51 protein-coding genes and 1 rRNA gene are annotated in these 57,671 nt (G+C 35.0%); 37 read left to right on the forward strand and 15 right to left on the reverse strand.

Features of this window, described 5'->3' with window-relative positions:
- The 8 genes from CRO00_RS08545 to dnaA form a co-directional block, all read right to left on the reverse strand.
- A 16S ribosomal RNA gene (locus tag CRO00_RS08545) occupies positions 1–60 on the reverse strand; the annotation flags it as partial.
- Positions 61–404: 344 nt separating this feature from the next.
- Complete coding sequence (locus CRO00_RS08550) at positions 405–1,508, reverse strand: HD-GYP domain-containing protein (RefSeq protein WP_097073275.1); 1,104 nt, start codon at positions 1,506–1,508, stop codon at positions 405–407.
- 174 nt (positions 1,509–1,682) lie between these two features.
- Entirely contained in the window at positions 1,683–4,217 is a 2,535-nt protein-coding gene (gyrA, locus tag CRO00_RS08555; protein WP_097073276.1) for a DNA gyrase subunit A, read from the reverse strand.
- Between the two features lie 24 nt (positions 4,218–4,241).
- Positions 4,242–6,170, reverse strand: coding sequence for a DNA topoisomerase (ATP-hydrolyzing) subunit B (gene gyrB / locus CRO00_RS08560; RefSeq protein WP_202615647.1), 1,929 nt, complete (start codon positions 6,168–6,170; stop codon positions 4,242–4,244).
- 87 nt (positions 6,171–6,257) lie between these two features.
- A complete protein-coding gene (gene recF / locus CRO00_RS08565; protein ID WP_097073277.1) occupies positions 6,258–7,370 on the reverse strand; it encodes a DNA replication/repair protein RecF in 1,113 nt (370 codons plus the stop codon).
- Complete coding sequence (yaaA, locus tag CRO00_RS08570) at positions 7,371–7,598, reverse strand: S4 domain-containing protein YaaA (protein WP_097073278.1); 228 nt, start codon at positions 7,596–7,598, stop codon at positions 7,371–7,373.
- A 271-nt stretch (positions 7,599–7,869) separates the two neighbouring features.
- On the reverse strand, positions 7,870–9,006 hold the full coding sequence (dnaN, locus tag CRO00_RS08575) for a DNA polymerase III subunit beta (protein WP_097073279.1): 1,137 nt from the start codon (positions 9,004–9,006) through the stop codon (positions 7,870–7,872).
- 168 nt (positions 9,007–9,174) lie between these two features.
- Positions 9,175–10,521: a chromosomal replication initiator protein DnaA gene (gene dnaA / locus CRO00_RS08580; RefSeq protein ID WP_097073280.1), complete on the reverse strand. Its 1,347-nt coding sequence runs from the start codon at positions 10,519–10,521 to the stop codon at positions 9,175–9,177.
- Between the two features lie 585 nt (positions 10,522–11,106).
- On the opposite strand from dnaA, the gene rpmH reads away from it, so the two are divergent.
- From rpmH to CRO00_RS08635, 11 genes are all read left to right on the forward strand, one after another.
- Positions 11,107–11,241 (forward strand): 50S ribosomal protein L34, encoded by a 135-nt coding sequence (gene rpmH / locus CRO00_RS08585; protein WP_004233310.1) that lies wholly within the window; start codon positions 11,107–11,109, stop codon positions 11,239–11,241.
- A gap of 78 nt (positions 11,242–11,319) precedes the next feature.
- Positions 11,320–11,664, forward strand: coding sequence for a ribonuclease P protein component (gene rnpA, locus CRO00_RS08590; RefSeq protein WP_097073281.1), 345 nt, complete (start codon positions 11,320–11,322; stop codon positions 11,662–11,664).
- A 152-nt stretch (positions 11,665–11,816) separates the two neighbouring features.
- Positions 11,817–12,587: a membrane protein insertase YidC gene (yidC, locus tag CRO00_RS08595; protein ID WP_097073282.1), complete on the forward strand. Its 771-nt coding sequence runs from the start codon at positions 11,817–11,819 to the stop codon at positions 12,585–12,587.
- Positions 12,584–13,357 (forward strand): RNA-binding cell elongation regulator Jag/EloR, encoded by a 774-nt coding sequence (jag, locus tag CRO00_RS08600; protein WP_097073283.1) that lies wholly within the window; start codon positions 12,584–12,586, stop codon positions 13,355–13,357. Before yidC ends, jag begins: the two co-directional genes overlap by 4 nt.
- A gap of 275 nt (positions 13,358–13,632) precedes the next feature.
- Positions 13,633–15,018: a tRNA uridine-5-carboxymethylaminomethyl(34) synthesis GTPase MnmE gene (gene mnmE / locus CRO00_RS08605; protein ID WP_097073284.1), complete on the forward strand. Its 1,386-nt coding sequence runs from the start codon at positions 13,633–13,635 to the stop codon at positions 15,016–15,018.
- A gap of 122 nt (positions 15,019–15,140) precedes the next feature.
- Positions 15,141–17,036, forward strand: coding sequence for a tRNA uridine-5-carboxymethylaminomethyl(34) synthesis enzyme MnmG (mnmG, locus tag CRO00_RS08610; protein ID WP_097073285.1), 1,896 nt, complete (start codon positions 15,141–15,143; stop codon positions 17,034–17,036).
- Positions 17,037–17,105: 69 nt separating this feature from the next.
- Positions 17,106–17,822, forward strand: coding sequence for a 16S rRNA (guanine(527)-N(7))-methyltransferase RsmG (gene rsmG / locus CRO00_RS08615; RefSeq protein ID WP_097073286.1), 717 nt, complete (start codon positions 17,106–17,108; stop codon positions 17,820–17,822).
- Positions 17,823–18,128: 306 nt separating this feature from the next.
- Entirely contained in the window at positions 18,129–19,004 is an 876-nt protein-coding gene (gene noc / locus CRO00_RS08620) for a nucleoid occlusion protein (RefSeq protein ID WP_097073287.1), read from the forward strand.
- 165 nt (positions 19,005–19,169) lie between these two features.
- Positions 19,170–19,931 (forward strand): ParA family protein, encoded by a 762-nt coding sequence (locus CRO00_RS08625; protein WP_097073288.1) that lies wholly within the window; start codon positions 19,170–19,172, stop codon positions 19,929–19,931.
- Positions 19,924–20,790 carry a ParB/RepB/Spo0J family partition protein gene (locus tag CRO00_RS08630; RefSeq protein ID WP_097073289.1) on the forward strand — a complete coding sequence of 289 codons (867 nt, stop codon included), beginning with the start codon at positions 19,924–19,926 and terminating at the stop codon, positions 20,788–20,790. The genes CRO00_RS08625 and CRO00_RS08630 overlap by 8 nt, the downstream gene beginning before the upstream one ends.
- Before the next feature lie 142 nt (positions 20,791–20,932).
- On the forward strand, positions 20,933–21,640 hold the full coding sequence (locus CRO00_RS08635; protein ID WP_097073290.1) for a DUF554 domain-containing protein: 708 nt from the start codon (positions 20,933–20,935) through the stop codon (positions 21,638–21,640).
- Here the strand turns inward: CRO00_RS08635 and yyaC are convergent.
- Positions 21,557–22,189: a spore protease YyaC gene (yyaC, locus tag CRO00_RS08640; protein ID WP_237658366.1), complete on the reverse strand. Its 633-nt coding sequence runs from the start codon at positions 22,187–22,189 to the stop codon at positions 21,557–21,559. The two genes, CRO00_RS08635 and yyaC, sit on opposite strands and share 84 nt — an antisense overlap.
- A gap of 117 nt (positions 22,190–22,306) precedes the next feature.
- On the opposite strand from yyaC, the gene CRO00_RS08645 reads away from it, so the two are divergent.
- The 3 genes from CRO00_RS08645 (at position 22,307) to ychF (ending at position 24,622) form a co-directional block, all read left to right on the forward strand.
- Positions 22,307–23,215 (forward strand): mechanosensitive ion channel family protein, encoded by a 909-nt coding sequence (locus tag CRO00_RS08645; protein ID WP_097073291.1) that lies wholly within the window; start codon positions 22,307–22,309, stop codon positions 23,213–23,215.
- A complete protein-coding gene (locus CRO00_RS08650) occupies positions 23,215–23,415 on the forward strand; it encodes a DUF951 domain-containing protein (protein ID WP_097073292.1) in 201 nt (66 codons plus the stop codon). Before CRO00_RS08645 ends, CRO00_RS08650 begins: the two co-directional genes overlap by 1 nt.
- Before the next feature lie 106 nt (positions 23,416–23,521).
- The gene (ychF, locus tag CRO00_RS08655) at positions 23,522–24,622 is read left to right on the forward strand and encodes a redox-regulated ATPase YchF (RefSeq protein ID WP_097073293.1); all 1,101 of its coding nucleotides are present in this window, start codon (positions 23,522–23,524) and stop codon (positions 24,620–24,622) included.
- A gap of 43 nt (positions 24,623–24,665) precedes the next feature.
- On the opposite strand, the gene CRO00_RS08660 is transcribed toward ychF, so the two are convergent.
- Both CRO00_RS08660 and CRO00_RS08665 read right to left on the reverse strand, forming a co-directional pair.
- Positions 24,666–25,223: a metalloprotease family protein gene (locus CRO00_RS08660; protein WP_097073294.1), complete on the reverse strand. Its 558-nt coding sequence runs from the start codon at positions 25,221–25,223 to the stop codon at positions 24,666–24,668.
- A 17-nt stretch (positions 25,224–25,240) separates the two neighbouring features.
- Positions 25,241–25,780 (reverse strand): DUF3267 domain-containing protein, encoded by a 540-nt coding sequence (locus CRO00_RS08665; RefSeq protein WP_097073295.1) that lies wholly within the window; start codon positions 25,778–25,780, stop codon positions 25,241–25,243.
- A gap of 170 nt (positions 25,781–25,950) precedes the next feature.
- Between CRO00_RS08665 and rpsF the strand changes: the two genes are divergently transcribed.
- From rpsF to CRO00_RS08710, 9 genes are all read left to right on the forward strand, one after another.
- Entirely contained in the window at positions 25,951–26,238 is a 288-nt protein-coding gene (rpsF, locus tag CRO00_RS08670) for a 30S ribosomal protein S6 (protein WP_097073296.1), read from the forward strand.
- A 39-nt stretch (positions 26,239–26,277) separates the two neighbouring features.
- Complete coding sequence (gene ssb, locus CRO00_RS08675) at positions 26,278–26,850, forward strand: single-stranded DNA-binding protein (protein WP_097073297.1); 573 nt, start codon at positions 26,278–26,280, stop codon at positions 26,848–26,850.
- 58 nt (positions 26,851–26,908) lie between these two features.
- Positions 26,909–27,145, forward strand: coding sequence for a 30S ribosomal protein S18 (gene rpsR, locus CRO00_RS08680; protein WP_097073298.1), 237 nt, complete (start codon positions 26,909–26,911; stop codon positions 27,143–27,145).
- A 273-nt stretch (positions 27,146–27,418) separates the two neighbouring features.
- Positions 27,419–28,360 carry a YybS family protein gene (locus CRO00_RS08685; RefSeq protein WP_097073299.1) on the forward strand — a complete coding sequence of 314 codons (942 nt, stop codon included), beginning with the start codon at positions 27,419–27,421 and terminating at the stop codon, positions 28,358–28,360.
- Between the two features lie 12 nt (positions 28,361–28,372).
- Positions 28,373–30,346 (forward strand): DHH family phosphoesterase, encoded by a 1,974-nt coding sequence (locus tag CRO00_RS08690; protein ID WP_097073300.1) that lies wholly within the window; start codon positions 28,373–28,375, stop codon positions 30,344–30,346.
- Positions 30,343–30,792, forward strand: coding sequence for a 50S ribosomal protein L9 (gene rplI, locus CRO00_RS08695; RefSeq protein WP_097073301.1), 450 nt, complete (start codon positions 30,343–30,345; stop codon positions 30,790–30,792). Before CRO00_RS08690 ends, rplI begins: the two co-directional genes overlap by 4 nt.
- Positions 30,793–30,804: 12 nt before the next feature.
- Entirely contained in the window at positions 30,805–32,163 is a 1,359-nt protein-coding gene (gene dnaB / locus CRO00_RS08700) for a replicative DNA helicase (RefSeq protein WP_097073302.1), read from the forward strand.
- 202 nt (positions 32,164–32,365) lie between these two features.
- Positions 32,366–33,652 (forward strand): adenylosuccinate synthase, encoded by a 1,287-nt coding sequence (locus CRO00_RS08705; protein ID WP_097073303.1) that lies wholly within the window; start codon positions 32,366–32,368, stop codon positions 33,650–33,652.
- Positions 33,653–33,933: 281 nt separating this feature from the next.
- A complete protein-coding gene (locus tag CRO00_RS08710; RefSeq protein ID WP_097073304.1) occupies positions 33,934–35,832 on the forward strand; it encodes a serine hydrolase domain-containing protein in 1,899 nt (632 codons plus the stop codon).
- A 62-nt stretch (positions 35,833–35,894) separates the two neighbouring features.
- Here the strand turns inward: CRO00_RS08710 and CRO00_RS08715 are convergent, their stop codons facing one another.
- Positions 35,895–36,734, reverse strand: coding sequence for a YitT family protein (locus tag CRO00_RS08715; RefSeq protein WP_237658372.1), 840 nt, complete (start codon positions 36,732–36,734; stop codon positions 35,895–35,897).
- A 475-nt stretch (positions 36,735–37,209) separates the two neighbouring features.
- Between CRO00_RS08715 and CRO00_RS08720 the strand changes: the two genes are divergently transcribed.
- The 9 genes from CRO00_RS08720 to rlmH all read left to right on the forward strand — a co-directional run bounded on the left by CRO00_RS08720 (position 37,210) and on the right by rlmH (position 46,896).
- Complete coding sequence (locus CRO00_RS08720) at positions 37,210–38,682, forward strand: peptidoglycan DD-metalloendopeptidase family protein (protein WP_097073306.1); 1,473 nt, start codon at positions 37,210–37,212, stop codon at positions 38,680–38,682.
- A gap of 288 nt (positions 38,683–38,970) precedes the next feature.
- Positions 38,971–39,681, forward strand: coding sequence for a response regulator YycF (gene yycF, locus CRO00_RS08725; RefSeq protein WP_097073307.1), 711 nt, complete (start codon positions 38,971–38,973; stop codon positions 39,679–39,681).
- Positions 39,682–39,686: 5 nt separating this feature from the next.
- Positions 39,687–41,522 (forward strand): cell wall metabolism sensor histidine kinase WalK, encoded by a 1,836-nt coding sequence (gene walK, locus CRO00_RS08730; protein WP_097073308.1) that lies wholly within the window; start codon positions 39,687–39,689, stop codon positions 41,520–41,522.
- The gene (locus CRO00_RS08735; RefSeq protein WP_237658373.1) at positions 41,519–42,829 is read left to right on the forward strand and encodes a YycH family regulatory protein; all 1,311 of its coding nucleotides are present in this window, start codon (positions 41,519–41,521) and stop codon (positions 42,827–42,829) included. The genes walK and CRO00_RS08735 overlap by 4 nt, the downstream gene beginning before the upstream one ends.
- Entirely contained in the window at positions 42,816–43,664 is an 849-nt protein-coding gene (locus CRO00_RS08740) for a two-component system regulatory protein YycI (protein WP_097073310.1), read from the forward strand. The genes CRO00_RS08735 and CRO00_RS08740 overlap by 14 nt, the downstream gene beginning before the upstream one ends.
- A gap of 11 nt (positions 43,665–43,675) precedes the next feature.
- Positions 43,676–44,464 (forward strand): MBL fold metallo-hydrolase, encoded by a 789-nt coding sequence (locus tag CRO00_RS08745; RefSeq protein WP_097073311.1) that lies wholly within the window; start codon positions 43,676–43,678, stop codon positions 44,462–44,464.
- Between the two features lie 119 nt (positions 44,465–44,583).
- Positions 44,584–45,864 (forward strand): S1C family serine protease, encoded by a 1,281-nt coding sequence (locus tag CRO00_RS08750; RefSeq protein ID WP_097073312.1) that lies wholly within the window; start codon positions 44,584–44,586, stop codon positions 45,862–45,864.
- A 177-nt stretch (positions 45,865–46,041) separates the two neighbouring features.
- Positions 46,042–46,206, forward strand: coding sequence for a CxxH/CxxC protein (locus CRO00_RS08755; RefSeq protein ID WP_097073313.1), 165 nt, complete (start codon positions 46,042–46,044; stop codon positions 46,204–46,206).
- Positions 46,207–46,416: 210 nt separating this feature from the next.
- Positions 46,417–46,896 carry a 23S rRNA (pseudouridine(1915)-N(3))-methyltransferase RlmH gene (gene rlmH, locus CRO00_RS08760; protein WP_097073314.1) on the forward strand — a complete coding sequence of 160 codons (480 nt, stop codon included), beginning with the start codon at positions 46,417–46,419 and terminating at the stop codon, positions 46,894–46,896.
- On the opposite strand, the gene CRO00_RS08765 is transcribed toward rlmH, so the two are convergent.
- Positions 46,837–48,519, reverse strand: a complete 1,683-nt coding sequence (locus CRO00_RS08765) for a recombinase family protein (protein ID WP_097073315.1) — start codon at positions 48,517–48,519, stop codon at positions 46,837–46,839. The two genes, rlmH and CRO00_RS08765, sit on opposite strands and share 60 nt — an antisense overlap.
- Before the next feature lie 2 nt (positions 48,520–48,521).
- A complete protein-coding gene (locus CRO00_RS20120; RefSeq protein WP_161946645.1) occupies positions 48,522–48,674 on the reverse strand; it encodes a hypothetical protein in 153 nt (50 codons plus the stop codon).
- Positions 48,675–48,808: 134 nt separating this feature from the next.
- Between CRO00_RS20120 and CRO00_RS08770 the strand changes: the two genes are divergently transcribed.
- From CRO00_RS08770 to CRO00_RS08790, 5 genes are all read left to right on the forward strand, one after another.
- Positions 48,809–49,315 (forward strand): helix-turn-helix domain-containing protein, encoded by a 507-nt coding sequence (locus CRO00_RS08770; protein WP_097073316.1) that lies wholly within the window; start codon positions 48,809–48,811, stop codon positions 49,313–49,315.
- Positions 49,316–49,610: 295 nt separating this feature from the next.
- A complete protein-coding gene (locus CRO00_RS08775) occupies positions 49,611–50,615 on the forward strand; it encodes a hypothetical protein (protein ID WP_097073317.1) in 1,005 nt (334 codons plus the stop codon).
- A 129-nt stretch (positions 50,616–50,744) separates the two neighbouring features.
- On the forward strand, positions 50,745–52,754 hold the full coding sequence (locus tag CRO00_RS08780; protein ID WP_097073318.1) for a type I restriction-modification system subunit M: 2,010 nt from the start codon (positions 50,745–50,747) through the stop codon (positions 52,752–52,754).
- On the forward strand, positions 52,751–54,091 hold the full coding sequence (locus CRO00_RS08785; protein WP_097073319.1) for a restriction endonuclease subunit S: 1,341 nt from the start codon (positions 52,751–52,753) through the stop codon (positions 54,089–54,091). The genes CRO00_RS08780 and CRO00_RS08785 overlap by 4 nt, the downstream gene beginning before the upstream one ends.
- Positions 54,092–54,103: 12 nt before the next feature.
- The gene (locus CRO00_RS08790) at positions 54,104–57,088 is read left to right on the forward strand and encodes a type I restriction endonuclease subunit R (RefSeq protein ID WP_097073320.1); all 2,985 of its coding nucleotides are present in this window, start codon (positions 54,104–54,106) and stop codon (positions 57,086–57,088) included.
- Between the two features lie 20 nt (positions 57,089–57,108).
- On the opposite strand, the gene CRO00_RS08795 is transcribed toward CRO00_RS08790, so the two are convergent.
- Positions 57,109–57,600 (reverse strand): hypothetical protein, encoded by a 492-nt coding sequence (locus tag CRO00_RS08795; protein WP_097073321.1) that lies wholly within the window; start codon positions 57,598–57,600, stop codon positions 57,109–57,111.
- Positions 57,601–57,671: the final 71 nt, after the last annotated feature.

The raw sequence follows: 57,671 nt of genomic DNA on the forward strand, positions 1-57,671 counted from the left end.
TTGCATGTATTAGGCACGCCGCCAGCGTTCGTCCTGAGCCAGGATCAAACTCTCCATAAAAGAATTTGATAAAGCTCAAATTTGCTGGCATCAAAATTGATGTCAAAATGTTTCTCAAATTAATGAGAAATTATATTCATTAACGTTTTGTTGTTCAGTTTTCAAAGTTCATAATGTGTTGTGTTTTAACGACTTATTTATAATAACAATCATATTGTTAATAGTCAACACTTTTATAATATTTTTTTATCACAATATAACTTAATAGATAAATATACTGTTTGTAAAAACATGTAAATTTCCAAAAGAACATCATATTTAGATTTGTGAGCGGATTAAAAACCTTTTCGTCTGCAGCTTTATTCCGCTCACAAAAGCTTAAGCATTTCAAAATTTATGAATGTCTATTCATTTGTTATAACTCGTGAAATATAAAAACTACGATTTCTAGATAAATCAATTATTTCACCTGTATTTGTTAGTTTAATTAAAGGGCGTGTTGGGGCAAATTTATTGATAAACATGATTTCACCACGTTCTAAATTAGATAATTCAATCTTTGTACCAATTGGCAATGCTGCAACAAGGTCTACCAGTGCTTGTACTACTTGAATATCAAATTTACCAAACTCAGACTCTTTAATCATTTCAATCACTTTAAATGGTGATTCTTTTGAACGGTATAACCGCTCACTAGTCATTGCGTGGAATGTATCTGCAACCGCAATAATCTGCCCGAAGTTAGAAACCGAGCCTACTCGCACTTTTTCCGGATAACCACTGCCATCTAATCGTTCATGGTGTTGATATATTGCCTCTTTCATTTCTTCTTTAATAGCCGGTAAAGCTTTAACCATTTGTAAACTATAAAGCGGGTGTTTACGGATTTCATCATATTCAATCTGGTTTAATGGTTCTTTCTTTTCCCGAATACGTAAAGGAATCCTTGCCATACCGCAATCTGCTAATGTACCTGCAATAGCCATTTGTAATACATAGCCACGCTCATAACCGAGTCTTTGTGTAATTGCAGCACAAATGAGCCCTGTTGCAATGCAGTGGTGATATAAATAATCTTTTACATTAGATAAACTATTTAAGTCGAAAATAATAGTTCGGTCCTCTAGTATTTTCTCAACTAACGGTAAAATTAATCCACGAACTTTTGTAATATCAATTTTTGCACCTGCTCCCCAACCATTAAACATCTTTTTAAATTCTTCTACTGTATCTGTATACTTCTTGCCAAATCGATCTACAACTTGTGTTGCTGCAATATTTATTATTTCACTATTCTCTTCAATTCCTTGCTTTCCTTTTATCACTTGATCTTTTTCATCTAGTAGAATTGGAATTTGTAATATGTTAAAGGCTTTCAAAATATATAGGTGCTCTTGGTTTATTTTTGTATTTTTTAACACAATAGGGTATTGAGTATTTGCATATATATCTTCTGCTATGACTTTCCCAATTCGAAGGTCATTTATGTTGACTTTTGTAGCTTCCATTACAAAAACCCCCTTTTAATACTTCAATAAAGATTGTTGAAAAAGTTATATATTTTTGGTTAATCCATTATTTTTGTAGATATGTAAAATTATACTATATTTTTCCTTTATAAATTTACTTAAATAAAAAAACTCAGAAACTTTTTGTTACAAGTTTCTGAGCTTTTCATTATATTATTCATTATCCGAATTAGAAGTGTCCTCATTTAAATCAGATTGCCCTTCATTTTCTTCATTCGGAATGTCTGAAGTATCATCTATTTCAAGGTCATCATCTTGTTCTTCTTTCTTAACGCGTGCAACTGTAGCCACTGTTTCATCTTCGCCAAGTCGGATTAGACGAACACCTTGCGTGCTACGTCCAACTATTGAAATATCATTAACATCCATTCGAATTAACATACCATTTACTGTGATGAGCATTAAATCTTCAGTGCCATCAACTGTTTTTACAGAGCACATTGGTCCGTTCTTATCTGTAATCTGGATAGTTTTAATTCCAACACCGCCACGACTTTGTAGACGATATTCGGATTCTGGCGTTCTTTTACCATATCCTTTTTCAGTAACAACTAAAATTTCTTGACCCGGTTCGATAATTTCCATCCCTACAACATAATCGCCTTCACGGAGTTTTATTCCGCGCACACCTGCAGCAGTTCGACCCATTGAGCGAATATCATCTTCTTTGAATCGAATAAGCATACCATTGTGCGTACCAATGATAACATCTTTCGTTCCGTCCGTTAGTCGAACAGAAATTAAATCATCATCATCATGTAAACTAATAGCGATTAAGCCGTTATTACGAATATGAGCAAATTGAGATACTTGAGTACGTTTCGTAATCCCCGTTTTTGTAGTAAAGATGAAATATGCATCTTCTTTATACTCATCAACGCGAATCATAGCAGTTACTTTTTCAGTTTTATCTACATTTAGTAAATTAACAATCGGTAACCCTTTTGCAGTTCGTCCGAATTCTGGAATTTCATAACCTTTAGAGCGGAACACTTTCCCTTTTGATGTAAAGAATAGAATAGTATCATGGGTAGAAGTGAACAATAAATGTTCTACAAAATCATCTTCATTTGTTCCCATTCCTTGTACACCACGACCACCACGTTTTTGGCTACGATATGTGTTTGCTGCTAGTCTTTTTATGTAGCCGTTATGCGTTAAGGTGATAACGGAGTCTTCACGAGGAATTAAATCCTCATCTTCTATCATTTCTAGTCCACCAGCAGTAATTTGGGTTCTACGTGTGTCATTATAACGCTCTTTAATTTCCGTTAATTCAGTACGGATAATATCGAGGATTCTTCCTTCATCCGCTAAAATGGCTTTTAAATCTGCGATAAGTACTAGTAACTCTTGATATTCATTTTCAATTTTCTCTCGTTCTAATCCACTTAAACGAACAAGACGCATATCTAAAATGGCTTGTGCTTGGCGATCAGATAAATTAAATCGTTCCATTAATACTGGCTTAGCTTCTTCTCCAGTGCGCGAAGAACGAATAATGGAAATGATTTCATCAATATGATCAAGTGCAATACGCAAACCTTCTAAAATATGTGCACGATCTTCTGCTTTTCTTAATTCAAACTGAGTACGACGAGTAATAACTTCTTTTTGGTGTTCTAAATAATGATGCAATACTTCTTTAAGGCTCAATACTTTTGGTTGCCCATTCACTAACGCAAGCATGTTGACACCAAAGTTAGATTGCATTGCAGTATGTTTATATAGGTTATTTAAAATAACATTGGCATTTGCATCTTTTCGAACTTCCATTACAATACGCATACCACGTCGGTCAGATTCATCGCGTAAATGAGTAATTCCGTCAATTCGTTTATCTCGAACTAACTCGGCAATTTTTTCGATTAATTTTGCCTTATTTACTTGATAAGGAATTTCATTAACGATGATCATTTCTTTCCCATTGGATTGAACTTCAATCTCCACCTTAGCACGGACAGTAATTGTACCACGGCCTGTTTCATAAGCACGTCGTATACCACTTCGGCCTAAAATAATCCCTCCTGTTGGAAAGTCGGGGCCCGGGATAATTTCCATTAATTCTTCTGTAGTAATGGCTGGATTTTCTGAAACGGCGATAACAGCATCAATTGTTTCACCGAATTGATGTGGCGGTATATTTGTTGCCATCCCTACCGCAATACCAGATGCACCGTTTAGTAATAAATTCGGAATACGTGCTGGTAAGACAACTGGTTCTTTTTCATTTCCATCATAGTTATCTTGATAGTCAATTGTGTCTTTATTGATATCTCGTAACATTTCCATCGTAATTTTGGATAAACGGGATTCAGTATAACGCATCGCTGCAGCACCATCACCATCAACTGAACCAAAGTTACCATGACCATCAACTAACATATAACGATAACTAAAATCTTGCGCCATACGAACCATTGCATCATAAATGGAGGAGTCGCCATGTGGATGGTATTTCCCCATTACGTCTCCTACAATACGTGCACTCTTTTTATATGGTTTATCAGAATAGTTTCCTAATTCATGCATTCCGTAAAGAATACGACGATGTACTGGTTTTAAACCATCCCGCACATCTGGTAATGCACGGGAAACGATAACACTCATCGCATAATTTAAAAATGATGTTTGTACTTCTTCACTAATTTTAATGCCCTTTACACCTGAATGTTGATTTTCCGACATTTAATAACCTCCCTTCAAAGCAACTTATATATCTAAATTTTGAACATATACTGCATTTTCTTCGATAAAGTTTCTACGAGGTTCTACTTCATCCCCCATAAGTTCTTGGAAAATTTTATCCGCTCTGATCGCATCATCTAACTCAACTTGTAGAAGTGTACGATGTTCTGGATCCATTGTTGTATCCCATAATTGCTCAGCATTCATCTCACCTAAACCTTTGTAACGTTGAACAATAGGTTTTGGTGTGCTTGGTAATTTACTTAAAATTTCTTGTAGTTCATCATCTGAATAGCAGTATTCAACATGCTTTCCTTGTTTTACTTGATATAAAGGCGGCTGAGCAGCATATACATATCCAGCCTCGATTAATGGACGCATGAAGCGGAAGAAGAATGTCAACAGTAAAATACGAATATGAGCACCATCAACGTCAGCATCAGTCATGATAACGATTTTATGGTATCTCGCCTTTTCTAAGTCGAACTCTTCACCAATACCTGTTCCAAAGGCTGTAATCATTGCACGGATTTCATTATTCGACAGGATACGGTTTAAGTTTGCCTTTTCTACATTTAAAATTTTCCCACGTAAAGGTAAAATTGCTTGGAAATAACGATCACGTCCAGATTTTGCAGAACCTCCCGCTGAATCACCCTCAACGATGTAAATTTCTGATTCTGCTGGATTTGTGGAAGTACAATCAGCCAATTTACCAGGCAAGCTTGATACTTCTAACGCTGATTTACGACGGGTAAATTCACGTGCCTTTTTAGCTGCTACACGTGCACGGGCAGCCATTAAACCTTTTTCTACAACTTTCCGCGCAACAGAAGGGTTTTCTAACAAGAAGCGTTCAAAGCCATCAGAGAAAAGCGAGTTAGTAATTTGACTCACTTCGGAATTCCCTAATTTTGTTTTTGTTTGCCCTTCAAATTGTGGGTCAGGATGTTTTACCGATACAATGGCAGTTAATCCTTCACGAACGTCTTCACCCGTTAAATTGGTATCTGAATCCTTTAGTAAACCGTTTTTACGTGCATAATCATTGATAACACGTGTTAATGCAGTTTTAAATCCCGATTCATGAGTACCCCCTTCATACGTGTTGATATTATTAGCGAATGAATAGATGTTTGAAGAGTACCCTTCGTTATATTGCATAGCGATTTCCACAGAAATGCCATCTTTTTCACCCATAATATCAATTGGTTCATGGATCGGTTCTTTTGATTTATTTAAATGCTCAACGTATTCACGAATACCGCCTTCGAAATGGAATGATTCAGAACGAACCTCTTCTTCACGTTCATCGGCAATTGTAATTTTAATGCCACGATTTAAATATGCAAGCTCACGAACACGAGTCGCTAAAATATCGTATTCATAAACAGTTGTTTCTTTAAAAATTTCCGGGTCCGCTTTGAAACGGGTTGTTGTTCCAGTTTCGTCAGAGTCACCAATTACTTTTAATGGTTGTATTGTTTTTCCTCGTTCGAAAATAATGGAATGGACATGACCATCTCTTTTTACATATACCTCTGTAACCAATGATAATGCATTTACTACTGAAGCCCCTACACCGTGGAGACCACCTGATACTTTATATCCTCCGCCACCAAATTTCCCACCTGCGTGAAGAACAGTCATAATCACTTCGACAGCTGGTATACCCATTTTTTCTTGGATACTAACCGGAATACCACGACCGTTATCTTCTACACGAATCCAGTTATCCTTTTCAATGGCAACAACAATTTCTGAACAATAGCCAGCTAATGCTTCGTCAATACTATTATCCACGATTTCCCAAACTAAATGGTGAAGACCTTTAGAGCTTGTGGAGCCTATATACATCCCTGGACGCTTACGAACGGCTTCTAAACCTTCTAAAACATGAATTTGATCAGCATCATAAGCTTGTTGAACTTGTTTCTCTTCTAAAGCCACCATGTTCACCTACTCTTTCAAACAATAGTATGTGTTAAAAATTCTAAGCTTTATAAAAAATTCTAGAAATTTCTATACATAAAAAGTTAATTATTTTTTAATTTCACCCTGTTTCACGTGAAACATTTTTGCATGTTGAATTGTCTCATGATGTATCCCATCCACACTTGTTGTTGTGACAAACGTTTGCACTTCACCTTGAATGGTATTTAATAAGTGTGATTGGCGATAGTCATCTAATTCTGACAAAACATCGTCTAACAGCAAAATTGGTGTTTCTTTTGTTTCTTTTTTTATTAACTCAATTTCAGCTAGTTTTAACGAAAGTGCTGTTGTACGTTGTTGTCCTTGTGACCCATAAGTTTGCACATCATAACCATTTACTGAAAACTGCAAGTCATCACGATGTGGACCAACTAATGTAACCCCTCTTTCAAGCTCTCGTTTTTTAACTTCTGCAAGTTTTTGCTCCAAGTATGTAACCATTTCTTCTGTCGACCAATCCGGATTCAACCCAGCGATTGGACGATAATTAATCGTTAGCTTTTCTAATCCACGACTTATTCCAGAATGAATTGGTTCTGCCCATTCTTGTAAAAGTTCAATAAAATGAAATCTTTTACGAATAATTTGGACAGCCGAATGAATATATTGCTCAGTATAAATAGCAAATAAAACGTCATCAATTTGCTGTTTCCCATGATTAATTTTCAGCAAATGATTTCGTTGTTTTAACAGTTTTTGAAACGTAAGCAACTCATGTAAGTAAACTGGGGATATCTGACCTATTTCCATGTCAATAAAACGTCGCCGTACTTGAGGGCTTCCTTTCACAACATTTAGATCCTCAGGTGCAAACATGACGACATTCATTTGTCCAATATAGTTACTTAATTTCGTTTGTTCTAAATGATTTACTTTCCCCTTTTTCCCCTTTTTAGAAATGGATAATTCCATTGGGAAATTACCGTAACGGTTTTGTACAACACCTTCTATTTTACCATAGTCTGCGTCCCAACGGATTAATTCTTTATCGTTACTTGTACGATGTGATTTTGCCATTGCAAGTACGTAAATGGATTCCATTACGTTTGTTTTCCCTTGTGCATTTTCCCCAATAAATACATTTATTTTTGGAGAGAGGTCCAAGTTTAAAGACTCGTAATTACGATAATTTGTAAGCTGTAAATGCTCAATGAACATTTAATTTTCTCCGTTCTTATTGGCAACGACGTACCTACCAACCCCAGGAATGTTGATCACATCTCCGTGGCGTAGTTTTCTCCCTCGACGATTGTCAATTTCTCCGTTTACATAAACATCATTTTCTTGTAAAAACCATTTAGCCATACCACCTGAACTAATCGCATCAGTAACTTTTAATGCTTGGCCAAGGGTGATAAATTCTGTATCAATTACGATTTCATCCAAAGTAAATTCATCCTCCGATTCACATGTATCTATCTCTCTATCATACCTAAAAAACGCGAAAAATGCCAAGAAAAGTGGATTAATCGAAATTACTGTGGGAGATTAATCATTCACACTAGAAAATAAAAGTATGCCAAAAGAAATTAGTGTTTTGACGAAGTAACCTTTTTTAAATTCACAATTTTTTACATAATAAAAAGATAGCCATATGCTGACTATCTTAATATTAAAAAATTATGCATGGTCCTATTATTAACAATTTTCCTCAGTATTAGTAAGTTCTTACCGGTAAAATTAACTGTAAAATGGCATCATCATGAACGGAACGTAAAATAAATGGTCTCATTGCACCAGTAAATTGGATAATCACATCTTGGCCGTCAATTGCCTTTAATGCTTCCATCATGTATTTAGCACTGAAAGAAATTTTTAAAGATTCCCCTTCTAATGCTTCTACTTGAATTTGTTCTTCTACTTTCCCTATCTCTGGAGAATTTGATGATATTTCAACACTTTGACCTTCTAATGTTTCAAAACGAACAACATTATTGCGATCTTCACGTGCAAGTAAAGATGCTCGGTCAATTGCTTGTAATAATGATTTACCGTTAATCGTAATATTCGTTTTAAACTCTTCAGGAATTAAACGAGATGTTTCGGGATAGTTCCCCTCTAAAAGTCGTGAGAAGAATAAAACATTTTCAGTTTTAAATAACACTTGTTGATTTGTTATCACGATTTCAACTGGATTATTTGATTCTCCAAGGATTTTATTTAACTCGTTTAAACTTTTACCTGGGATCACTACCGAATTAACATTTGTCGGTAATTGATCAAGAGTCGTTTTTCTTCTAGCAAGACGGTGACTATCTGTTGCTACACAGACAAGTTCATCACCATGAATTTGCCAATTTACACCTGTTAAAACAGGACGGCTTTCAGAAGTAGCAACAGCAAATACTGTTTCACGAATAACTGATTTTAGTAAATCCGCGGGCATTGTAAATTGTTGATCTGTCGATACTTCAGGTAATAATGGATATTCAGAAGCATCAGACCCAATTAGGTGGAATTCGGATTTCCCTGAACGAATATGTGTTTGTGAACCATTTGATACTTCGATTTCTACATCGTTTGTTGGTAACTTTCGCACGATTTCGTTAAACATACGAGCTTGTAGAACAATTGAACCTGTTTCAGTAATATTGATTAATTGGTCTCCATCTTCCTCAAGTGGAATAAATGTTTGGATTGTAATATCAGCATCACTACCAGTAAGTGTAATTCCATCATTTGTTACATCGATTTTAATCCCTGTTAAGATTGGAATTGTCGTTTTAGAACTGACAGCTTTCATGACGTTATTTAACCCATCTAGTAAACGATCTCGCATAATATCAAATTTCATAGATTATACCTCACTTATTAATATATTATTTTAAAAGATTTTAATAGATATAGTAATAGGGCCTGTGGATTTGTGGATAACTATATTTTTCACCAGTAAATTCAAACTATCCACATGTTGATAAATTGTGTATGAGTTTGTGTGAAAGTAAACTAGTTATCCACAAGATTATTTACCTAACATACTACGAATTTGTTTAATGTCTTGTTGTAATTGTTGGTCTTCTTTTAACATAGAGGCGATTTTTTCATGAGCATGAATTACTGTTGTATGGTCACGTCCCCCAAATTCTTCCCCTATCTTTGGTAAAGAAAAATCTGTTAATTCCCTAGATAGGTACATGGCAACCTGTCTTGGGAAAGCAATTGATTTTGTTCTCTTCTTCGCCGCGAAGTCCTCTAATTTGATTTGAAAATGTTCACCCACAGCGGTTTGTATATCTAGAATTGATATCATACGTGGTTTCGCATTTGGAATGATATCCTTTAAAGCCTCTGCAGCAAGTTCTGCAGTGATGTCTCGATTAACCAATGACGAGAAGGCAACAACACGAATTAAAGCACCTTCTAATTCACGAATGTTCGTATCGATTTGATTTGCGATATGATGCATTACCTCGTTTGGAATATCTAATCCATCCGCTTTCGCTTTTTTGCGAAGAATAGCAATACGAGTCTCCAAATCTGGCGGTGTAATATCTGTTATTAATCCCCATTCGAAGCGTGAACGTAAACGGTCTTCAAGGGTTGGAATTTCTTTTGGCGGTCGGTCACTGGAAATAACAATTTGTTTAGACTCAGTATGTAATGTGTTAAAAGTATGGAAAAATTCCTCTTGTGTAGATTCTTTTCCAGCTAAAAATTGAATATCATCAATTAGCAACACATCAACATTCCGATATTTATTTCGAAAATCAACCGCTTTATTATCTCGAATCGAATTAATAAACTCATTTGTAAACTTTTCTGAAGATAAATAAACGACTTTTGCATTTGGATTATGTTCAAGTACATAATGGCCAATTGCATGCATTAAGTGAGTTTTCCCTAGCCCTACTCCCCCGTAAATAAAGAAGGGATTATAGGCTTTTGCAGGAGCTTCAGCAACGGCAAGTGAGGCAGCATGAGCAAATCGATTCCCAGATCCAATTACAAACGTATCAAAAGTATACTTTGGATTAAGCATTCCAGGTGAAATCTCTAAGTGCTCATTGTTATTTATTTGCATGACCTGTGGAACTGGCAAATCCTCACTATCGCTATCCTGATCCTTTTGAACAACAAATTTAATAAACAAGTCTTCTCCTGTCAGTTCAGACAAAATGCCCGCGATTAGGTGAACGTAATGATTCTCTAGCCAATCACGAGCAAATGAGTTAGGTGCTGCAATGGTAACATTGGATCCTTTATATGAAAGTAACTTAGTTGATTTCAGCCACGTTTCAAAGCTTGGTTTTGAAATTTTTTGTTCTACTTGAGCCAGGACATTGTTCCATAATTCTTCTAAATGTGCCAAGCTTTTTTCTCCTTTTCATGTATATTTTCAGTTTCAAATTAATAAAATGCATCTATAAAGAATAACAGAATTATATTAAAACACATAATCACATATTGTGGATAACTTTTATCCAAAAGGTGTGTTTAAGTTTATCCACAGGTTATTAACATCTGTGGATAAAATATTTCCCAACAAAGATTTCCACAAAGGAAAACACAATAATCGTAACAAAAAAAGATTGTCATTTCAATAGTCGCCGTAACTTATCCACATAACTATTTTTTACTCACAAATAAGTTGTCCACAAGGTTAGGATTTGTGTAAAAGTTGTCAATAAACCTTGTGGATAAAAAAATATCGAAAAATTTTATCCACATTAGATTTTTCTTTAACGAGAAAATCTTGTGGATAATTTTTTTTGTAAAAGGGCCCTTCAATAATTAATATACGAAGAACAATCAATATGAGAGACAATTATAGAAAGTGAAAAGGGAAGAACGCGGCGAATAAATTATTAATTGACAAGTTATTTCTTTTGGCTATATAATATATTGGTCTGTATGTAAGATAAAAATTAACTTTCATTTGGAGGTGTCATATATAATGAAACGCACATATCAACCAAAAAAACGTAAACATAGTAAAGTACACGGATTCCGCGCACGTATGAGCACAAAAAACGGTCGTAAAGTATTAGCTGCTCGTCGTCGTAAAGGAAGAAAAGTATTATCAGCATAAGTCCACTGAGCTTCTTCAGTGGTCTTTTTTTTCGTCATTTTGAGATACTAGAAGATTGATTGGATGTGTAGGTGGAATATGAAAAAACGCCAACGTGTTAAGAAAAATGAGGATTTTCAGAAGGTGTTTAAAAAAGGAAAGTCCTTTGCAAACCGTCAATTTGTTGTTTACTGTTTACCAAGAGAGGGACAAGCGGAATTTCGTATTGGCTTATCGGTGGGGAAGAAGATCGGGAAAGCTGTTACCAGGGTTCAAATTAAAAGGTATATAAGACAAGTATTTTTAGAATTGAAAGAAGAAGTAAGACAAGATATGGATTATGTTATTATCGCTAGACTACCAGCGGCCACTTTAGATTTTCATGAGACGAAAAAAAGTTTAGAACATGTTTTAAAAATTGCAAAGGTATTAAAGAAGAAGTAGTTCAATATGGATTAAGTATACATTCGCTCTTCTTACTTGAAAATTCGGAAAAAATAATCTCTTCTAATAGAAACAATTAGTAGAGTGAAAGCGTTACCCATGTTAAAATAGCTTCAATGAATTTTTTGAATAGTACTCTAGGAGGAAGAAGGTTGAAAAAAAGAATTTGGATTGTTCTGTCTCTAGTTTCAGTAGCATTGTTGCTTTCTGGATGTACAGAATTTGACCAGCCAATTTCTTCTGAAAGCAAAGGCTTTTGGAATGAGTTTATTGTCTGGCCATTAGTTTCATTTATTAAATATTTTGCTGAGCTATTAGGTTCATTTGCATTTGGTATTATTGTGGTTACAATTATTATTCGTCTCGTAATATTACCGTTAACAATTAAACAAGTTAAAAGTTCAAAAAAAATGCAAGAAATTCAACCTAAGATGAAGGAATTACAACAGAAATATGCTTCAAAAGATGCCGTTACACAACAAAAGTACCAACAAGAAATGATGGCGCTTATGCAATCTTCTGGTGTAAATCCAATGGCTGGGTGTTTACCAATATTCATTCAAATGCCAATCTTAATCGGTTTCTATCATGCAATTAGCCGAATGAATGCAACGCCGGCATTTGACTTAGGAACGTTTTTAATTTTCCCATTAGCAGAACCAAGTATTGTACTAGCTGTCCTTGCTGGTTTAATACAATTTGGTGTGTTATTGACAGGTCCCGCAGTAGATAACCCACAAATGAAAGTAATGATGTATATCATGCCATTAATGATTATTGGTTTTGGTATCGTTTTACCAGCAGCTTTATCATTATATTGGGTTGTCGGAAATATCATCTCTGTTATTCAAAACCTTGTGATTTATAAACCTTGGAATAAAAATAAAACAGAACCTATGACTACTGGAGGAGCGAAAAAGTGAAACAGATTACGCAAACAGGCGCTAGCACAGAAGAAGCGATCTCATTAGCGTTACAAAAGCTTGGTACAACACGTGCTCAAGTTGAAGTTGAAGTTTTACAAGAGGCGAAAAAAGGATTTTTAGGTTTTGGTACACGTCCTGCAGAGGTTCGTGTAACGGTTAAAGAGGTAAAAATTGAACAACCAACTGCTTCTAAGCTAGAAGAAGAGAAAGAAGTTACAGTTGAGGAACACGAGGCAACTGAAGCACTATCAATTCAACAAGATGTGATTGAAAAAGTTGATGAAGTAGAAAGTTTAACAACAGAAGAAGTAAAAGTTGACCCTATGCAAGTTGCAAAGGACTATGTAAATAGTATTGCAAAAGAGATGGGGATTGAGGATTTAAAAATTCACTCAAAAACTGAAGGTAAAAATTTATTATTAAAGTTGGAGAGCGAGAAAGCAGCACTTTTAATTGGAAAACGTGGATCAACGTTAAATTCAATCCAGCAGTTAACTCAACTTGTTGTAAACAAAAGTGCAAAATCATTTTTATTAGTAAAGCTTGATGTAGAAGACTATCGCGAAAGACGTCAAGCATCTTTAGAACAATTAGCTGAACGAATGGCAGATCGTGCAGTTCGTACTGGACAGAAAGTTTCATTAGAACCAATGCCTTCCTACGAGCGTAAAGTTATTCATAATGCGCTTGCAAATCGTATTGATATTGAAACATATTCTGAAGGTGTTGAACCAAATCGCCATTTAGTAATTGAGCCATTAAAATAACATACAGATAAAAGCGTACGGTCTATTTCGATAGGCCGTATTTTTTTGCCCTTTTGCCAAGCAAACTCTCTTTAAAGCCCCTGTGAATAACTACTATCTCCCCGTAAAACACTTTATCCACATGTGGAAAAATGCTTTACTTTCGTATTCAATCAAAATATGTTACTCTAAGTTGTTAGTAAACAATGTTCGTGATAGTTATTCACATGTGGATAAGTTCGAATTTAACATAGATTTTATTTATCGTTGAGTTAGCTAAATAGGAGGTTTCATTCATGGAGTATGATACGATTACTGCGATATCTACACCAATGGGCGAAGGAGCTATTGCCATTGTTCGGTTGAGTGGGGATGAAGCAGTTCAAATAGCAGAAAATATTTTTAAATCGCCAAGTGGAAAAAAACTGAGCGAAGAAAAATCACATACAATTCATTATGGACATCTAATTGATCCAAAAACTGGGGAAATAGTTGAGGAAGTAATGCTTTCTTTAATGCGCGGGCCAAAAACGTTCACTCGTGAGGATGTAGTAGAAATTAACTGTCATGGTGGGATTGTTTCAGTAAATCGAGTGTTGCAACTTGTTTTACGAAATGGGGCAAGACTAGCAGAACCGGGTGAGTTTACAAAGCGTGCTTTCTTAAACGGTCGTATTGATTTATCGCAAGCTGAGGCAGTAATGGATTTAATTCGTGCAAAAACAGACCGTGCGATGAATGTAGCACTTGGCCAAATGGAAGGTAAACTTTCACGATTAATTGCACAACTAAGACAGGCACTAATTGAGACACTTGCTCATGTTGAAGTGAATATCGATTATCCTGAGTATGACGATGTAGAAGAAATGACAATTCCCGTATTACTAGAAAAATGTTCTTGGGTGCGTGATGAAATTGAAAAACTTCTTCAAACATCATCTCAAGGGAAAATTTTACGTGAAGGGCTTTCTACTGTTATTTTAGGAAGACCAAACGTTGGGAAATCATCATTGTTAAATAGCTTAGTACATGAGAATAAAGCAATTGTTACGGATATTGCCGGAACAACTCGTGATATTATAGAAGAGTATGTCAATGTACGCGGTGTACCTTTACGTTTAGTCGACACTGCGGGAATTCGTGAAACTGAAGATATCGTTGAACGAATAGGGGTAGAAAGATCACGCCAAGTATTAAAAGAAGCAGATTTAATTTTGCTTGTTTTAAACTCAGCAGAAGAATTATCCCAAGAAGATGAAAGGTTATTTGAAACCATTCAAAATATGGATTTTATCGTTGTAGTCAATAAAACAGATTTACCTCGACAAATCGATATAGAAAAAGTGGAACAACTTGCAAATGGGCGTCCAGTTGTTACAACTTCCCTTTTACAAGAACAAGGAGTTATTGAATTAGAAGAAGCCATTGCCAAAACGTTCTTTGAAGGTCAAGTAGAAGCAAATGACTTAACTTATGTTTCAAATGCTCGTCATATTGCACTGCTTCACCAAGCAAAAGACACAATTGAAGATGCCATCAATGCAGCAAACGATGGAGTTCCAGTAGATATGATTCAAATCGATGTAACGAAAACATGGGAGCTCTTAGGTGAAATTGTTGGTGATACTGTACAAGAAAGTTTAATTAATCAACTGTTCTCACAGTTCTGTCTAGGAAAGTAAAATTACCGATAAAAACATACGACATAATTAATTTTAAGTGTAAAAGCGCGAACTTTTCACTTATTATTAGTTAAGTCGTATATAAATGTATAATATTTTTTAAAAAGAGAGGAAGATTCGGCATGACAACAACATATGAGGCAGGCTCGTACGATGTATTAGTCATCGGCGCAGGTCATGCTGGCGTAGAAGCGGCATATGCTGCAGCAAAAATGGGTGCAAAAACACTTATGCTCACAATTAGCTTAGATATGATTGCCTTTATGCCATGTAACCCATCGATTGGTGGACCAGCAAAAGGAATCGTTGTACGTGAAATTGATGCATTAGGCGGTGCGATGGGGAAAGTCATCGATAAAACTCACATCCAAATGCGTATGCTAAACACAGGCAAAGGTCCGGCAGTACGTGCTTTACGTGCTCAAGCAGATAAAGTACTTTACCAACGTGAAATGAAACGCTTATTAGAGGAAGAAGAAAATTTAACAATTAACCAGGCAATGGTTGATGAGCTGATTATTGAAGATGGCACGGTTACTGGTGTAATTACACAAACAGGTGGAATTTACCGAGCAAAAACAGTCATCGTTACGACAGGTACTTACTTACGCGGTGAAATTATTATTGGGGATGTTAAATATTCAAGTGGTCCAAATAACCAACGACCATCCATTAAATTAGCCGATAACTTACGTGAACTAGGATTTGATATTATTCGTTTTAAAACAGGTACGCCACCTCGTGTGAATAGTAAAACGATTGATTATAGCAAAACTGAAATTCAACCTGGTGATGAAGAACCTCGTGCATTTAGTTTTGAAACAACAGAATTTATTATGGATCAAATTCCTTGTTGGTTAACTTATACAAGTTCTGAAACGCACGATATTATTAACAACAATTTAGACAAAGCACCAATGTTTACAGGATTAATTACAGCAGAAGGTCCACGTTATTGCCCATCAATTGAAACGAAAATTGTACGCTTTAACGACAAACCACGCCATCAATTATTTTTAGAACCTGAAGGAAGAGATACACAAGAAGTTTACGTACAAGGTTTATCAACAAGTTTACCTGAAAATATTCAACGTGACATGTTAAAGTCAATTCCAGGATTAGAAAATGCAGAAATGATGCGTGCTGGTTATGCGATTGAATACGATTCAGTAGTACCAACTCAACTTTGGCCAACACTAGAAACAAAACGTATTAAAAACCTATATACTGCCGGTCAAATTAATGGAACAAGTGGCTATGAAGAAGCAGCTGGTCAAGGGTTAATGGCTGGTATCAACGCTGCTGCTAATGCTTTAGGAAAAGAAGAACTAATCTTAAAACGTTCAGAAGCTTATATTGGTGTATTAATTGATGATCTAGTAACAAAAGGGACAAATGAACCTTATCGCTTACTAACTTCGAGAGCAGAATATCGTTTACTACTTCGCCATGATAATGCAGATTTACGACTAACTGAAATTGGCCATAAAATAGGGTTAATTTCTGAAGAACGTTACAATAAATTCACTGAGAAAAAAGAACAAATTGAAGCTGAAATTGCACGCCTTCGTGAAGTAATTATTAAACCGAATGAAACAACTCAAGCTGTTATTCGTTCTGTCGGTGGCACAGAGTTAAAAGACGGCATACGTGCTGCTGACTTATTAAAACGTCCTGAAATGAATTATGAATTAGTGGCATCATTAACACCATCTGAAATTGAATTAAGTAATGAAGTAAAAGAGCAAATTGAAATTCAATTAAAGTATGAAGGTTACATTCAAAAAGCATTATCACAAGTAGAAAAACTACACAAAATGGAAAATAAAAAAATACCTGAAGACATCGATTATGATGATGTTCCAAGTATAGCGACGGAAGCACGAGAAAAATTAAAAGAAGTTCGTCCATTATCCATTGCACAGGCTTCACGTATTTCTGGTGTAAACCCTGCCGATATTTCAATTCTCCTTGTTTATATCGAACAAGGAAAAATTGCACGTATAGGGAACGAATAGAGTTAAGTTCGAGCGTCTATTACGGGCGCTCGTTCATTTTTATTAAAAAATATTTAAAGGGAGATCTAAATGAACGAACAACAATTTATTGCTGCGTTAAAAGAAAAAGGGATAGAACTAACTGACAACCAGGTTGCACAATTTAAGAAGTATTTCGAGCTTTTAGTTGAGTGGAATGAAAAAATGAATTTAACTGCAATTACCGATGTAGAAGGTGTCTATTTAAAGCATTTCTATGATTCCATTAGTGCAAGCTTTTACTTTGATTTTACAAAGGTAGAATCGGTATGCGATGTTGGTGCAGGTGCAGGTTTTCCTAGTCTCCCAATAAAAATATGCTTCCCTCATTTACATGTCACAATTGTTGATTCATTAAATAAACGAATTACGTTTTTAAATCATTTAAGTGAAGAGTTACAATTAGAAAATGTACAATTTGTTCATTCTCGTGCTGAAGAATTTGGTCAAAATGCAAAGTATCGTGAACAATTTGATGTAGTAACTGCCCGTGCAGTAGCAAGATTATCAGTGCTATCAGAATTATGTATTCCATTAGCGAAACAGGGAGGATATTTTGTTGCACTAAAAGCTGCTGCTGGTCCAGAAGAATTAAAGGATGCTAAAAAAGCCATTACAACTTTAGGTGCTACTTTGAAAGAAGAGTTTTCTTATTTACTACCAGTAGAAGAAAGTGAACGAACTCTTTATGTATTTGATAAAATAAAACAAACACCAAAAAAATATCCACGTAAACCGGGTGTACCAAATAAAACTCCAATTCAGTAAAGTTTCATAAGCCTACTTTTAGAAGTGGGCAATCTTTAAATAAATCTATGAATCTTATTTATAAATAAATAGAAATTTGCTCCTTCTCTAATGTTTCATGTGGAACAAAATATTTTTTAAAAATTTATCGAAATTTCTCTTATTTTAGATATAATTTTCGAACATGATGCATACATAATTTATATTTATGTTTCTCTTTTAATAGATTATAAATCTATCGTACTCTGTACATTTTATAGTTTATAATAAATAATATTTATAAGAGTTGTTAGAGCAAGATAGTTTCTAAAAGGTGGTGCCTATTGAATGAAAAGTCCTTTTTCACGTTTTTTCGGAGGCGGAGATAAAGCTGTTTCTGTAAAAAGTGAAGTAGAAGAAGTAGAGTTGGTAGAAAAGAAAAAAGCAGCTGAAGAAGTAGTAAAAATTCCAATCGATCAAATTATCCCAAATCGGTTCCAACCTCGTACAGTTTTTGATGAAGAAAAAATTGAGGAATTATCAAGAACGATTCATACACACGGTGTCATTCAGCCAATCGTTGTAAGAAAGTTTGATGAACGCTATGAAATAATAGCAGGAGAACGTCGTTACCGAGCAATGAAGAAACTAAATTGGACAGAAGTGCCTGCAATTGTTCGTAACTTAAGTGATAAAGAAACTGCTTCTATTGCCTTAATCGAGAATCTTCAACGGGAAGAACTAACTGCAATTGAAGAAGCATTAGCTTATCAACAATTGTTAGAACTTCATTCACTTACTCAAGAAGCCCTTGCTCAACGATTAGGAAAAGGTCAATCAACTGTTGCAAATAAATTGCGATTATTAAAATTACCTCAGTTTGTGCAAGAAGCAATTTTACGAAGAGAAATTTCCGAACGACATGCGCGGGCCCTCATCTCCATTAAAGACGAAGATACTCAAAGAAATATAGTTGAGTTAATTAAAGAAAATGAGTGGAATGTCCGCCAGTTAGAGGAATATATTATCCAACTTACAAAACCAAAAGAAACAAAAGAAAAACCAAAACGTAAAGCTATTAGTAAAGATATTCGCATTGCGTTAAATACAATCAAACAATCGCTTTCAATGGTTACAAAAAGTGGGATTAATGTAAAAACAGAGGAAGAAGATACGGAAGAATATTATCAAATAACGGTAAAAATCCCAAAGAAAAAAGCATAATGTATTTTTATGGTTCCTTATTTTGCAACTAGGAACCTTTTTTTCTATAAAAATCAGTAGTTCTGTTTAGAATATAATACAACTAGATTGTAATTTTGATAAAATATAAGAAATGAAAAACGAGTTTTTCATATTACGATATTGATTTGAAAGCAGGTGCAAGAGTTGGGAAGAATTATTGCAATTACAAACCAAAAAGGTGGTGTAGGGAAAACTACAACCTCTGTAAATTTGAGCGCTTGTCTTGCTTATTTAGGGAAAAAAGTTCTGCTAATTGACATCGATCCACAAGGAAACGCAACAAGTGGAGTTGGTATAAATAAAGGGGAAATACAAAGCTGCATTTATGATGTGCTAATTGACGATGAAGAGGTAAAAAGTGTAATTCAACCATCTAAACTAGAAAATTTATTCGTTGTTCCTGCAACAATATCTTTAGCTGGAGCAGAAATTGAATTAGTTTCTACAATATCACGGGAAGTACGTTTAAAACATGCTCTTCAGGATATAAAAGAATTATATGATTATATTATTATCGATTGCCCACCTTCATTAGGATTATTAACAATTAATGCACTCACAGCTTCAGATGCCGTAATTATTCCAGTACAATGTGAATATTACGCGTTGGAAGGTTTAAGTCAGCTTCTTTCAACTGTTCGCTTAGTTCAAAAACATTTAAACCAACAATTGTATATTGATGGTGTGTTACTAACGATGCTTGATGCTCGGACAAATTTGGGGATACAAGTTATTGAAGAAGTTAAGAAGTATTTCCAAGATAAAGTTTATAAGACGATTATTCCAAGAAATGTTCGACTAAGCGAAGCACCTAGTCATGGTGAGCCTATCATCATTTATGATTCAAAATCTCGCGGTGCAGAAGTGTACCTAGAGTTAGCAAGGGAAGTGATAAAACATGGCTAGAGGGTTAGGAAAAGGAATTGGTGCTTTATTTCCAACCGAGACTTTGGAAACATTAGAAACCGTTCAAAATGATGATGCAATTGAAAAAATAGCACTACAAAAATTAGTAGTAAACCCTTTTCAACCACGTAAAACTTTCGACGATGAAAAAATTGAGGAATTAGCTCAATCCATTAAAGAACATGGTATTATTCAACCAATTGTAGTACGTAAAAAAGGGAAGAAATACGAAATTGTTGTAGGAGAAAGACGCTATAGAGCTGCTAAGTTAGCAAATTTAGAAGAAATTCCGGCTATCATACGTGAGATGACAGAAGAACAAATGATGGAAGTCGCAATTTTAGAAAACTTACAACGTGAAGATTTAACACCAATTGAAGAAGCAGAAGCCTATCAAAGTTTAATAGAAAAGTTAAACTTTACCCAAGAAGAGTTGGCAAAAAGGTTAGGAAAAAGTAGACCATATATTACGAATCATATGCGCCTTTTACAATTACCAGAAGACGTAAGAGAGCTCGTAAATAATGGAACGCTTACAATGGGACATGGTCGTACGCTACTTGGGTTAAAAAATAAACGTAGAATACCAGAAGTTGCAGCAAAAGTTGTGAAGCATGCATTAAATGTACGCCAGCTAGAGGCTCTAATAAAACAATTGAACGAAGAAGTTCCACGTGAAACAGAGAAACCAGTGAAAAAAGATATTTTTGTCCAAGCAACTGAAACACAATTGCGTGAATACTTTGGAACGAACGTACAAATAAAAAAGGCAAAAAATAAAGGTAAAATTGAAATTGAATTCTACTCCGAAGATGATCTCGAGCGTATTTTAGAAATACTTCAAGTTGAACAAGAGTAGTAAGGCATGAGCGCCAAAATTTCGGCGCTCTATATTTTTTTAATGTTTTTACAGAATTTAGCTGTAGCGGGGTGCTTTCAAACTTACAGCGTCCTCCAAAGCTAAAAGACGTTTATGTTTTTCTTAAGAAAGAGGGTTCAACATGGTATTGCTAGGCACGTTTGTAAACGCCCTATTAATTATGATCGGATCAATATTAGGACGGTTTTTAAAAAACATCCCAGAGTCAATGAAAAATACTGTTTTATCAATCATAGGTCTAGCAGTTGCATTATTAGGAATTCAAATGGGATTCCAATCTACTAATTTTATTATTATCATTATTAGTTTAGTAGTAGGTGCTGTAATAGGGGAAATATTAGATTTAGATAAATTGTTAAATCAATTAGGAAAGTGGATTGAACTGAAGCTCGGGAAAAATAAGTCAGAAAGTAGTATTGCTGAGGGATTTGTAAATGCTACCCTATTATTTGTAATAGGTTCGATGGCAATTCTAGGTGCTTTAGATAGTGGCTTAAGAAATGACCATTCAGTGTTAATAACAAAAGGCATTATTGATGGTTTTACAGCAATTATTTTATCCTCCACATTAGGAATAGGTGTTTTATTATCTGCTGTCCCAGTTTTTTTATATCAAGGGATTATTGCAGTTTCCTCAGGCTTTATCAGTGCATACATACCAGAAGCGGCATTAGATTTATTTATAAAGGAAATGACCGCCACTGGAGGAGTAATGATCATGGCAATAGGCTTAAATATTGCAGGCCTAACTAAAATTCGAGTAGCCAATTTGCTGCCGGGTATTGTTGTAGTTGGTATCATTGTTGCCATCATATTTCTTTTTCAATAAATGACGTTGCCATGCTAATAACAATGCGCGGGCAATTTTGTTACCCATAGAATACGTTACATTTAATCGAGTGTTTTGTAATACAAGCATTTCCATAAAACCTCCAACATTGACAATTCCTTTTACTGAAATGTCACCGATTGGGGGTAGTTCTTTTTTTACAGCTTTACCAGGGAATAAAGGACCTTCATGAACTATAATTTCGCCAACATTTCTCTCATTTCCTAAACAAGCATCAATTGCAACAACAAATGGCGTAGTAGGTTTTTGTTGAATTTCTTCAATTGTTGATGCTAAATTGATTGCGTGTAGGGGGTTTTCAAGAGTGCCGATAACTTCAAACGGAAACGAATGAAAACTAGATAAAAAACTACCTGTTAATGGACCGAGTGCATCACCAGTCGAGCGGTCAGTGCCAATACAGCAAAAGATAATGTTTTCATGGTCAAATGGAATTTGCTCTAAAAAAATATCACTGAGACGCCATAACGCACCTGTTTGTTCATGATGAACGGATGATCTTAACGAATCATTAATAATCTTTTGCACGTAACAATCCTCCCTTACAATATATTATGTTAATTTTTTGTCTTTTATGGTAAAAATTAAGCTATATTGATTTTCAGTATATTCAAATTTTTAGGTAGTTATACAAGGAGTGGAAAAATGGCAGTAGAAGTTATTGAAACTGAGACAAAAGAACTAGTAGGGATGACGGAGAGATTTTGGAATTACTTAAAGAGCGAAGAATTATGGAACTTCATCATTAGTGCTTCCATAAAAATACTTATTATCCTTTTAGTGTCGTATATCGTTACCTTTATTGGAAAGAGAATTATCACAAGAATCTTCACGTTAAAAGTAAGAACACTTAATCAAAATGAACGACGTCAAAAAACCATTGTGAAATTGTTACATAGTACATTGGCTTATTTAGTATATTTTTCTGCGATTATTGCAATTTTGTCTTCTGTAAATATCAATATTGGCGGGTTATTAGCGGGAGCTGGGATAGCCGGCTTAGCAATTGGTTTTGGAGCACAAAGTTTAGTAAAAGACATTATTACAGGATTTTTTATCATTTTAGAGGATCAGTTCGGTGTAGGAGATTATATTCGATTAAACCAAGCTGAAGGAACAGTTATTGAAATTGGCTTAAGAACAACTAAAATCGTCGGTACAACTGGAGAACAATATATCATTCCGAATGGCCTAATAACAGATGTTATCAACTTTTCTGTCAATAATTCAAAGGCGATTATTGATATGCAAGTGGCCATTGACGCAGATATTGAGAAAGTTGAAAAGCTTGTAACAGAGTATTTAAAAACATTACCTCCAAAACATGAAGAATTAATAGATGTACCTACCTTCTTAGGTGTTCAAAATGTTGTGGGCACAGAAGTAACGATTCGAATTATCGCCGAAACAAATCCATTACAACATTATGGTATTGCTCGTGTGATTCGCCGCGATGTGAAAGAGATATTAGACAAAAATGGAATTCCAATGGCATATCCAAAAATGATGCTATATGATCGAAGTAGTATGAGTTCGGAGGGAGATGAAGCATAATGCAGGCAAAATCATTTGAATTGAATGATGTTGTAGAAATGAAAAAACAACATCCATGTGGAACCAATGCGTGGAAAATCATTCGTTTAGGTGCAGATATCCGCATAAAATGTCAAGGCTGTGGTCATAGTGTGATGATTCCTCGTCGTGATTTTGAGAAAAAAATGAAAAAAGTTTTAATGCGAGCTACTGAAGAGTAAATAATTTGTCAAATAGACTTTTTCCACCGTTATCCCTATAATTAACAATGGTTTAAAAAACGTAGAAAATAAAATTGATTGTTTAGAGAAAGGTCGTGTCCAACCAATGGCATTAACAGCAGGTATCGTAGGATTACCAAACGTTGGTAAATCAACGTTATTTAACGCAATTACTAAAGCAGGGGCATTAGCAGCAAACTATCCATTTGCTACAATTGATCCAAACGTTGGAGTTGTAGAAGTTCCAGACGCTCGTTTAGATAAATTAACAGAACTTGTAGAACCAAAGAAAACAGTACCAACTGCCTTTGAATTTACGGATATTGCAGGGATAGTTAAAGGGGCTTCAAAAGGAGAAGGATTAGGGAATAAATTTTTGTCTCATATTCGTGAAGTAGATGCAATTTGCCAAGTGGTTCGTTGTTTCGTAGATGAAAATATTACACACGTTTCAGGCTCTGTAAACCCTATTGACGATATTGAAGTAATCAACTTAGAGCTTATCTTAGCTGATATGGAATCCGTTGAAAAACGCTTACAACGTGTAAGCAAAATGGCAAAACAAAAAGATAAAGAAGCTTTAGTGGAAGAACCAGTTTTAGTCAAAATCAAAGAAGCTTTAGAAAATGAAAAACCAGCTCGATCTGTCGACTTATCAGAAGACGAGTTGAAAGTAATAAAAGGTCTTCATTTACTAACGATTAAACCAATGCTGTATGTAGCAAATGTTTCTGAAGAAGAAGTTGCTGATGCAGATAATAATGAATATGTGAAACAAGTTCGTGAATATGCAGCGGCTGAGGGAGCACAAGTAATCACGGTTTGCGCAAAAGTAGAAGAAGAAATTTCTGAATTAGATGACGAAGAAAAATCAATGTTTTTAGAAGAACTAGGTATTGAAGAATCAGGATTAGATCAACTTATTCGTGCTTCCTATGATTTATTAGGTTTAGCAACATATTTCACAGCTGGTGTTCAAGAAGTTCGTGCTTGGACGTTCCGAAAAGGTATGAAAGCGCCACAATGTGCTGGAATTATTCACTCAGACTTTGAGCGCGGATTTATTCGTGCGGAAACAGTTTCTTTCAATGACTTAGTAGAGGCAGGATCATTGGCTGCAGCAAAAGAAGCTGGTAAAGTTCGTTTAGAAGGTAAAGAATACGTAGTCCAGGATGGAGACGTTATGTTATTCCGTTTTAATGTTTAACATGAAAAAAAGTCGATTTGCATTTTGCAAAATCGACTTTTTTTTACTTATGTTTCTTTTCATCCAAATAAACATAAACATTAAATTCTGCGGGTACATCTTTTACTAAAGCATCATCAGGGAATTTCCTTAGTTTAAACATCCCAATGAAATTCGCTAAACCGCCTGCAATAAAAGAAGCACTGGCTAATAACAATGCATAATTACCAAGTGAAAATGCGATAGCTAACGGAATGACCCCAGTAATCATAAAGGAAGTTAAAAATACCGATTGATATTGACCGTTTGTTATTTTTTCAGAAGTAGTAGAGTAAATTAGCCCTTTTTCAAGGTGGATTGACAATGATAAAGATTCCGGTTTTACTTTACAACGATATCGATACCCGAGTAGGTTTAGAATTTCATTAACTACGACTAAAAGTAACGAGACGACGATGAAAATTATAATCCCAATTAAAAAGCGCAAAATACTAAAGTCAAAATCAGGATGTAAGTAATAATTAATACCGACAAAAAGAATGCTTAAAAGCACGGTTAAAATAATGGTCTGTTTCATTATTTTTTGTTCATTTATTGAAACGATATGTACATTTTCTGACATTTGTCCACCTCTTAAGATTATTCATATACGTAAAGTCTCGGTAGATTGGGATCATCTTTTACAAGAGCATTTTTAGAATATTTTTGAAGCTCTTTATACATGTAAAAATCCCCAACCGCACCAGCAATAAGTACAGCTCCTAGTATAACGATTAAAAAGGAATCATACATAAAGCCAATTAGAGATGGAGTAACACCAGTTGTCCAAAAAGGAAGCATTAACGCTTTTTTCATGGCAGCGTTTTTTAAAGGTTTTGAAGTGGTAGCATAAGCAACTCCAAGTTTTAAATTGATTCCGTAATGAAGCTGTTTAAATTTTACCTTTCCAAAGATCATAAACCCCAATAGATGGAATATTTCGTGCAAAGCGATAAGAATGATATAACCAACTATAAAGATAAAAATATCCCAAAATGAAAATGACGCACTAAAACGATGATAAATTAAACTGTTAACTATAACAAAAAGTATGGATAATAGTATGGTAAGCCACAAATTTAATTTTGCAATTTTTATCATATTTAACTCAATAACAATCGGCTGCTTAATATCAGACATCTCTCCACTCCTCTAAAACATTATATCGACTTTCATTCCTTTTTTGAATGAAACATTCTTTGTTGCATTTATTTAATAGTCATGGTACAATTCTACGATGTGAGTATATATTACTTACTCCTTGCTCTTGTAAAGTACAAGAGCCAAAGTCCATAAGGAGGTGCAAAATAATGAAAAAGTATGAATTAATGTACATCGTTCGTCCAAACATCGAAGACGAAGCTAAAAAAGCTTTAGTTGAACGTTTCAATGAAGTATTAACTTCAAACGGTGCTGAAATCGTAGAAGCGAAAGAGTGGGGCAAACGCCGTTTAGCTTACGAAATCAACGACTTCCGCGAAGGTTTCTACCAAATCGTGAAAGCAAACGCTGCTACAGAAGCAATCAACGAATTTACTCGTCTTGCTAACATCAGCGAAGACATTATCCGTCACATCGTTGTTCGTGAAGAAGCATAATAAAATTTACTAATAAACGCTGCAAAGGAGGTTGACATTGTGATAAACCGTGTCGTATTAGTTGGAAGACTTACGAAAGATCCAGAACTTCGTTATACACCAAGTGGAATTCCGATGACTCGTTTTACAATCGCTGTAAATAGAACATTCTCGAATCAATCAGGTGAACGCGAAGCAGACTTTATCGGCTGTATCGCTTGGAGAAAACAGGCAGAAAACTTAGCAAACTTCATGAGAAAAGGAAGTTTGATTGGTCTAGAAGGTCGAATTCAAACAGGTAGTTTTGAAGGTCAAGATGGAAAACGTGTTTATACAACAGACGTTGTTGCAGATTCTGTACAATTTTTAGAACCTCGTAACAATGTTGGTGGTGGAGCAAATATGCCAAATCAACAATATGGAGGGCAATCTTATGGGGGCAACCAACCTACATATAGTACAAGCCAACCAAATCAACAATTTGGTAATATGGGTCAACAACAAGATCCATTTGCTTCATATCCACAAAGTCAACCTTCTATGAATCAGCAAAATTATACACGTGTTGATGAGGATCCATTTGCATCAAGCAAAGGACCAATCGAAGTTTCAGAAGATGACCTACCGTTCTAATAAGAAAAGCGTAAGAAGTTCTGAAACTAAACAAAAATAATAAAGGAGGAACATAGAAATGGCACAACGTCGCGGAGGCCGCAAACGCCGTAAAGTTTGTTACTTCACTTCAAATAACATTACTACAATCGATTATAAAGATGTAGATTTACTTAAAAAGTTCATTTCTGAGCGTGGAAAAATTCTTCCTCGCCGTGTAACTGGTACAAGTGCAAAATACCAACGTAAATTAACATCAGCTATTAAACGTGCTCGTATCATGGCACTACTTCCATTCGTAGCTGAAGATAAATAAGCCTAATTAAAAAAGCGAAGCATATTTTTTACGCATATAATAAAGTCGACAAAATTTATTTGTAAATTTTGTCGACTTTTTATTTGCATTTTTTGTAAATATAAATAGCAAATGCTTGCGCTTTTTTGTCGACTAACTAAAAAAATGGTACAATATATGAATGAGTAAGACTTGTACTTGGGGAGTTTTATACTTCCAAAGTATGTATTTCGATGACTTCTAAAGCTGATATTACATTAAACAGCTAAGTTTTCATTTAAAAGGAAGGTTTCCATGCCGAATAATCAAACCAAAAAATTAGTAAATGGTGCGATGATGGTTGCATTATTTTCGATATTAATTGCAATTGCCTTTTATGTACCAATTGTTAACCTTGTTGCGATTATTTTTGCACCTCTACCTCTAGCATGGTACAGCGCAAAATTTGATCGTGGCTCTGCAATATTAGTTGCAATAATGGGCTGTATAAGTAGCTTCTTTATTGGAAGTATATTAATCATTCCTTTAGCTGTTATTTGTGCATCTATTGGAGTTGTAATGGGTGATGCCCTTCGATTAAAGAAAAGTAAAGTTTACTTATTAATGTCTTCTGGAATTACAGTACTTATTACCTTTGCTTTGCAATATGTTATTTCAATAAAATTACTCAATACTGATTTCATAAAAGAAGCTATGCAAATGACAAGGAATGAGTACGAAAAATCAATTGAATTATCGCAAAGAATAACAGGGCAAGCACCAATTGATGAAAAAACATTGAATCAAATGTTTGATACAATGCAAATGGCTTTACCAGCAGCTATTGTATTAGGTGTATTCTTCCTTACGTTTATTATTGTTACAAGTAACTTACCGTTATTGAAGCGCTTTGGAGTAAATGTACCAAAGTTTAATACATTCAAAAACCTGCGTTTACCAAGATCAATCTTATGGTACTACTTAATTTTATTATCAATTAACTTATTTATTAGCCCTGAAACTGGTTCACCTCTTTATGTTATTTGCTTAAATTTATCGATGGTCTTATGGTTGCTACTGACACTTCAAGGGATATCCTTCATTCACTTTTGCCTTGATGCTTACGGTTCACCAAGTATTTTAAAAGTACTAGCAACGATTATGGCCATTCCATTATATTCCTTTGTTTTGCTAATTGGGATTTTTGATTTAGGCTTTGACATCCGTTCGTTTGTCAAAGGGAAGATTCAGAGGTAGGGAGCTGATAAAATGGATACTTATAGGAAGCGGCTAATTCGACATCCTCTTATGTATCTAACTATGATTGGTCTAATAGGCGCCACTATTATATCCATTTGGAATATTTGGTTTGGCTTAGCCTATTTGCTCTTTTATAGCATTGCGGTAATATATGCGTGGAAGATTGAGAAAATCACATTTATTAATACAGAAAAACATATCGAATCTCTTTCGTTTCGAATGAAAAAGGTTGGATCTGAAGCACTTTTGGAAATGCCAATTGGAATTTTGCTCGTGAACGATAAATTTATTATTGAATGGGCAAATCCGTACATGTCTCAAGTGCTTGATGAAGAGTCCTTAATTGGCGAAGAGATGTTTATTCTTTCGGATGAGTTGTATAACTTAACAAAATCCGATGAAAAGCGAGAGCAAACAGTTACGATAAACGACCGAAAATATAAAGTCGTATACAAACAAGAGGAAAAGCTATTATACTTCTTTGATGTAACAGAACAATTAAAAATTGAATCACAATATTATGCAGATCGAACTGTTCTAGCTATTTTATTTATCGATAACTATGACGAGTTAACGCAAGGAATGGATGACCAATCTAGAAGTTTAATTAATTCAGTAGTAACTTCAATAATTAATGAGTGGGCTTCTTCCCATGGGATATTTGCAAAGCGCATTAACTCGGATCGTTTCTTAGCGATATTAAATGAGAAAATTTTAACTGAACTTGAAAAGAAAAAGTTTTCTATTTTAGATGATATTCGTGAAAAAACTGCTCAAAAAAATCTTTCATTAACACTAAGTATTGGTGTAGGAGCGGGCTCTAGTTCCCTTATTAAACTTGGTGAGTTAGCTCAATCTAGCCTTGATTTAGTTTTAGGTCGTGGCGGGGACCAAGTGGCAATCAAACAGCCTAATGGAAAGTTAAGATTTTATGGTGGAAAAACAAATCCTGTTGAAAAGCGTACCCGAGTTCGTGCCCGTGTTATTTCTCACGCTTTACAAGACCTAATAATTGAGAGCGACCAAGTCTTTATTATGGGACACAAAAATCCTGATATGGACTCTATAGGCGCTGCAATTGGTGTACGAAAAATGGCACAAAAGAACAAAATTAACGGCTATATCGTCTTAAACTTTGATGAATTAAATGGCAGTGTTAATCGGTTAATGGGGAACATCGAGCGAAACTCCGATATATATCAATACTTTATTTCACCAGAAGAAGCATTGTCATTAATGACGGAAAAGTCACTAGTTGCGATAGTCGATACCCATAAGCCGATTTTAGTTGCGGATGATCGACTTTTAAAACGCTCTGAAAAGATTGTTGTCATTGATCACCATCGACGAGGGGAGGATTTTATTAAAAATCCAACACTTGTATATATGGAGCCTTATGCATCGTCTACAGCTGAGTTGGTTACGGAATTGTTAGAATATCAGCCAGAAGATGAAAAACTAACAAAACTAGAAGCGACTGCACTTTTAGCAGGTATTATTGTAGATACGAAAAGCTTTACACTTCGAACAGGAGCACGGACCTTTGAAGCTGCTTCCTATTTAAGAACAAATGGAGCTGATACTGTATTAGTGCAGCAATTACTAAAGGAAGATATCGATACGTATATAGAGCGCTCGAAAATTATCCAGACGGTCGAGTTTGTTTATCCAGGAATTGCCGTTGCATATGGGCAGGAAAATAAAATATATGACTCTGTATTAATTGCTCAAACTGCTGATATTTTACTTACAGTTAAAGACGTATCCGCATCCTTTGTGGTTGCCCATCGACCTGATGGATTAATTGGTATTAGTGCGAGATCATTAGGAGACTTCAATGTGCAACTTGTCATGGAAAAGCTTGGCGGTGGCGGTCACTTAACAAATGCTGCTTGTCAAATCGACGCGGATACAATCGATCAGGCTATTTCTTTATTAAATAATGCAATAATAGATATACTCGAGGGGAGAAATGAAGAATGAAAGTAGTATTTTTAAAAGATGTTAAAGGTAAAGGAAAAAAAGGTGAAATTAAAAATGTTGCAGATGGCTATGCACAAAACTTCCTTATTAAAAATGGCTATGCTGTAGAAGCTTCAAATCAAGCATTAAGCCAATTAGAAGGTCAAAAAAAATTAGCTGAGAAAAATGCAGCAGCTGAATTACAAGCAGCAAAAGATTTAAAAGAAGAGTTAGAAAAATTAACTGTCGTTATTAAAGCAAAATCAGGTGAAGGTGGAAGACTATTTGGTTCAGTTTCTACAAAACAAATAGCTGAAGCACTTCAAAAAGGGTTTGGAATTAAAATTGATAAACGTAAAATGGAATGTAACGAAGGTATCCGCTCTTTAGGCTTTACAAATGTACCAGTGAAGCTTCATCAAGAAGTAAAAGCTACTTTAAAGGTACACGTTACAGAAGAAGCGTAAGGAGAGAACTCTATGAACGAAGGCATGATGGATCGCGTTCCACCGCATAACCATGAGGCAGAGCAATCCGTTATCGGTGCCATATTCCTTGAGCCACAAAGTTTAATTACAGCATCTGAAATTTTACTTCCTGAAGATTTTTATCGTATAAGTCATCAGAAGATATTCCAAACGATGCTAGATTTAAGTGACCAAGGGAAAGCGATAGATGTTGTCACTGTTACAGAGGAACTTTCAGTAAAGAAGGAACTTGAGGATGTTGGTGGTCTTTCGTATTTAACAGAGCTTGCCAATGCTGTACCTACTGCTGCCAATATTGCTTATTACGCTAAAATCGTAGAAGAAAAGGCATTGTTACGACGTTTAATTCGTGTTGCCACAAAGATTGTTGAAGAAGGTTATACACGGGAAGATGAAGTAGAAGCGCTTTTATCTGATGCTGAAAAGAAAGTAATGGAAGTTGCGAACCGTAAAAATGCTGGCGACTTTAAACATGTTAAAGATGTACTCGTTCAAACATACGACAATATTGAACAACTTCAATTTCGTGATGGAGATGTAACTGGCATTCCAACTGGTTTCCGTGACTTAGATCGAATGACAGCTGGGTTTCAACGTAATGATTTAATCATTGTAGCTGCCCGCCCTTCTGTAGGGAAAACAGCCTTTGCCTTAAATATTGCACAAAATGTAGCAATAAAAGCACGTGAAAATGTAGCAATATTCTCCCTAGAGATGGGGGCCGAACAACTTGTAATGCGTATGCTTTGTGCTGAAGGGAATATTGATGCTCAAGCCCTACGTACCGGTGCTCTAACTTCTGAAGATTGGAGCAAGTTAACGATGGCAATGGGCAGTTTATCGAATTCGGGGATTTATATTGATGATACACCTGGTCTACGTATTAGCGAGATTCGTGCAAAATGTCGACGCCTTCACCAGGAGAATGGTTTAGGTATGATCCTCATCGATTACTTACAATTGATTCAAGGTAGTGGTCGTAGCGGAGAAAACCGTCAACAAGAGGTATCTGAAATTTCCCGTTCTTTAAAGGCTTTGGCGCGTGAATTAAAAGTTCCGGTTATTGCTCTATCTCAGTTATCCCGTGGTGTAGAACAACGTCAAGATAAACGTCCAATGATGAGTGATATACGTGAATCAGGAAGTATCGAGCAAGATGCGGATATTGTAGCTTTCTTATATCGTGATGATTACTATGATAAAGAATCTGAAAGCAAAAATATGATTGAAATCATTATCGCAAAACAGCGTAATGGTCCAACAGGTACAGTTACACTTGCCTTTAAAAAGGAATTTAATAAATTTATTAATATAGATTGGTCGCAACATCCACAACCAGTGAATGCATAAAAATATTTGGAACACGAACGTTAGTTGAAATTTTTCAATTATATGTTCGTGTTTTTTCTTATTCTTCATTGACTTATATGATGAATCATTGTTACAATAGTTCTGTTTGATATAGTTAAAGAAAGTAGGACATACTATTTGTAACTGTCTTGCTTTTAATTAATGCGGGAAAAAGGACGTAATGTCTAGCGGAGGTGCTGATATGACATCAGTTGTAGTTGTAGGGACACAATGGGGAGATGAAGGTAAAGGTAAAATTACTGACTTCCTATCTAAAAAAGCAGATGTAATCGCTCGGTTTTCAGGCGGGGATAACGCAGGTCATACAATTAAATTTGACGGTGAAACGTATAAGTTGCATTTAATTCCATCAGGTATTTTTTATAAAGAAAAAACGTCAGTTATGGGGAATGGGATGGTAATTAACCCAAAATCTTTAATAACTGAATTAAAAGGTTTACAAGAGCGCGGTATTGATACATCAAATTTACGTATTTCAAATCGTGCACAAGTAATTCTTCCATATCATATTTACCAAGATAAAGTAGACGAAGCATCTCGTGGCGATAAAAAAATCGGGACAACATGTAAAGGGATTGGTCCATGTTATCAAGATAAAATTGCACGTATGGGTATTCGCATTGCGGATTTACTTGATCGTGAAATTTTCGAACAAAAGCTACGTGAGAATTTAGAAAAGAAAAACCGCTTATTCGAGAAATACTATGAAGTAGAAGGTTTAAAATTTGAAGATATTTTCGAAGAGTTCTACGGCTATGGTCAAGAATTAGCGCAATATGTAACAGACACATCAAAAGTATTAAATGATGTATTAGATGAAGGTGGACGTGTATTATTTGAAGGTGCACAAGGCGTAATGTTAGACGTTGACCATGGTACATATCCATTTGTTACTTCTTCTAACCCTGTTGCAGGTGGTGTAACAACGGGTACGGGTATTGGACCATCTCATGTATCTCGTGTTGTTGGCGTATGTAAAGCGTATACTTCTCGTGTTGGTGACGGTCCATTCCCAACTGAATTATTTGATGAAGTAGGTCATCAAATTCGTGAAGTAGGACGCGAATATGGTACAACTACTGGCCGTCCTCGTCGTGTAGGTTGGTTTGACTCAGTAGTAGTACGCCATTCTCGTCGTGTAAGTGGGATTACAGACTTAGCATTAAACTCAATCGATGTATTATCTGGTTTAGAAACAGTAAAAATCTGTACTGCTTATAAATATAACGGTGAAATCATTACTGAATATCCAGCAAGCTTACATGTAATTGAAGCATGTGAACCAGTTTACGAAGAACTTCCAGGCTGGTCAGAGGATATCACAGGCGTTCGTACACTAGAAGAACTACCAGAAAACGCACGCAAATACGTAGAACGCATCGTAGAACTAACAGGCATCAACCTAATGACATTCTCAGTAGGCCCAGCCCGAGAACAAACGAATGTAGTAAATCCAATCTGGGAGTAATAAATACTAACTGCTAATGGTACTAGACCGTTAGCAGTTAGTATTTTTTTAACGACGTTTGTTCTGCACCGTAAACCTACAACAGGCGCACTCACTCTATGGGTTTAACAAACATTGAAAAAGAAAATGCCTCCAATCTTCCTCCAAAACCTAAATAGAAACAATCAATGGTTGATTAAGTTAACAGAAAGTAAACAATTATTCGCTATGATAATATCCAATTTAAGGTTACTATTATTGACGGTATTGGAATTATTAGGTACTAAACATGGAGGGAAGTTATGAGGAAAATTTTAAGTGTTCTTTTTTCTTTATGCCTTTTGATATTTACGGTAAATCCTACGAATGCAGCTTCAATGGAGACACCATCTGGCATAGTCTTTGATAATTTAGAAAAGGAGATTGATTCTTATGTTGAAGAGTATATTAATCAATCTTCTCCTGGAGCTGCAGTTGCAATTGTGAAGGATGGGGAAATCATCTTCTCAAAAGGGTATGGCTATGCAAATGTTAGTAAAAAGGAAGAGATTGATCCAGCAAAAACAGTTTTTGAATATGGTTCAATTAGCAAGTTATTTGTTTGGACTTCTATTATGCAGCTTGTTGAACAAGGAAAAATAGAATTAAATCGTGATATTAAGACGTATCTCCCGCAAGAATTCAGTAATCAATTAAACTATGAAAAGACAATTACTATTTATGATTTAATGCATCATACAGCTGGTTTTGAAGAGTATCCATTTGATTTAATTTACACATCCAAAGAAGAAGTTGTTCCATTAAAAGAACTTCTAGTTAATGGCCAGCCAAAACAAATATATGATCCAGGTTCTACCATTGCCTATTCTAACTATGCCACTGCAATTGCTGGATATATAGTGGAGGAAATCTCAGGTAGCGAGTTTTCAGAATATGAAAGGGACAACATTTTTAAAAAGGCAAACATGATGAAAACTTCTGGACACCCAGTATTAGAAGATTATCCTGAGCTCGAGCAAGATAAGGCGACTGGTTATATCAAAGTAAAAGAAGAATTCATAGAAGCTGGATGGTCATATGTACCGTTATATCCAGCAGGCTCAGTTAATGGTACGCTTCATGATTTAGCAAATTTTGCTATTGCGTTAATGCCTAACAACAAAGATAATAGCCCACTTTTTAAAACTCGTGAAACACTAGATAACATGCTATCTCAAAGTGGTACCCCACATACTGAAATTTTATCAAATGCCCATGGTTTCTGGGAATATGATGGTCAAGTAAGAGGGGTTGGTCATGGTGGGAATACACTTGCATTCAGTTCAAATATGGTCATTGCACCAGAGGAAAACTTCGGTGTCATCGTATTAACGAATGCTGCAGGTGAAATGGATTTATGCTATGGATTAGTTGATTTACTAATGGGTAAGAGGGATAAACAAATTCCTGTCTCCGTCACTGAAATACAATTGCCAAGTGCAAAGGAAATTGAAGGATCTTATGTATCAGCACGTAATTCTGAAAGTAGTTATGTAGAAGGGTTCTTAGGTTTCATGACGATGGCGAAAGTGAAGGCAGTGAGTGAAAATGAAATTAAAGTAACTAGTATGGGGATGGAAGGCTCCTATGTCCAGACAAGTCCCTACCTTTATGAAGTAGTAGGAAAATCATTGATAGGCGATAAATTATATTTTGAAATTGTTGATGGTGAATTAAAACGTATCTCAACAGGTCAAATTGCCGATTACTTACCTTTAAAATGGGATCGCCAATTGATTTGGTATTATATCAGCATTGGGATATTAGGATTAAGCTTGCTTTACTTTATTATTGGTTTAATAGTTAGTGGTGTATCTTGGTTACGTAATCGAAAGAAAAATCTATCAGGATTGATAAAAACGGAGAGAAAATGGCATTCTGCTATTATCCTCGTAGGAGCAATGTTTATCATCAATAATTTATTCTTGATTGTACGAACATTTTCAGGTATGTCAATAAAAATTGATGTCATTAAATGGCATATTATTTGCAATTGGGCGTTACTAGCTGGTGCAATAATCTGTATGTTAATTAGTTTCTTATATACAAAACGTGCTCCACTACAAAGAAAGCAAAAATCCATTCGCTTATCAACATGGGTCATTCTTGTGTTGTTAGTCATTGTACTTATTAATTGGAATTTCTTTAATATAATAGCATGATAAGAAAAGAGGCTATTCGATAATCGAGTAGCCTTAATTCATATAGGTATGCTTGAACTATATTAGTGAATCCCTTTCTTCTTAAAGCGACCACCTTTAACTTCACTTATATTCCCTATTGCGAGGAAAGCCTGGTTATCAATACTGCGGACAATTTCTTTCATTTTTGATTCTTCTAATCGAGTGATTACACAAAATATGACCTTTTTATTATCTCCTGTATAAGCCCCTTCTCCATGTAAATATGTAACACCACGACCTAAACGATGTAATATGGCTTGTCCTATTTCCTCAATGTCCTCACTAATTATGTAAACGGATTTAGATTCCTCCATCCCTAACACGACAACATCAATTACTTTTGATGCAATATAGTATGCCACTACCGAGTACATTGCCTGTTCCCAAGTAAATACAAAACCTGCAACGGTGAAAATGATTAAGTTGATAAATAAAATTATTTCTCCAACAGAAAAAGGAAGTTTGATATTCGACAAAATGGCTAAAACTTCGGTTCCATCTAAACAACCACCATAGCGGATAACTAGGCCAACACCAACACCTAATAAGATTCCGCCAAATACAGTGGCTAGTAATAAATCTTTTGTAAAAGGATGTACGTGATGCATAATTACCGTGGCAATTGAAAGGATTGTAATTCCCAGGGCAGTGGTTAATGCGAAGGTTTTCCCAATTTGTTTATAACCGATGTATATAAAAGGGAGGTTTAATATGAAGATAAAAACACCGACAGGCAAACCAAATAAATGAGATGTAATAATGGAGATCCCAACAATCCCTCCATCCATTACATTGTTTGGAACTAAAAATAATTCAAGACCTACTGCAAAAATTAATGCACCTACAATTACCATTATGATTCGAAATATATGATGTCTCATAGGAATTTTATTTACTTCAGAATGTTTGGCACCTTTATCCATAAATTCTCCCCAATCTCTATTAATTTCATGTTTTTTGTTTTATATGAAGGGTCAATCCATCGGGTAATAAAAAAGCCTTTCTTTATAATTATTCCTTAAACTATAAAGAAATGAAACTAGGAATATAAAATTTCTCCATGAATTTTAAAGTAGTTTAAAATACAGTGTAATTAAAAAATAATAAAAATAATGTCGAAAAAACTCGAAATATAATAATAAACTAAAATTTGTTTCAATTTTCAAAAGACGAAACAGCTATTTTTAGTTCTAAAATACTATCTTGTAACAAAAAACGTGCAAATAATACATTTTCATTACAAAAGACTCATGGCAGTTCAACCAATAGGTGTATTGTGGTAAATTAATTAAGGTGTGAAAATTCACATGGAAAAAATACCCTCAGGATAGGGTCACCTTTGGAAGGGGCTTCATTATGAGTTCGAAGTGGAAATCGAAAAAAGACTTTTCAATGAAATATACAAGTCTGGATTCTAAAAAAAAGAAGATTATTAAAAAAATAGCTTTAACTGCTGCTCTTTTATCCACGGTAACATTTAACTTAGCATTTGCCAATGGAGAAGAAAGCAAAGAAACAATTAATAAGATTTATCATGTCTATTTAGGTGATACATATATTGGACCTGTCTCAAGTGAAGAAGCAGTAACAGAAATTGTCGAACAAAAAGAACAAGAAGCAAGTTTACAATATAAAAATATGGAAGTAGATGCTAGCTCGGATGTTTCCTTAGTACCTGAGCATGTATTCTCATTCGATACAAATGACTCTAGCACATTAGAAAAATTAAACACAGAATTAGAAGTTCAAACACCTGCTTATGCATTGCAAATTGATGAAGAACCAGTTGCTTATTTTAAAGATGAACAAGATTTTGAAGAAGCAATTCGTCAATTAAAACTTGAATACGTAACAGAAAAACAGTTACAACAGTTAGAAAATAATACTACTACAGATTTACCCGACTTAAAGAAAAATGAAACACGACTATTGGAAGTTTCAATCGTTGAAAATATTACTGTAGAAGATACAAAAGCAAATCCTGCAGAAATTTTAAGTCCTGATGAGGCAGTAGATTATCTAAAATCGGGTTCAGTAGAAAAAGAGCTATACGCTGTTCAAGAAGGCGATGTTCTTGGGAAAATTGCAAAGAAGCATAATTTATCAATGGCTGAGCTTTTAAAACTAAATCCTGATATAAACGAAAATTCGTTATTACAAATTGGTCAAAAACTGAATGTAACAGTGGAGAAACCATTAGTAAACATAAAAGTTGTCTATGAAAAAGCAAGAATAGAAAAAATCGACTTCACAAAAGTTGTGAAAGAAAACGACTCCATGTATAAAGGCGAGAAGGTTGTTAAACAAGAAGGCGAATATGGGAAAAAAGAAGTTGAATATGTGATTACAGAATTAAATGGTAATCGAGTAGAAAAAGCTGTGACAGAAGAGACCGTGCTTTCTGAACCTAGTGATCGTGTTGTTGTAGTTGGTACGAAAGTTGTTTCAGATCGCGGAACAGGTGCATTTGCTTGGCCAACTTCAGGTGGATACGTATCAAGTAATATGGGGAATCGATGGGGTGAATTCCACCGAGGATTGGATATTGCTAGACCATCAAATTATAATATCACTGCTTCAGATAACGGGGTCGTTACATTTGCTGGTTGGGATGGAACATATGGTCAAAAAATCGTTGTAGACCATAATAATGGATATGAAACAGTATATGCACATTTATCAGAAATTAAAGTAAGTGTTGGTCAAGTTGTTCCACAAGGTTCAATTATTGGCATCATGGGCTCAACAGGAAGATCAACAGGTACTCATCTTCACTTTGAAGTTCATAAAAATGGGTCGTACGTAAATCCATTATCATTATTAAACTAATTATAAGACAGTCCAAACACAATGGGCTGTCTTTTCTTTTATAATTAGACCTCATAATTTGTCGAAATATATTCCCCAGAAAATAAAACTATGCATCGATGTTCCTATATTGCAATTCAGTGTTATCTGATTGTAACCTCAGCTTAAACGTTGTAACACTTTGTTTGATATAATGGAGTGTGGGGTAGTATAATGCATCGAAACGTAAAGCATGATAGAGTTAATAATAGGAAAAATTAAACTTAACATACTTAACTATAGATAGAGAAAAGAGAAGGAGACAAATTTATGACAAAAACGATATTAGTTGTGGATGATGAAAAGCCGATTGCAGATATTTTGCAATTCAACTTAGTAAAGGAAGGGTATCAAGTAATTTGTGCTTATGATGGTGATGAGGCGCTAGAAAAAATTGAAGAATCTCAACCAGATTTAATGCTACTTGATATTATGCTTCCAAAACGTGATGGCATGGAAGTTTGCCGTGAAGTTAGAAAAAAATACGACTTTCCCATCATCATGTTAACTGCAAAAGGATCGGAAATTGATAAAGTGCTCGGACTAGAAATGGGAGCAGATGATTATGTGACGAAGCCTTTTAGTACGAGAGAATTAATTGCACGAGTAAAGGCAAATATGCGTCGTCTTAAAGTATCAGCTCAAGTAGAAGAAACAAAAGAAGAGTCAAATGATATTACTGTAGGTGCCTTAATTATTCAACCTGATGCTTACATCGTGTTAAAACGCGGGGAAGCCATTGAATTGACTCACCGCGAATTTGAATTACTTCATTATTTAGCGAAACATATTGGACAAGTAATGACACGAGAACATTTATTACAAACGGTATGGGGTTATGATTATTTTGGGGATGTTCGCACAGTGGACGTTACAATTCGACGTCTCCGTGAAAAAATTGAAGATAACCCAAGTCATCCAAACTGGATTGTGACGCGCCGTGGGGTAGGTTATTATTTACGGAATCCTGAACAGGAGTAATGTAAATGCATAAAGTTAGCTTTTTTAAGTCTATCCACGTAAAACTTGTACTCATCTATGTTTTACTCATTATTATTGCATTACAAATCATTGGTCTTTATTTCTCTTCAAACTTAGAAGAGAACTTAAAAACGAACTTTCAAGAGTCGATAACGCAAAGGATTGATTTAGTTCAATATAGTATCCGAGAAGAGATGCAAAAGGACCGGGATGAAACAACACCGTCTTTAGAACAAAGTTTGAACGTCATTTTGCGAGAGTTCACCACAAGTGATATTAATGAAATTCGGATAGTAGATAACCGGAACAAAGTATTAGCGACATCCGATATTGATAATCAAGCCATTGTTGGACAGCGATTTAATCATGATATTATAACAAAATCAATATCAGCTGAAATTTTCCAAGATGAAATTGCTCTTGACGAAGACACAAGAAAGCGCGTTTGGGTTTTAGCAACACCGATTATAAATGCACTCGGTCCAAACAAAGATGTTATTGGTGCCATTTACCTTGAGTCAAATATTGAAAAAGTATTTGAACAAATGAATGATATCAATCGGATTTTTGCTGTTGGTACTGCGATGTCCCTTGCAATTACTATCGTTCTTGGCATATTGATTGCCAAAACCATTACAAAGCCGATTTTAGATATGCGTAGGCAAGCTCAAGCGATGTCTAGAGGGAATTTCTCGCGTAAAGTTCGTGTCTATGGAAATGATGAGATTGGGCAGTTAGCAATTGCATTTAATCACTTAACAAATAGACTACAAGAAGCAACATCTACAACCGAAGCTGAACGGAGAAAATTAGCATCAGTTTTAAGTAACATGACGGATGGAGTTATCGCAACAGATCGTAAAGGGAAAGTCATATTAATTAATGACCCTGCGTTAAACTTTTTAAATGTTACACGTGAAACAATGTTAAACCGACCAATTGCTTCAGTACTTGGTGTAGATCAAGAATTTAGTTTTGAAGACTTAATTTATATGAAGGATTCACTTAATTTAAATTTTAGTACGCAAGAAGAGCCGTTAATTTTAAGAGCAAATTTTTCTGTTATTCAAAAGGAAACTGGATTTGTAAATGGATTAATTACAGTGTTACACGATATTACGGAGCAAGAGAAAATCGAAATGGAACGCCGGGAGTTTGTAGCAAACGTTTCTCATGAATTGCGTACTCCTTTGACTACGATGCGAAGTTATTTAGAAGCATTAGCAGATGGGGCATGGCGTGATGAAAATATTGCACCATCCTTTTTAAATGTCACACAAACCGAAACAGAACGAATGATTCGATTAGTCAATGATTTACTGCAATTATCGAAAATGGATAGTCGAGATTATAAATTGAATCGGGAGTTTGTAGAATTTAATAAATTTTTCAATCGCATTATTGATCGTTTTGAAATGTCAAAGTCTCAAAACGTAACATTTAGTCGCTTTATACCTGAAACATCATACTTTGTAGATATTGATACAGATAAACTGACACAAGTAATTGATAATATTATCTCTAACGCACTCAAATATTCACCAGATGGAGGAAATATCCGATTTGGTTGTACCATTCAAGATAATATGTTGAAAGTAATGATTTCTGATGATGGTATGGGGATTCCAAAAGAAAATGTAAACCGCATTTTCGAAAGGTTTTATCGCGTAGACCGAGCTCGTTCTCGTGCAATGGGGGGAACTGGTTTAGGTTTAGCTATTGCAAAAGAAATGATTGAAGCACATGGCGGGAAAATTTGGGCAGAAAGTGAGGAAGGTGTAGGCACGACAATCTTCTTTACGTTGCCATTTGAATTAGATGAGGCGGGTGATTGGGAGTGAAATATGTAGAACAAGTTAAATCAATTATTCTAACATTCCTTGTTGGTTTAAGCCTAATTTTAACTTTTTCAATATGGAGCTATACACCACCCTACCAAGTTATTGAAGAATCACAAGTTGAACAAATTACCGTTGGAGAACATAAGACCCTTGAAAAAGTGATTCAGCCTTACCGTATTTTATTAAGCAATGAACAACAGTTTTCTGGCACTATATCATCTACTTTAATAGATAATATAATGACTACTTTATCAAATGTAAGAGCAACTGAACTAAATTTTATTCAAAGTAACCTATCGAACGAAAAAGTGAATTCAATGATTGGTGCAAATAATCGAATCACACTGTTTTTTGCAGCAGAAGTGCCGATTAATACATTTAAATCCATTGTAGAATTTACTCAAAGCGAGTTACCAGAGATATCCTTTAGCCACCTTATCATCGATTGGAGTAAATTTAATCAATCCAATACATTGCAACTTCTTTTTGTAAGTGAACAAAACCGAACGCTTTACACAACGGATATTGCATTGAGTAATGACTATTTTAACTCTACTTTTAATGATGTATTCAAACATGCCATTGCCTTTGAAGAAGTAAAGAGAAACAATGAACTTTCTTTATATGTTCCGTCTAACTCAGTAGAGTTAATGAAATATACCTACTTTATTGACGAAGTATCCCCTGAAAGATTTAAAGAAATTTTATTTAAAGATACAAATATTGTGAAGAAAACAATCGAAAGTGCTACATCGTCAAAGTATAATGATGGGATGTCTTTTATGACGTTGGATACTAAAACAAGGATTATTAACTACGTGTACCCGACTTCTGAAAGTATTAATGATATTAAAGGGTCAACGTTATTACAAGAAAGCTTTGATTTTCTAAATGAGCATGGTGGATTAACAGGAGATTATCGGTATGTGTATCGAAATATTCCGAAGCATATTACAGAATATCAATTATTCTTACAAGGTGTACCGGTGTTTAGTAACATCACATCGACTCGAATAGCAACAACATGGGGAGACAATCAAATCTTTAGCTACCGAAGACCATATTATAAACTTGATATGGCAATTCCTTCAGAGAAAGTAATTAGACAATTGCCATCAGGTGTGCAAATTTCAGAATGGATAGAAGATATACACGAGGTTGATGAATTAATGATCGGTTATTATTTAACCGGAAGTGAAATTGATGATAAATTATATACGTTAGAGCCAAGTTGGTTTGCCATTCGGGATGGTAGTTGGACACGTATTACGCCATCATTAGGAGGGGTTGGATATGGATTGGAGTAAATCAAAATCTATATTCATCGTAGTGTTTCTAATATTGAATGTTTTCCTATATTCTTTATACTTAAACCGTCACACAGAAGCACAATTGGTAGAAGTGTTAGGTGAAAAAACTATTGAAGCACAACTCCAAGATGACAATATTACTTATGGAGTTTTGCCTACCAATATAGAAAAGGCCGCCTATATTTCCGCAACTGTGAAAAATTTTGAAGAAGAAAATATCGTCATACAAAATGCACAAAGCATCATTGTTGAAAATAAAAATAAATTGATTGTTACATTAAAAGAACCAGTGAAAATTAGTAATCTGGATCAGGAAGAAAACTATCGAAACTTTCTTCAATTTCAAGTTTACGAAGGTGCCTCCTATTCATTATGGAAAGTTGACCCGGAAAATGGGAAAGTTACATTTTTTCAACGATTGAATGATCGGAAAATCTATTATAATATTAACGGTGTTCTCACAATCTTTTTAAACGATAAAAATGAAATAATCGGCTATGAGCAAACTTTACTAGATAATATAGAAGAATATAATAAAGAAAAAACACTGCTACCACCTATTCAAGTAATTCAAGCACTTTATGGAAAACGTTTGTTAAAACCCGACTCTAAAATTACTGAGATGAAATTAGGTTATTCAACTCTTGTTCAGCTTAAGACACAAGTATTTGTTCCAACGTGGGAAGTCCGTGCCACAACTCAAGACAATATTCATGAAGAATATTTCGTTAATGCTGTAGAAGGAAAAGTAATTGATGTTCAACTAGATGCTACAAGAGTTGAGGCAGTAGAAACAGAAGTAGAAGATGTAAAAGAAGTTGATGAAGAATAGGGAGTAATGTTATGCGATTTAGTGTTTTAGCAAGTGGTAGTACTGGAAATGCTATCTATGTAGAAAATGATGAACATGCATTTTTAGTTGATGTCGGTTTTAGCGGCAAAAAAATGGAGCAACTGTTTGCTAAAATTGATCGTGACATAAAGAATTTAAGTGGGATTTTAGTGACTCATGAACATAGTGATCATATAAAAGGGCTTGGAGTTGTCGCGCGGAAATATAAAGTGCCGGTTTATGCCAATGAAAAAACATGGCAAGCAATGGAAGGTCACATCGGAAATATTCCAACCGAGCAAAAATTTATATTTAATATGGAAACAGTTCAATCCTTTGGGTCATTAAATATTGAATCCTTTGCCGTTTCACATGATGCAGCTGACCCAATGTTTTATGCTTTCCATGAAAGTGACCGCAAACTTGTTGTCATTACGGATACTGGATATGTTAGTGACCGGATGAAAGGAATTATTCGTGGTGCCGACTCCTTTGTTTTTGAGTCGAACCACGATATCGGTATGCTTCAAATGGGTCGTTATCCATGGTCGGTTAAACGCCGAATTTTAAGCGATGTTGGACACGTTTCCAATGAAGATGCAGCAATTGCGATGAGTGAAGTGGTATTTGAAAAACCGACTCAAATCTATTTATCTCATTTAAGTAAAGATAATAATATGAAAGATTTAGCCCGTATGAGTGTTTCACAAACATTACAATCATGTGGAATTATCGCTGGGGAATATGTTCATTTACATGATACAGATGCAGAGGAACCCACTCTTTTAGTAACTGTTTAAGAAGAAAGGTATGCCGTAATTTGGCATACTTTTTTTAATTTTGTTTTATTTCATTTTCATGTAATTTTAATCTTTAGTTTGTATCATAATGACAACAAAAGGAAGAAAGGATTGGTCATATGAGTTACTATAATAATGATGATGAACATAAACAAAACGAAAACGAATCAAGTTCCTCCTATTCCCCATTACAAGAACGATTAATGCGTGATGAAGAGGAAAATAAAAAAAGAGCAAATAAGAAAAGCGGAGGAAGCAAAGCAGGTTACTTTTTTAGTGGTTTAGCGGGTGTGATTGTCGGAGCACTAATAATGTGGTTACTACTTCCTTCCATGGTTGGGCAACTCCCAAATGCCAATAATAACAAGGCGGATAATACGACAACAATCACACAAACAGCAACAGAAGTAACAACAGATATTACTTCTGCAGTTGAAAAGGTATCTGATGCTGTTGTAGGGATCACAAATATCCAAGAAGTAACAGATTTCTGGAACCAACGCTCACAAGAACAAGAAGCTGGAAGTGGGTCTGGTGTTATTTATAAAGTGGAAGATGGAAAAGCCTTTGTTATTACGAACTACCATGTCGTTGAAGGGGCTAAACAACTAGAAGTAACACTAGCAGACGGTACGAAAGAGGAAGCAACTCTTGTAGGAAGCGATATTTGGACAGACTTAGCGGTTGTCTCAATTAACAGTAAAAATGTTGATACAGTTGCACAATTCGGTGATTCAGAGGCAATAAAACAAGGTGAAACTGTTATTGCGATTGGGAACCCACTTGGATTAGACTTTTATGGTTCCGTTACAACGGGTGTTATTTCAGGAAAAGATCGTGCGGTTCCTGTTGACTTAAACGGAGATGGCACGGAAGATTGGGAGACAGAAGTTTTACAAACCGATGCGGCTATTAATCCCGGAAACAGTGGTGGCGCGTTAGTAAATATCTCAGGAAACTTAGTAGGCATTAACTCAATGAAAATTGCTGAATCAGCTATCGAAGGATTAGGCTTCTCCATTCCAATAAATACGGTCATCCCGATTGTAGAAGAGTTAGAACGAAATGGTGAAGTACGTCGCCCAACAATGGGAATTGGTTTATTAGACTTAACTGATGTTCCTGCATTCTATCAACAACAAACGCTCCGCTTACCAGAAGAAGTAACAACAGGTGTTGTTGTATCAGAAATTGTTCAAGGTTCTGCAGCCGATAAAGCAGGTGTAAAACAATATGATGTTATTGTAGAAATGGGCGGAGAGAAAATTGAAAACTCCATCGATTTACGTCAACATCTATACAATAAAACAGATATCGGTGACACACTTCCAATTAAAGTGTATCGCCAAGGGAAGTTAGTTGAGCTACAATTAACATTAACTGAAGGAACGAACGTATAAAGAACAACATCTGTGGAAAACTATAAGTTATCAACAAAGAGTTAAGAACAACGAGTAGAGGAGGAAAAGCCTATTCTTCCCTACTCGTTTTTTGTTTGTTACAATGGTTTGTGGATAACATATACACATTTGTGAATAAGTCTGTGGAAAATTAAAAATGAGAAGGGGTCTTTTTATATGAAAGTATACAGCTGTGAAACCCATATAAATCACGCTTTAGACATGCTAGTTGCAGAAACAAAGGAGTTCCCGATTATGGAACAACTAAATGATGAAGAAAAGTTATCCACAAATTGTTCTTACTGTGAACAGCAAGCAACATATATTGTATCAAGTAAATAACTTTACACAATATATAGAAAAGTTATGTGGATATGTGGATAACTTTTGTGGATAACTTGTTTGTAAATGAAATATGAAGGTGGATAAACTGTATATATTGAAATTTTCTAACAAGAATGAAAAAAGAGTGATAAGGTTTAGGCATTTTTTACTTGAAATTTAAAAATATGTGGATAAAATTTATGAATGCAATGTAAAGGTGGACAAGTTGTGAATATCACCATAATCTCAGTGGGAAAATTAAAAGAGAAATATTTAAAAATGGGCATCGAAGAATATGTAAAACGATTAGGTGCCTATGCAAAAATGGAGTTAGTGGAAGTACCCGACGAAAAAGCCCCAGAAAATTTAAGTGAATCCGAAATGGAGATTGTAAAACGAAAAGAAGGGGAACGAATTTTAAGCAAAATTAGTGACGGCACACATGTGATTGCCCTTGCTATTGATGGAAAAATGAAATCCTCTGAAGAAATGGCAAGTGGTCTAGAATCCCTTATGACATACGGCACAAGCAAAATTGTCTTTGTTATTGGCGGATCGCTTGGCTTACATAACGATGTACTAAAACGCGCGGACGAAAAACTGAGCTTTGGCAACATGACCCTACCTCACCAGCTGATGAAGTTGGTATTAGTAGAGCAGATTTATCGAAGCTTTCGGATTATGAAGGGTGAACCGTATCACAAATAGGTAATGGTTAGGCTTAAAATATAACCCTTTCATAAGGAGAGGGACTGCTTTAGTATCATTATGTAGGCTTGGATCAGTAGGATCCAAGTCTTTATTTGGAATGTGGGCTATGAAGGAAAAGTAAATATTCTGTAGTTCTTTTTTACTTGCATCTATTCTTTCAATAGAAGCAACAAGGAGTTGTCTAAACTCCATAACCGATAAATACTCTTTTAGTTCGAGAAACTCCTGAAGCTGTAATTTAATGAAATCAGGTGTTACGGTATTGAGATTTACATTTACAGAAGTATGCTCATTACTTGCTTCTTGCATTAGCTCTTTTGTTTTGTCTATTTCTGACCGCAATTCACTCATCCGCTGTTTTGCTTCTTCCACTGTGTAAACTTCTGACTCTACTAAATCCTGAATACGTTTTTTTCGATTTTCAAGTTCCTTAAGCCTTTTTTGAAGAAGTTGATACTCTGAAGATTGATTATTAAAGTTGGAGTGTTTCCTGATATTAGCATTTATTTCTTCTGTAATTCGTTCAATTATACTATCAGATAATAAGGCGTTCTGTAACCTTTTAAAAACTTCTTGTTCAATCCAATCGGCATCAATTAAATTCGGACTACATACAGTTAGTCCCTTATTATGATACATCCCACACGCATAGTAGCGTTTTTTCGTACCATCCTTGCGTTTTGCTCCATATAGACTTGTCATATATGCTCCACATTGTGGGCATTTTAGGATAGATGTTAGTGGAAAAGTACCGCTATACTGTCTTGGCGTTCCTGTTGCACGTTGCTTTCGGATAAGCTGTGCTTTATCCCAGGTATCCTCTTCAATGATTGGCTGATGGTTCCCCTTAGTTAAAATATACTCAGTATTTTTCCCTTTTCGTCGATTAGTTTCCCAATTTACATATTGATTAAAGCGGATATAGCCTTTGTAAATAGGATTATCAAGGATAATAGAAACAGTGGAAACAGAAAAAGTATTCCCTTTCTTTGTACGTTTGCCAATTTTGTTCAAGTAATTGGAGATTCTTTTCGTTCCCCATCCTTCGTGAACAAATTTATTAAAAATAATTCTTACGGTTTCAGCTTCTTCGGGTACTAACACTAATTCTTTATCAACCGTCTCGTACCCTAACACCTTGCCCCCATTGAATTTTCCATTTCTGGCCCTTTGTTTCATGCCCATTTGAACGTTCTCCGCTAATTCTTCACGTTGGTATTGGGCTACAGATGCCAAGATATTAAATTGAAGATTGCCATGGGGAGTACCATATTCCCCTTCTTTTATACTTATAAAGCGAACCTTTGCCTTGTGGATTTCTTCCACTATTTTTAGAGAATCAGATAGGGAACGGCTAAGTCTACTAACTTTATAAGTGATAATAGCATCTAATTCACCATTATCTACATCTTTTAACATACGGTTCAAATCAGTTCTTCTTTTTGTACTTTTTGCACTAATACCTTCATCAATATAGACTTTAATAATTATATCTTTCCCAAACATTTTATGAGCAAGTTGAGTTCCCTCAACCTGCTGTCCTTCTAATGAATAGCCTTCTTGGGCTTGCTTGTCTGTAGATACTCGAATATAAAGACCAATAACCATGTTTCTTTCCATAATTAAGCACTCTCCTTTTGTAATTGATGTTTTTTTGTAATAGCAATCATAAGAAGTTCAGCAATGATGTTAATACTGTCTGATTGATCTTGTTCTTGTAAAATAATTGATGGATTGGACTGAAAGTTGGTAGAATTCTGTTGAAGTGTGTTCATAATGGGGGAACCTCCTTTAATTTTTGGGGAAATTGTACGGGGATTAGGGTGTACAACTGTTGACTATAGTATATGGATTTCCAGATTAAGATTGGTATAAAAATTTTATACTTTTTTGATGGGGGAATAAGAACGTGAAAGATTATGCTTTTATAAGGAATATAACCAGTTATCTATTGCATGGAGTTTCAGAATACATAATAGAAAAATTGCATATAAGCAAAACGGATGTTTTTCAGCATGGTCTATCAGCAGAGGAATTAGATAATATATCCTCATTGGTTAACCAAAATTTGGAGGGCAGGGCTTCACTTGGACAGTTTATAAACGAAATGCTTTATAAGGTTCAAATGACACAGCAAGAGCTTGCGGATAAAGCAGGGTTTTCAAAGGCTTATATCAGTCACTTAATCAATGGTAGAACAAATCCACCAAAATATAAATTGATAAGAATTGCTTTTGCTATGAAGCTAACAATCGAGGAAACAAACAAACTCTTAAAGATTAGAGGATTTTCGTTTAACACATCGTTAAAGGATAAAATTATTGTTGCTTGTATGGATTTAGAAATATATGACTTAATTAAAGTAGAAGAAGCATTGAATATAGTAGCTGATGCAAATGAATCGCTCTATGATTGAATGATAATATGTATAAAAAGAAAAGTGGCAGTCCGTAGGACTGCTGCTTTTCTTTTTGAATAAAAGCTAAATAGGCAACTAAAACAATATAGAACCAATTTTGCCTTTATCAACTATTGACAGTTTTCTAAAATAAATAAGAATCTCCCAAACCCTCCTATAACACATTGTTAATCGCAATGTGTCAAGTATTCCTTTAAATAGGTTGGGGTCGGGAAAATCTTTTTACAGTCCAGAGTAGATTGACATTAGGTTTTACCATTCCCGCTAATTTTTCCAAAGGAGATGATAATTTATGATTCATTCTGTTGAAATCTTACTGCCAGTTACGTATGAAGAGGTACAACAACTTTTTAAACACAATAGAATAAAAGCAGAAGCATACGAAAAATTTGGAGCGGTCGTAAAAAAACTATCGCAAAATGTAAAAAAAGAACACCCAGGTTTTTCATATACATGGCTTTCTTCAATTGGTAAAGGCTTATGGAATGTTCATTTAAAAGTAGATATTGTAAAACTACTTAGGAAAAGTGAAATTACAGAAAAAGACTACCCAAGAGTTGAAGCTCTCATTAGGAAATTTCTGATTTCTCAATTTGGACATTCATCGCATTTTGACGAGCATGTTCTAACAAGAATTGATTATAAACTGGATGTAGTCATACCTAATAAAAATCACAAGAAGTTGATTTTTCACTTATATGAGAAGTACACAGAGAGATATCGCTTCAAGGAAAAAATTAAATGGGGCAAAGATGAACAGGGTAAGCCCTTAAAATATGAAACTTCCCAATATCACAAATGCAAAAGTATAGAGTTTATTATTTATTCCAAGGAAGAGGAACGCATTGCAAAAGGTGAAGAGATACAGACCTATGAGAAAGATGTAGTTCGCTTCGAGTTAAGGCTAAAAAATGATCACTTAAATGCTATGAAGAGAAATGATGGCAAAGGCAAGAATAGAGTAAAAAAGTTGTCTGAATACTTTAAAGCAGACCTTTACCGAGAATATATGATTAATCATGTCACACCAATTATTAGAAAGGGGGATTATTATAAAATTACGAAGGCAGAGAAGATAATTGACGATAGTAATTTTTCAAGAAAGAAAAAAGAAAAACTTCGTTCATTCCTCGTTGATGTTAGTAAAAATGGAATTGATGCCCCGAAACAATATCTTTCAAAACCCACTTACAGAAAATATCTCCAAGATTTAGAGGCAATAGGAATAAATCCAATCCCCATCCCGAAAAACCGCAAAGATTTCCCTAACTTCATGCGAAATCCTTTTATTCTATAACCTCCATTTTCAGTTTTCCAATTATTGTAGACTATAGGCTAATGTAATTTGGTAAAATAGCAATATACGAGTGATTTCTTCCCCAAGTTTATTCCGCTTGGGAGTACATAAAGATGAAAAGGTGATTTTATGTTGAATTTTCAAGAGAAAGTAAGTTTTATTTGGTCGATAGCAGAAATATTAAGGGGACCGTTCAAGCCAGACGACTATGGTAAAGTCGTTTTACCAATGGCAGTTTTACGTAGATTTGATTGTGTATTAGAAGAAACAAAAGATGCGGTTCTACAAAAGTATGAGCAGTTTAAAAACTTACCAGAAGAATCACGAGATGAAATTCTAAATCGTGAAGCAAAGCAAAAATTTAGTAACATCAGTAAATATGACTTTTCCAAGCTTTTAAGCGATGCCGATAATATTGCTGACAATTTACGTGATTATATAAACGGTTTTTCTAAGACAGCAAGGGACATCATTGAGTATTTTGATTTTGATAAACAGATTGAAAAAATGGAACGTAACGATTTGCTATATCTCGTAGTTAAGCGTTTTAGTGAAATCGACTTGCACCCTGAAGTAGTATCTAATGTAGAAATGGGATATCTCTTCGAGGAGCTAATCCGTAGATTTTCGGAACACGCAGAAGCTGGGGATCACTACACGCCAAGAGAAGTCGTAAGGTTGATGGTCAATCTTTTATTTCTTGAAGACGAGGATATACTAACAAAATCTGGTATTACGCAAACGTTGTATGACAGTTGTGCGGGTACAGGTGGTATGGGTTCAGTAGCTCAAGAGTATTTAAAAGAGCTTAATCCAACAGCTGAATTAGAGTTCTTTGCTCAAGAAATTAATGAAGAATCGTATGCCATTTGTAAAGCTGACATCCTAATTAAAGGGGAAGAAGCAAGAAACATTCGTTTTGGAAATACATTATCAAATGATGCGTTTTCTGATATGAAATTTGACTATCTGATTACGAACCCTCCTTATGGCGTGGAATGGAAGCCAGCAGAAAAGGCAGTAAAGGAAGAGTATGAAAACTTAGGCTTTAATGGTCGTTTTGGAGCGGGACTGCCTCGTATTAGCGATGGACAACTTCTCTTTTTACAACATCTTGTATCCAAAATGAAACCTGTTACAAAAGATAATCCGAAAGGTTCTCGTCTTGCTATTATCATGAATGGTTCTCCATTATTTACAGGTGATGCAGGAAGTGGAGAAAGTGAAATACGCAGGTATCTAATCGAAAATGATTTGGTAGAAGGAATAGTAGCAATGCCAAACGATTTATTTTACAATACGGGCATTTCAACATACATTTGGATTTTAATAAACAATAAAAATCCATTACGAAAAGGGAAAATCCAGCTCGTAAATGCGGTCCATCTATACCAAAAAATGAAAAAGAGTATGGGGAACAAACGTAATGAACTGTCAGAGGAACATATCCATGAGATTGTGAGAATGTATGGTGATTTAAAAGAAGGCGAACACGTTAAAATCTTTGATAATGAAGATTTCGGATATCACAAAATTACTGTGGAGAGACCGTTACGCCTCAACTTTAAAATTGACGAAGAGAGAATAAACAGACTCTATGACCAAACGGCATTTGATAACTTATCAAAGTCAAGGAAAAAAGGCGAGGCAGGGTTGAAAGAGATAGAGTTAGGAGAGCAACAACAAAGAAACATCCTGGAAGCACTTTTATCCATCAAATCAGATGTTCTCTATAAAAATAGAGAAGAATTTACAAAAATGCTTAAAAAGTTGTTTAAAGAGAAGAATATAGCGATTAGTTCACCTTTACTTAAAGCTATCCTAAATGCTTTATCAGAAAAAGATGAAACAGCTGACATTTGTAAAGACAGCAAAGGAAATCCTGAACCAGATACCGATTTACGTGATACAGAAAATGTACCATTGAAAGAAGATATTCACGAATACTTTGAACGAGAAGTAAAGCCACATGTGCCTGATGCTTGGATTGATGAAAGCAAGACAAAGGTAGGTTATGAAATTCCGTTTACTCGCCATTTCTATCAATATACTGCACTAAGAAGTTCTGAGGTCATTAAGGAAGAGATTAAAGCGTTGGAAGAAAGCATCTTAGAGAAGTTGAAGAAGGTGATGGGATGAAATCCATGACAAGAGAATATAAAAATAGTGATATTGAATGGTATGACAGTATACCTTTTTCATGGAAGAAGGTAAAAATCGGATGGTTGTTTAATTTAATTGCAAGCGGAACAACGCCTCCATCAAATAATAACATTTACTATGATGGTAGTATACCTTGGTTAAATACAGGGGATCTAAAGGATGGGGAAATAGAATCGACAACGAAAACAATTACCGAAGAGGCTATAAAAGAGTATTCAACATTAAAATTATATCCAAAAGGTTCGTTAGTAATGGCTATGTATGGTGCGACTATCGGAAAATTAGGCATTACAAAGTTTGAAACAACTACTAATCAGGCTTGCTGTGTAATGGCTCAACCTATAAATACAAATAGTAAATTTATCTTTTATTGGCTAATGGGTAATAGAAAAGAAATTATTAACCTATCGCAAGGTGGAGGGCAACCAAATATAAACCAGAATATTATTAAAAATCTCAAGTTATATCTACCGAATCATGATGAACAACAAGCGATAGCCAAATACCTTGACCAAAAAACATCAGAAATCGACTCTCTCATTGCCGATAAAGAAAAGCTAATTGAATTGCTCGAAGAAAAACGTCAAGCCATTATTACCGAAGCTGTTACAAAAGGATTAAATTCAAATGTAAAGATGAAAGATTCAGGTGTGGAATGGATTGGGGAGATTCCTGAGCATTGGGAGAAATTAAGAATAAAAAATGTGGCTTCGATTTCTGGCAGAATAGGCTTTAGAGGATATACTACACAAGATATTGTTGATGAAGGTAATGGTGCAATAACATTAAGTCCTTCAAATATACAAAATGGAATGATGTATTATGATAAAGTAACATATATTTCATGGGATAAATACTATGAGTCACCTGAAATAATGCTCAAGGAAGGTTATCTTATATTTTGTAAAACAGGTTCTTCATATGGGAAAGTAGCAATTTTAAAGGATTTATATGAACCGATGACGATAAATCCTCAGTTAGTTGTGATTAAACCTTTTTCTATATTGCCTGATTATCTTTATTATGTGTTAGAAAGCGAACTTGGAAAAGTCCAAGTTGAGTTGATTGTCGGTGGTGGAACTATGCCTACTATTAACCAAGAAGATATTATAACGATGATAGTTACATTCCCTCCATATGAAGAACAGAAACAAATAGTTGAATTTCTTAATAACAAATTAGAAGAAATTCTAACTACGATTACTGATATAAAATTGCAAATAAATAAACTCAAAGAATACCGCCAATCTCTCATCTATGAAGCTGTCACAGGAAAAATTGATGTGCGGGAGTATAAAAAAGTATTGTCATAAGGGGTGAGAGAAGTGGTGATTGATGCAACAGAAAAAGGTTTTGAAACGAATATTGAAAGTTGTTTAGTGCAATCAGGCTATGTAAAAAGGCAACTTACAGGACAAGCCTTAGAGGTTTTTAAAAAGTATGCAATTGATACCGAAGTCTTATTTCAATTTTTAGAGGCAACACAGGCAAAATCACTTGAACGTTTGCAAAAAGCATATAAAGACCAATATAAGTCTAAGGTAATTGATCGTCTTCATAAAGAATTAGATAAACGTGGGATGATTGACTGCCTTCGTCATGGGATTAAAGACTATGGTGTAACGCTAAAGTTAGCCTATAACAAGCCTGTTAGTTCCATGAATCGCACCTTGATTGAGCAGTATGAACAAAATATTTTCATAGTAAGTCGCCAAGTTTATTACAGTAGTAAAAGCAACAATAGTATTGATATGTTAATTTCAATTAATGGATTACCTATTGCTGTGTTGGAACTGAAAAACCAATTAACAAATCAAACGGTAGAAAATTCGAAAAAGCAGTTTATGAATGACCGAGATCCGAGAGAACTGCTCTTTCAATTTAAAAAACGAGCGATTGTCTTTTTTGCAGTGGATACTGATGAAGTGTATATGACAACACAGCTTAATCGAGATAAGACGTTTTTCTTGCCATTCAATCGTGGGAATAATGGCGGAAAAGGTAATCCTATCGTTTACAATGATTATCGAACATCTTACCTATGGAATGACATTCTTCAAAAGGATAGCTTGTTAGATATTCTTTTCCGTTTTGTCTATGTCAATCAAGAAGATATTCAAGACTCGTCTGGTGAGATCATTGATAAAAAGGAAACGGTTATATTCCCTCGTTATCACCAATTAGATGTTGTTCGAAAGATTGAAGATGATGTGAATGAAAAAGGCGTTGGGCAAAACTATTTAATCCAGCATTCCGCAGGTAGTGGCAAAACAAATAGTATTTCATGGCTTGCCCATCGTCTTGCAAAAGTTCATGATGAGGAAGACAATGCCGTATTTAGCAGTGTTATTGTTATTACAGACCGAAGAGTATTAGACAAACAGCTTCAAGATGCCGTTTATCAATTAGAACATAAAGCGGGAATGGTTGAAAAAATAGATAAAGATTCTTCTCAATTAGCGAATGCTATTGGTAATGGGACAAGAATTATTATTACAACATTACAAAAGTTCCCTTTCATCATTGAAAAGGTTGGGGATTTTAACAAAGGTAAGTACGCAATTATTATTGATGAAGCCCATTCCAGCCAAGGTGGGAAAGCTTCTACGGCTATGACGAATATTTTATCTGACAAAACGTTAGAGGAAGCCCTCGAAGCTGATCGAATTGCTGAAGAAAATATGGGCGATATGGAAGAAAAAATAGCCGAAACTATTGCTAAAAGTGGAAAGCAAGATAATATTTCATTTTTTGCCTTTACAGCAACACCAAAGCCAAAGACAATTGAAAAGTTCGGCACATATGATGCTGACGGGAAACCGCATGCTTTCCATGTCTATACAATGAGGCAAGCAATTGAAGAAGGCTTTATTTTAGATGTGTTAAAGAATTACACAACCTATAAAACATTTTATAAGGTAGCAAAGAGTATTGACGATGATCCTGAAGTGGCAAAGGGGAAAGCCACCAAGCAAATTGCTAAATATGTATCTTTGCATCCACACAATATCGCACAAAAGACCGAAATCATTATTGAACATTATCGCCAAGTGACAAGGCATAAAATTGGTGGTCGAGCAAAAGCAATGGTCGTAACAGGGAGTCGTCTTCATGCAGTAAAGTACAAGCAAGCTTTTGATAAGTACATTAAAGTAAAAGGGTACGATGACTTAAAGGCAATTGTGGCATTCTCAGGTACTGTTCAAGATGGCGGTGTTTCTTATACTGAACCTGATATGAATGGTTTTGGTGAAAAGGAATTACCTGATAAGTTCCACCAAGATGAATATAAAGTATTGTTGGTTGCTGAGAAGTATCAAACAGGATTTGACGAGCCTCTGCTTCATACAATGTATGTAGATAAGCCTCTTGATGGGATTAAGGCTGTTCAGACTCTATCTCGATTAAACCGTACTTGCAGAGGAAAAAACGACACCTTTGTCCTTGATTTTGTTAACGAAGCAGAAGATATTCAAAAAGCTTTCCAGCCATATTACGAGGTCACAGGATTAGAAAGTACAACAGATCCTAACCTTTTATATGACTTACAACAAGAGTTAGATGCGTGCCAAGTTTATACCGAAGAAGAAATCAATCAAGTGTGTGAATTAGAGTTTAGCGGGAAGAAAAAGACAACGAAGACGCAGGAAAAATTAAATTCAATTCTTGATCAAGCTGTGAATCGCTTTAATAAAGATTTAACCCAAGAGCAAAAAGACGATTTTAAAGGAGCTTCGACAAAATTTATTCGAACATATTCTTTTATCTTACAGATTGCTCCGTTTGCTGATATTGACCTGCATAAATTATATGTTTACTTAAACTATTTACTTAGAAAGTTACCGAAGAACGTATCGGAAAATGTTTATTTAGCAGATGATGTAGCTCTTGAATATTACCGTAATGAAAAGGTGTTTGAGGGTAGCATCTCATTACAAGTTCAAGGGGAAACAGAACTAAAGCCAACTTCTCATGGGAAGGGCAAAAGCGTTGAAGAGGAAAAAGAACGCTTATCTTCTATCATTGATCGTTTGAACGAACGCTTTGGTACGGAATTCACTGAAACGGATAAACTCTCCAGAGATCAAATTAAAGAAGATATGATTAAAGATGAAGACTTGGCTCAAAAGGCAAAGAACAACACGAAAGAAAACTTCAAATTTAGTTATGAGAAGGCATTTATGGATTTTGTCATTTCTCGTATGTCCCAAAACGAGAAATTCTTTATGAAAATGCTTGAAAATAACGACTTCAAGACTTTGATTATGGAAGATATGTTTGAGGAAGTATATGAAGGATTAAGACAATAGAGCCACAGTAAACTGCGGCTCTATTTGCTGTACTTTTCCATAAATTCAAGTAGACTCTGGGCAATTAAATCCTGAACAGTAAGGAAAGGGTAGTCTTTCTTGCAAAATTCAATAAATTGCTTGTGAATGTCATTATTCATTTTAATGCTTTTGTTCTCAAACTTTGCATTGTTGGAATATACACGTTCGTCTAATATAAGCATTTTGTTCCCATATTCATAGTCGGAAATCATTTTTTTAAGGATGTCTTGATTATCTTTAATAAAAGACAGTATATTATCTGTGGCACTTTCGTTATTACTCACTACCATTGTTTTATCTCTTATGAATTTATAAAACTTGTTATCTCGTTGAATATAAACATAATCGCCCCGTTGCATTTCTTTACCAAATGAACTCCCTGGTACTCCAATTTCTTTTGCGACTTCCGAATAACTACGTGTTTTTAACATTTCATTGATAATATCAACCCTCTCGTCAGGGTGAGTGCTGTAAAATTGCTCTTTATTCATCTTTGCTACAACCCCTTTCTCAAAGTAATTTTTTTATTATAGATTTTTATACTTGGAAATATTCAAATGCT

Source organism: Ureibacillus xyleni (genome assembly GCF_900217795.1).
Taxonomy (GTDB): Bacteria; Bacillota; Bacilli; order Bacillales_A; family Planococcaceae; genus Ureibacillus; species Ureibacillus xyleni.

Coding starts and splice junctions, on each gene's coding strand:
- CRO00_RS08690 (WP_097073300.1), top strand. CDS start 28,373: ATGGATACTTATAGGAAGCGGCTAATTCGACATCCTCTTATGTATCTA.
- CRO00_RS08720 (WP_097073306.1), top strand. CDS start 37,210: ATGAGTTCGAAGTGGAAATCGAAAAAAGACTTTTCAATGAAATATACA.
- CRO00_RS08650 (WP_097073292.1), top strand. CDS start 23,215: ATGCAGGCAAAATCATTTGAATTGAATGATGTTGTAGAAATGAAAAAA.
- yycF (WP_097073307.1), top strand. CDS start 38,971: ATGACAAAAACGATATTAGTTGTGGATGATGAAAAGCCGATTGCAGAT.
- rpsR (WP_097073298.1), top strand. CDS start 26,909: ATGGCACAACGTCGCGGAGGCCGCAAACGCCGTAAAGTTTGTTACTTC.
- CRO00_RS08705 (WP_097073303.1), top strand. CDS start 32,366: ATGACATCAGTTGTAGTTGTAGGGACACAATGGGGAGATGAAGGTAAA.
- dnaB (WP_097073302.1), top strand. CDS start 30,805: ATGAACGAAGGCATGATGGATCGCGTTCCACCGCATAACCATGAGGCA.
- CRO00_RS08745 (WP_097073311.1), top strand. CDS start 43,676: ATGCGATTTAGTGTTTTAGCAAGTGGTAGTACTGGAAATGCTATCTAT.
- dnaN (WP_097073279.1), bottom strand. CDS start 9,006: ATGAAATTTGATATTATGCGAGATCGTTTACTAGATGGGTTAAATAAC.
- gyrA (WP_097073276.1), bottom strand. CDS start 4,217: ATGTCGGAAAATCAACATTCAGGTGTAAAGGGCATTAAAATTAGTGAA.
- CRO00_RS08775 (WP_097073317.1), top strand. CDS start 49,611: ATGATTCATTCTGTTGAAATCTTACTGCCAGTTACGTATGAAGAGGTA.
- CRO00_RS08550 (WP_097073275.1), bottom strand. CDS start 1,508: ATGGAAGCTACAAAAGTCAACATAAATGACCTTCGAATTGGGAAAGTC.
- rnpA (WP_097073281.1), top strand. CDS start 11,320: ATGAAAAAACGCCAACGTGTTAAGAAAAATGAGGATTTTCAGAAGGTG.
- CRO00_RS08765 (WP_097073315.1), bottom strand. CDS start 48,519: ATGGAAAGAAACATGGTTATTGGTCTTTATATTCGAGTATCTACAGAC.
- rplI (WP_097073301.1), top strand. CDS start 30,343: ATGAAAGTAGTATTTTTAAAAGATGTTAAAGGTAAAGGAAAAAAAGGT.
- ychF (WP_097073293.1), top strand. CDS start 23,522: ATGGCATTAACAGCAGGTATCGTAGGATTACCAAACGTTGGTAAATCA.
- walK (WP_097073308.1), top strand. CDS start 39,687: ATGCATAAAGTTAGCTTTTTTAAGTCTATCCACGTAAAACTTGTACTC.
- CRO00_RS08710 (WP_097073304.1), top strand. CDS start 33,934: ATGAGGAAAATTTTAAGTGTTCTTTTTTCTTTATGCCTTTTGATATTT.
- rpsF (WP_097073296.1), top strand. CDS start 25,951: ATGAAAAAGTATGAATTAATGTACATCGTTCGTCCAAACATCGAAGAC.
- CRO00_RS08630 (WP_097073289.1), top strand. CDS start 19,924: ATGGCTAGAGGGTTAGGAAAAGGAATTGGTGCTTTATTTCCAACCGAG.
- mnmE (WP_097073284.1), top strand. CDS start 13,633: ATGGAGTATGATACGATTACTGCGATATCTACACCAATGGGCGAAGGA.
- CRO00_RS08755 (WP_097073313.1), top strand. CDS start 46,042: ATGAAAGTATACAGCTGTGAAACCCATATAAATCACGCTTTAGACATG.
- CRO00_RS08740 (WP_097073310.1), top strand. CDS start 42,816: ATGGATTGGAGTAAATCAAAATCTATATTCATCGTAGTGTTTCTAATA.
- rpmH (WP_004233310.1), top strand. CDS start 11,107: ATGAAACGCACATATCAACCAAAAAAACGTAAACATAGTAAAGTACAC.
- CRO00_RS08785 (WP_097073319.1), top strand. CDS start 52,751: ATGAAATCCATGACAAGAGAATATAAAAATAGTGATATTGAATGGTAT.
- rsmG (WP_097073286.1), top strand. CDS start 17,106: ATGAACGAACAACAATTTATTGCTGCGTTAAAAGAAAAAGGGATAGAA.
- CRO00_RS08635 (WP_097073290.1), top strand. CDS start 20,933: ATGGTATTGCTAGGCACGTTTGTAAACGCCCTATTAATTATGATCGGA.
- CRO00_RS08665 (WP_097073295.1), bottom strand. CDS start 25,780: ATGTCTGATATTAAGCAGCCGATTGTTATTGAGTTAAATATGATAAAA.
- mnmG (WP_097073285.1), top strand. CDS start 15,141: ATGACAACAACATATGAGGCAGGCTCGTACGATGTATTAGTCATCGGC.
- CRO00_RS08660 (WP_097073294.1), bottom strand. CDS start 25,223: ATGTCAGAAAATGTACATATCGTTTCAATAAATGAACAAAAAATAATG.
- CRO00_RS08685 (WP_097073299.1), top strand. CDS start 27,419: ATGCCGAATAATCAAACCAAAAAATTAGTAAATGGTGCGATGATGGTT.
- CRO00_RS20120 (WP_161946645.1), bottom strand. CDS start 48,674: ATGAACACACTTCAACAGAATTCTACCAACTTTCAGTCCAATCCATCA.
- CRO00_RS08795 (WP_097073321.1), bottom strand. CDS start 57,600: ATGAATAAAGAGCAATTTTACAGCACTCACCCTGACGAGAGGGTTGAT.
- CRO00_RS08715 (WP_237658372.1), bottom strand. CDS start 36,734: ATGAGACATCATATATTTCGAATCATAATGGTAATTGTAGGTGCATTA.
- recF (WP_097073277.1), bottom strand. CDS start 7,370: ATGTTCATTGAGCATTTACAGCTTACAAATTATCGTAATTACGAGTCT.
- noc (WP_097073287.1), top strand. CDS start 18,129: ATGAAAAGTCCTTTTTCACGTTTTTTCGGAGGCGGAGATAAAGCTGTT.
- CRO00_RS08645 (WP_097073291.1), top strand. CDS start 22,307: ATGGCAGTAGAAGTTATTGAAACTGAGACAAAAGAACTAGTAGGGATG.
- CRO00_RS08750 (WP_097073312.1), top strand. CDS start 44,584: ATGAGTTACTATAATAATGATGATGAACATAAACAAAACGAAAACGAA.
- CRO00_RS08780 (WP_097073318.1), top strand. CDS start 50,745: ATGTTGAATTTTCAAGAGAAAGTAAGTTTTATTTGGTCGATAGCAGAA.
- gyrB (WP_202615647.1), bottom strand. CDS start 6,170: ATGGTGGCTTTAGAAGAGAAACAAGTTCAACAAGCTTATGATGCTGAT.